The 57,671-nt window shown below is 68.1% G+C and carries 45 protein-coding genes (2 of these 45 only partly in view); 25 read left to right on the top strand and 20 right to left on the bottom strand.

What is annotated here, in order from left to right:
• From urtE to urtA, 5 genes are all read right to left on the bottom strand, one after another.
• A protein-coding gene (gene urtE, locus AC07V5_RS19230; RefSeq protein ID WP_495118012.1) for an urea ABC transporter ATP-binding subunit UrtE crosses the window boundary here: on the bottom strand, positions 1-646 show its 5' portion. The gene continues 47 nt to the left of window position 1, outside the view; the window shows 646 of its 693 coding nt (coding positions 1-646); the start codon lies at positions 644-646; its stop codon lies off the left edge, out of view.
• Between the two features lies 1 nt (position 647).
• Complete coding sequence (gene urtD, locus AC07V5_RS19225; protein WP_495117316.1) at positions 648-1,481, bottom strand: urea ABC transporter ATP-binding protein UrtD; 834 nt, start codon at positions 1,479-1,481, stop codon at positions 648-650.
• Positions 1,478-2,524 carry an urea ABC transporter permease subunit UrtC gene (gene urtC / locus AC07V5_RS19220; RefSeq protein WP_495117315.1) on the bottom strand — a complete coding sequence of 349 codons (1,047 nt, stop codon included), beginning with the start codon at positions 2,522-2,524 and terminating at the stop codon, positions 1,478-1,480. Before urtC ends, urtD begins: the two co-directional genes overlap by 4 nt.
• Positions 2,521-4,059, bottom strand: a complete 1,539-nt coding sequence (gene urtB, locus AC07V5_RS19215; protein ID WP_495117314.1) for an urea ABC transporter permease subunit UrtB — start codon at positions 4,057-4,059, stop codon at positions 2,521-2,523. The genes urtC and urtB overlap by 4 nt, the downstream gene beginning before the upstream one ends.
• Positions 4,060-4,189: 130 nt before the next feature.
• The gene (urtA, locus tag AC07V5_RS19210; RefSeq protein ID WP_495117313.1) at positions 4,190-5,446 is read right to left on the bottom strand and encodes an urea ABC transporter substrate-binding protein; all 1,257 of its coding nucleotides are present in this window, start codon (positions 5,444-5,446) and stop codon (positions 4,190-4,192) included.
• Positions 5,447-5,846: 400 nt separating this feature from the next.
• On the opposite strand from urtA, the gene AC07V5_RS19205 reads away from it, so the two are divergent.
• Positions 5,847-6,950, top strand: coding sequence for a serine hydrolase domain-containing protein (locus AC07V5_RS19205; RefSeq protein ID WP_495117312.1), 1,104 nt, complete (start codon positions 5,847-5,849; stop codon positions 6,948-6,950).
• Here AC07V5_RS19205 and AC07V5_RS19200 read toward each other — a convergent pair.
• The 3 genes from AC07V5_RS19200 to AC07V5_RS19190 are packed head-to-tail and all read right to left on the bottom strand — an operon-like array spanning position 6,943 to position 9,316.
• Entirely contained in the window at positions 6,943-7,695 is a 753-nt protein-coding gene (locus AC07V5_RS19200; protein WP_495117311.1) for a LytR/AlgR family response regulator transcription factor, read from the bottom strand. The genes AC07V5_RS19205 and AC07V5_RS19200 overlap by 8 nt on opposite strands.
• A complete protein-coding gene (locus AC07V5_RS19195) occupies positions 7,692-8,717 on the bottom strand; it encodes a sensor histidine kinase (RefSeq protein ID WP_495117310.1) in 1,026 nt (341 codons plus the stop codon). Before AC07V5_RS19195 ends, AC07V5_RS19200 begins: the two co-directional genes overlap by 4 nt.
• An 11-nt stretch (positions 8,718-8,728) precedes the next feature.
• Complete coding sequence (locus AC07V5_RS19190; RefSeq protein ID WP_495117309.1) at positions 8,729-9,316, bottom strand: hypothetical protein; 588 nt, start codon at positions 9,314-9,316, stop codon at positions 8,729-8,731.
• A 132-nt stretch (positions 9,317-9,448) separates the two neighbouring features.
• Here AC07V5_RS19190 and AC07V5_RS19185 point away from each other — a divergent pair, with 132 nt between their 5' ends.
• The 9 genes from AC07V5_RS19185 to AC07V5_RS19145 all read left to right on the top strand — a co-directional run bounded on the left by AC07V5_RS19185 (position 9,449) and on the right by AC07V5_RS19145 (position 22,148).
• Positions 9,449-10,150, top strand: a complete 702-nt coding sequence (locus AC07V5_RS19185; RefSeq protein ID WP_495117308.1) for an ABC transporter ATP-binding protein — start codon at positions 9,449-9,451, stop codon at positions 10,148-10,150.
• A complete protein-coding gene (locus AC07V5_RS19180) occupies positions 10,143-12,500 on the top strand; it encodes an FtsX-like permease family protein (RefSeq protein WP_495117307.1) in 2,358 nt (785 codons plus the stop codon). Before AC07V5_RS19185 ends, AC07V5_RS19180 begins: the two co-directional genes overlap by 8 nt.
• A 212-nt stretch (positions 12,501-12,712) precedes the next feature.
• Positions 12,713-13,954, top strand: coding sequence for an ABC transporter substrate-binding protein (locus AC07V5_RS19175; protein ID WP_495117306.1), 1,242 nt, complete (start codon positions 12,713-12,715; stop codon positions 13,952-13,954).
• Positions 13,951-14,670, top strand: a complete 720-nt coding sequence (locus tag AC07V5_RS19170) for a response regulator (RefSeq protein WP_477934763.1) — start codon at positions 13,951-13,953, stop codon at positions 14,668-14,670. Before AC07V5_RS19175 ends, AC07V5_RS19170 begins: the two co-directional genes overlap by 4 nt.
• Positions 14,660-16,168: an ATP-binding protein gene (locus AC07V5_RS19165; protein ID WP_495117305.1), complete on the top strand. Its 1,509-nt coding sequence runs from the start codon at positions 14,660-14,662 to the stop codon at positions 16,166-16,168. The genes AC07V5_RS19170 and AC07V5_RS19165 overlap by 11 nt, the downstream gene beginning before the upstream one ends.
• Positions 16,165-17,652 carry a tryptophan halogenase family protein gene (locus AC07V5_RS19160; RefSeq protein WP_495117304.1) on the top strand — a complete coding sequence of 496 codons (1,488 nt, stop codon included), beginning with the start codon at positions 16,165-16,167 and terminating at the stop codon, positions 17,650-17,652. The genes AC07V5_RS19165 and AC07V5_RS19160 overlap by 4 nt, the downstream gene beginning before the upstream one ends.
• Positions 17,653-17,738: 86 nt before the next feature.
• The gene (gene cysC, locus AC07V5_RS19155) at positions 17,739-18,296 is read left to right on the top strand and encodes an adenylyl-sulfate kinase (RefSeq protein ID WP_495117303.1); all 558 of its coding nucleotides are present in this window, start codon (positions 17,739-17,741) and stop codon (positions 18,294-18,296) included.
• Positions 18,293-19,882: a tetratricopeptide repeat-containing sulfotransferase family protein gene (locus AC07V5_RS19150; RefSeq protein WP_495117302.1), complete on the top strand. Its 1,590-nt coding sequence runs from the start codon at positions 18,293-18,295 to the stop codon at positions 19,880-19,882. The genes cysC and AC07V5_RS19150 overlap by 4 nt, the downstream gene beginning before the upstream one ends.
• A gap of 85 nt (positions 19,883-19,967) precedes the next feature.
• On the top strand, positions 19,968-22,148 hold the full coding sequence (locus AC07V5_RS19145; RefSeq protein WP_495117301.1) for a carboxy terminal-processing peptidase: 2,181 nt from the start codon (positions 19,968-19,970) through the stop codon (positions 22,146-22,148).
• Positions 22,149-22,167: 19 nt separating this feature from the next.
• Here AC07V5_RS19145 and AC07V5_RS19140 read toward each other — a convergent pair whose 3' ends face one another.
• The 7 genes from AC07V5_RS19140 to AC07V5_RS19110 all read right to left on the bottom strand — a co-directional run bounded on the left by AC07V5_RS19140 (position 22,168) and on the right by AC07V5_RS19110 (position 31,661).
• The gene (locus tag AC07V5_RS19140) at positions 22,168-23,487 is read right to left on the bottom strand and encodes a sugar MFS transporter (protein ID WP_495117300.1); all 1,320 of its coding nucleotides are present in this window, start codon (positions 23,485-23,487) and stop codon (positions 22,168-22,170) included.
• Between the two features lie 74 nt (positions 23,488-23,561).
• Entirely contained in the window at positions 23,562-26,150 is a 2,589-nt protein-coding gene (locus AC07V5_RS19135; RefSeq protein WP_495117299.1) for a TonB-dependent receptor, read from the bottom strand.
• 222 nt (positions 26,151-26,372) lie between these two features.
• Positions 26,373-27,602, bottom strand: a complete 1,230-nt coding sequence (gene fahA, locus AC07V5_RS19130; RefSeq protein ID WP_495117298.1) for a fumarylacetoacetase — start codon at positions 27,600-27,602, stop codon at positions 26,373-26,375.
• Positions 27,599-28,891 (bottom strand): homogentisate 1,2-dioxygenase, encoded by a 1,293-nt coding sequence (gene hmgA / locus AC07V5_RS19125; protein ID WP_495117297.1) that lies wholly within the window; start codon positions 28,889-28,891, stop codon positions 27,599-27,601. Before hmgA ends, fahA begins: the two co-directional genes overlap by 4 nt.
• Positions 28,888-29,109 carry a DUF2783 domain-containing protein gene (locus AC07V5_RS19120; protein ID WP_495117296.1) on the bottom strand — a complete coding sequence of 74 codons (222 nt, stop codon included), beginning with the start codon at positions 29,107-29,109 and terminating at the stop codon, positions 28,888-28,890. The genes hmgA and AC07V5_RS19120 overlap by 4 nt, the downstream gene beginning before the upstream one ends.
• Positions 29,102-30,685, bottom strand: coding sequence for an FAD-dependent oxidoreductase (locus AC07V5_RS19115; RefSeq protein WP_495117295.1), 1,584 nt, complete (start codon positions 30,683-30,685; stop codon positions 29,102-29,104). The genes AC07V5_RS19120 and AC07V5_RS19115 overlap by 8 nt, the downstream gene beginning before the upstream one ends.
• Before the next feature lie 7 nt (positions 30,686-30,692).
• Positions 30,693-31,661: an MBL fold metallo-hydrolase gene (locus tag AC07V5_RS19110; RefSeq protein WP_495117294.1), complete on the bottom strand. Its 969-nt coding sequence runs from the start codon at positions 31,659-31,661 to the stop codon at positions 30,693-30,695.
• Between the two features lie 69 nt (positions 31,662-31,730).
• Here AC07V5_RS19110 and AC07V5_RS19105 point away from each other — a divergent pair, with 69 nt between their 5' ends.
• Together AC07V5_RS19105 and AC07V5_RS19100 are read left to right on the top strand one after the other, a co-directional pair.
• A complete protein-coding gene (locus AC07V5_RS19105) occupies positions 31,731-32,456 on the top strand; it encodes an IclR family transcriptional regulator (protein WP_495117293.1) in 726 nt (241 codons plus the stop codon).
• 481 nt (positions 32,457-32,937) lie between these two features.
• The gene (locus AC07V5_RS19100) at positions 32,938-35,634 is read left to right on the top strand and encodes a TonB-dependent receptor (RefSeq protein ID WP_495117292.1); all 2,697 of its coding nucleotides are present in this window, start codon (positions 32,938-32,940) and stop codon (positions 35,632-35,634) included.
• A gap of 54 nt (positions 35,635-35,688) precedes the next feature.
• Here AC07V5_RS19100 and AC07V5_RS19095 read toward each other — a convergent pair whose 3' ends face one another.
• Complete coding sequence (locus AC07V5_RS19095; RefSeq protein ID WP_495118011.1) at positions 35,689-36,546, bottom strand: DMT family transporter; 858 nt, start codon at positions 36,544-36,546, stop codon at positions 35,689-35,691.
• Between the two features lie 176 nt (positions 36,547-36,722).
• Here AC07V5_RS19095 and AC07V5_RS19090 point away from each other — a divergent pair, with 176 nt between their 5' ends.
• Positions 36,723-37,580: a LysR family transcriptional regulator gene (locus tag AC07V5_RS19090; protein WP_495117291.1), complete on the top strand. Its 858-nt coding sequence runs from the start codon at positions 36,723-36,725 to the stop codon at positions 37,578-37,580.
• Here AC07V5_RS19090 and AC07V5_RS19085 read toward each other — a convergent pair.
• The 3 genes from AC07V5_RS19085 to AC07V5_RS19075 all read right to left on the bottom strand — a co-directional run bounded on the left by AC07V5_RS19085 (position 37,564) and on the right by AC07V5_RS19075 (position 41,390).
• Positions 37,564-38,772 carry a glycoside hydrolase family 27 protein gene (locus tag AC07V5_RS19085; RefSeq protein ID WP_495117290.1) on the bottom strand — a complete coding sequence of 403 codons (1,209 nt, stop codon included), beginning with the start codon at positions 38,770-38,772 and terminating at the stop codon, positions 37,564-37,566. The two genes, AC07V5_RS19090 and AC07V5_RS19085, sit on opposite strands and share 17 nt — an antisense overlap.
• Positions 38,773-38,792: 20 nt before the next feature.
• Positions 38,793-40,259: an MFS transporter gene (locus tag AC07V5_RS19080; RefSeq protein ID WP_495117289.1), complete on the bottom strand. Its 1,467-nt coding sequence runs from the start codon at positions 40,257-40,259 to the stop codon at positions 38,793-38,795.
• Positions 40,260-40,349: 90 nt separating this feature from the next.
• The gene (locus AC07V5_RS19075; protein WP_495117288.1) at positions 40,350-41,390 is read right to left on the bottom strand and encodes a LacI family DNA-binding transcriptional regulator; all 1,041 of its coding nucleotides are present in this window, start codon (positions 41,388-41,390) and stop codon (positions 40,350-40,352) included.
• Positions 41,391-41,548: 158 nt separating this feature from the next.
• Here AC07V5_RS19075 and AC07V5_RS19070 point away from each other — a divergent pair, with 158 nt between their 5' ends.
• The 4 genes from AC07V5_RS19070 to AC07V5_RS19055 are packed head-to-tail and all read left to right on the top strand — an operon-like array spanning position 41,549 to position 46,962.
• Positions 41,549-42,472 (top strand): PfkB family carbohydrate kinase, encoded by a 924-nt coding sequence (locus tag AC07V5_RS19070; RefSeq protein ID WP_495117287.1) that lies wholly within the window; start codon positions 41,549-41,551, stop codon positions 42,470-42,472.
• A gap of 10 nt (positions 42,473-42,482) precedes the next feature.
• Positions 42,483-43,871, top strand: coding sequence for a GH1 family beta-glucosidase (locus AC07V5_RS19065; RefSeq protein WP_495117286.1), 1,389 nt, complete (start codon positions 42,483-42,485; stop codon positions 43,869-43,871).
• A gap of 4 nt (positions 43,872-43,875) precedes the next feature.
• Positions 43,876-45,369: a tryptophan halogenase family protein gene (locus AC07V5_RS19060; RefSeq protein WP_495117285.1), complete on the top strand. Its 1,494-nt coding sequence runs from the start codon at positions 43,876-43,878 to the stop codon at positions 45,367-45,369.
• A 57-nt stretch (positions 45,370-45,426) separates the two neighbouring features.
• Entirely contained in the window at positions 45,427-46,962 is a 1,536-nt protein-coding gene (locus AC07V5_RS19055) for a tryptophan halogenase family protein (RefSeq protein ID WP_495117284.1), read from the top strand.
• 132 nt (positions 46,963-47,094) lie between these two features.
• On the opposite strand, the gene AC07V5_RS19050 is transcribed toward AC07V5_RS19055, so the two are convergent.
• The gene (locus AC07V5_RS19050; protein WP_495117283.1) at positions 47,095-47,853 is read right to left on the bottom strand and encodes an alpha/beta fold hydrolase; all 759 of its coding nucleotides are present in this window, start codon (positions 47,851-47,853) and stop codon (positions 47,095-47,097) included.
• A gap of 180 nt (positions 47,854-48,033) precedes the next feature.
• Between AC07V5_RS19050 and AC07V5_RS19045 the strand changes: the two genes are divergently transcribed.
• The 8 genes from AC07V5_RS19045 to AC07V5_RS19010 all read left to right on the top strand — a co-directional run.
• Positions 48,034-48,765, top strand: a complete 732-nt coding sequence (locus AC07V5_RS19045; protein ID WP_495117282.1) for a FadR/GntR family transcriptional regulator — start codon at positions 48,034-48,036, stop codon at positions 48,763-48,765.
• Between the two features lie 11 nt (positions 48,766-48,776).
• Complete coding sequence (locus tag AC07V5_RS19040; RefSeq protein ID WP_495117281.1) at positions 48,777-50,174, top strand: FAD-binding oxidoreductase; 1,398 nt, start codon at positions 48,777-48,779, stop codon at positions 50,172-50,174.
• Positions 50,175-50,249: 75 nt separating this feature from the next.
• Entirely contained in the window at positions 50,250-52,499 is a 2,250-nt protein-coding gene (locus AC07V5_RS19035; RefSeq protein ID WP_495117280.1) for a TonB-dependent receptor, read from the top strand.
• A 4-nt stretch (positions 52,500-52,503) separates the two neighbouring features.
• The gene (locus AC07V5_RS19030) at positions 52,504-53,460 is read left to right on the top strand and encodes an alpha/beta fold hydrolase (protein WP_495117279.1); all 957 of its coding nucleotides are present in this window, start codon (positions 52,504-52,506) and stop codon (positions 53,458-53,460) included.
• Positions 53,460-54,332, top strand: a complete 873-nt coding sequence (locus AC07V5_RS19025) for an alpha/beta fold hydrolase (RefSeq protein ID WP_495117278.1) — start codon at positions 53,460-53,462, stop codon at positions 54,330-54,332. Before AC07V5_RS19030 ends, AC07V5_RS19025 begins: the two co-directional genes overlap by 1 nt.
• Positions 54,329-55,174 (top strand): alpha/beta hydrolase, encoded by an 846-nt coding sequence (locus tag AC07V5_RS19020; protein ID WP_495117277.1) that lies wholly within the window; start codon positions 54,329-54,331, stop codon positions 55,172-55,174. The genes AC07V5_RS19025 and AC07V5_RS19020 overlap by 4 nt, the downstream gene beginning before the upstream one ends.
• 14 nt (positions 55,175-55,188) lie before the next feature.
• Positions 55,189-56,475, top strand: coding sequence for a spinster family MFS transporter (locus tag AC07V5_RS19015; protein WP_495117276.1), 1,287 nt, complete (start codon positions 55,189-55,191; stop codon positions 56,473-56,475).
• Positions 56,475-57,671, top strand: partial view of a mannitol dehydrogenase family protein gene (locus AC07V5_RS19010; RefSeq protein ID WP_495117275.1) — the 5' portion only. Its footprint extends 117 nt past the window's final position; only the first 1,197 of its 1,314 coding nucleotides appear in the window; the start codon lies at positions 56,475-56,477; its stop codon lies off the right edge, out of view. The genes AC07V5_RS19015 and AC07V5_RS19010 overlap by 1 nt, the downstream gene beginning before the upstream one ends.

Below are 57,671 nucleotides of genomic sequence, written 5' to 3'. Positions count from 1 at the left end.
CCCGCCCGCGCATGACGATCTCGCCGCGCTGCATCAGCAAATACTGGTCGGCCAGCTCTTCGGCAAAGTCATAGAACTGCTCGACGAGCACGACCGACAGCCCCTTGTCGTGGGCCAGGTGCTTGATGACGCGGCCGATGTCCTGGATGACGTTGGGCTGGATGCCTTCGGTCGGTTCGTCCAGCAGCAGCACCTTCGGTCCGGGCGCGAGCGCGCGGGCGATGGCGAGCTGCTGTTGCTGGCCGCCGGACAGGTCGCCGCCACGGCGTGAGCGCATCTTGGCGAGCACGGGGAAGAGTTCGAACAGCTCCACCGGCAGCGGCGTGCCGGCGGGCTGGCTGCTGAGGCCCATCTGCAGGTTCTCGATGACCGACAGCCGCCCGAAGATCTCACGGCCCTGGGGCACGTAGCCGAGGCCGGCGCGCACGCGTTGGTGAGTCTTCAGCTTGTTGATGGGTTCGCCGGCCAGCGTGATGCTGCCGGACGTGACGGGCACGACACCCATCAGGCTCTTCAGCAGCGTCGTCTTGCCGACGCCATTGCGGCCCAGCACGACGGTGATCTCACCGGGCTTGAGGTCGAAGCTCAGGCCACGCAGGATGTTGGAGCCGCCGTAGTGTTGATGCAGGTCTGCGACCTTCAGGATGTCATCGGCCAAGGTACACCTCGATCACCTTTTCGTCCGATTGAACGGTCGCCATCGTGCCTTCGGCCAGCGTCTGCCCTTCGTGCAAGACGGTGACCGTGCGATGAGCCCCAGCCAGCGTCGCGACGAAATTCATGTCGTGCTCGACGACGACGAGGGAGTGCTTGCCCTCCAGGCTCAGGAACAGCTCTGCCGTGCGCTCGGTCTCTTCGTCGGTCATGCCGGCCACGGGCTCGTCCAGCAGCAGCAGCTTGGGGTCTTGCGCCAGCAGCATGCCGATCTCCAGCCACTGCTTCTGGCCGTGGCTCAGCAGGCCGGCGACGCGTTCGCGCTCGGGGGCGAGGTGCACGGTGGTCAGCAGTTGGTCCAGCCGGTCGCGTTGCTCGCCGCTGAGCTTGGCCCGCATCGCGAAGCGCGCGCCGCGGTCGCCGGCCAGGGCCAGCTCCAGGTTCTCGGCGACGGTCAGCGCCTCGAACACCGTCGGCTTCTGGAACTTGCGGCCGATGCCCGCGCGCGCGATCTGCTGCTCGCTCATCAGGCGCAGGTTGAGGTTGCTGCCGAAGAAGATGCGCCCGCTGTCGGGCCGCGTCTTGCCGGTCAGACAGTCCATCGTCGTCGTCTTGCCGGCACCGTTGGGGCCGATGACGCAGCGAAGTTCACCGACACCGACCGTGAACGACAACCCGCCCAGCGCCTGGAAGCCATCGAAGGCAACCTTCAAGTCTTCGACGTACAGGGCCACGCCCTGGTTGAAGATGGGTTCGCCCGCCGTGGCGATGCGGGTCAGCGCCCGCGACCGTGCTTCTGACCCGGCTTCAAGAAGCTCTGGCGTCATTTCTTGAACCTCCGCGCCAAGCCCATCAAGCCTTGCGGCAGGAACAGCGTCACCGCGATGAACAGCCCACCCAGGATGTAGAGCCAGCCCTCCGGCCACCAGGCCGTGAAGACGGACTTGGTGCCGTTGACGAAGAAGGCGCCGAGGACGGGGCCAATCAGCGTGCCACGGCCGCCCACCGCTGCCCAGATGGCCATCTCGATGCTGGCCGCCGGACTCATTTCACCGGGGTTGATGATGCCCACCTGCGGCACGTAGAGGATGCCGGCCAGCGCGCACATCAGCGCGGAGATGACGTAGGCGCTGAGCTTGAAGGCGACCGGGTCATAGCCCAGGAAGCGCACGCGGCCTTCGGCGTCGCGGATGGCCTGCAGGATGCGGCCCCAGCGGCTTTTCGTCAGCGCCCGAGCGATCAGGTAGCAGGCGATCAGCGCGACACCACTGGCCACGCACAGCCCCACCTTCATGCCCGGCGTGTTCAGCGGCATCCCGGCAAGGCGCTTGAAGTCGGTGAAGCCGTTGTTGCCGCCAAAGCCCGTCTCGTTGCGGAAGAACAGCAGCATGGCGGCCACTGTCAGCGCCTGCGTGATGATGGAGAAGTACACGCCCTGGATGCGCGAGCGGAAGGCGAAGTAGCCGAACACCGCGGCCAGCAGGCCGGGCACCGCGAGCGCCAGGAAGATCTGCCCCACCAGCGAGTCGCTGAGCGCCCAGTGCCAGGGCAGCTCCTTCCAGTTCAGGAAGACCATGAAGTCCGGCAGGTCCGACTGGTACTGGCCTTCTCGGCCGATCTGGCGCATCAGGTACATGCCCATGCCATAGCCGCCCAGGGCAAAGAAAAGCCCATGGCCCAGCGACAGGATGCCGCCGAAACCCCAGATGAGGTCCAAGGCCAGGGCACAAATGGCAAAGCAAAGAAACTTGCCGAGCAGGCCGACGTAGAACTCGCTGAGGTGCAGCGCGTGGCCGGGCGGGAAGGCGAGGTGCAGCAAGGGCACGAGCAGCAGCACGAGGGCCACCACGATGAGCAGCGTCTTCTTCATTCGACCGACCTGCCCTTCAGTGCGAACAGACCTTGCGGCTTTTTCTGGATGACGAGCACGAGCAGCATCAGCAGCGCGATCTTGGCGAGCACTGCGCCCTGCCAGCCTTCCAGCAGCTTGGACAGCACGCCCAGCCCCAGGCCCGCATAGACGGTGCCGGCCAGCTGGCCCACGCCGCCGAGTACGACCACCATGAAGGCGTCGACGATGTAGCTCTGGCCCAGGTCGGGCCCGACGTTGCCGATCTGGCTCAGCGCGCAGCCGGCAAGCCCAGCGATGCCAGAGCCGAGCGCAAACGCCATCGTGTCGACCTTCGCGGTGTTGACGCCCACGCAAGCGGCCATGCGGCGGTTCTGCGTGACGCCGCGCACCATCAGGCCGAGGCGGGTCTTGGCCAGCAGCAGCGCCATGCCGCCCAGCACCAGCGCCGCGAAGCCGAGGATGGCCAGGCGGTTGTAGGGCAGCGTCAGGTTGGGCAGCAGCGCCCAGCCACCGGACAGCCAGGTGGGGTTCTCCACGGCGACGTTCTGCGCGCCGAACAGCGTGCGCACGGCCTGCATCAGCACGAGCGAGATGCCCCAGGTGGCCAGCAGCGTTTCCAGCGGCCGGCCGTAGAGCCAGCGAATCACGGTGCGCTCCATGGCCGCGCCAACAAGGGCTGCCGCGACGAAGCTCGCCGGCAGCGCGATCCACAGGTAGTAGTCGAAGGCCGCGGGCAACCAGGCGCGAAAGCCCTGCTGCACGCAGTAGGTGGCGTAGGCGCCCACCATCAACAGCTCGCCGTGCGCCATGTTGATGACGCCCATCAGGCCGTAGGTGATGGCCAGGCCCAAGGCCACCAGCAGCAGCACTGAGCCCAGGCTCAGGCCCGAGAACAACAGTTGGGCGCGCTCGCCCCAGGCGAGGCGGTCGCCGATGGCGTCGATGGCGCTCTTCATCGCGGCCTTGGTGGCGGCATCGGTCTCGCCGCTCATGCGCTCCAGCAGCAAGGCGCGCGTCGTCGGGTCGGCGCTGCCAGCCAGCTCGATGGCAGCGGCCTTGCGCTGTGCGGCATCGGTGGACGACAACTTGGCACCGGCCACCAGTGCACCCAATTGGCCGCGCAGGTCAACGTCGGTCTCCGCCGCCAGCGCACGTTCGTACAGCGGCAGCTTGACCGCGCTGGCGTCTTCACGCAGCGTCGCCAGCGCCTTGGCCCGCGTGCCGCGGTCCTTGGACAGCAGGGCCAGCCCGGCCAACGCCGAGTCGATCTCCCGGCGCAGGCGGTTGTTCAGCATCGGCTCTTCGCCATCGGGCGGCGCAGCACCCTCCGCGGCCACGACCACCTTGCCCTCGCGCAGCCGCACCCGGCCGTCGAGCAGTGCATGCAGGTAGTCCGCCAGCGCCGGGTCGGCCTGCGCCACGGCTTCGTTCAGGGCGGCGACGCGCTCGTCGCCCTCACCAGCCGCGATGCGCGCGAGCAGCTCGGGCGACAGCGCCCAAGCCGAGCAGCCGAGCAGCGCCAGCAGCCAACCTAAAAAGAGTCGTTTGATCATGAAGATCCAAGCGAACACAGAAGTGCCGCGCGAAGCGCGCACGTCCCTCCAGCAGCCGCCGTGGAACTGGCTTTGCCAGGCCACTGGCGGCGCCCCCCGGGGGGAGGCGCCTTGGCGCCTCGGGGGGGTCTTATTTCGTCGGCTCGTCCTTCTTGCCCTTGTTCTCGGGGATGTACGGGCTCCACGGCTGGGCCTTGACGGGGCCGGGCGTCTTCCACACCACGTTGAACTGGCCGTCACCCTTCACTTCGCCGATGAAGACCGACTTGTGCAGGTGGTGGTTCTTCTCGTCCATCTTGGACGTGATGCCCGACGGTGCCGTGAAGGTCTGGCCGGCCATGGCGGCGATGACCTTGTCGGTGTCGGTGCTCTTGGCCTTGGTGACGGCCTGCGCCCACATGTTGATGCCGATGTAGGTGGCTTCCATCGGGTCGTTGGTCAGCGGCTTGTCCTTGTGGCCAGCAATGCCCTTGGCCTTGGCGTAGTCGCTCCACTTCTTGATGAAGGCATCGTTGGCCGGGGCCTTGATGGACATGAAGTAGTTCCACGCGGCCAGGTGGCCCTGCAGCGGCTTGGTGTCCACGCCGCGCAGCTCTTCCTCACCCACCGAGAAGGCCACCACCGGCACGTCGGTCGCCTTCAGGCCCTGGTTGCCCAGTTCCTTGTAGAAGGGCACGTTGGAGTCGCCGTTGATCGTGGAGATGACCGCCGTCTTCTTGCCCTCGGCGGCGAACTTCTTGATCTTGGCAATGATGCTTTGGTAGTCCGCGTGGCCGAAGGGGGTGTAGTCCTCCATGATGTCCGTCTCGGGGATGCCCTTGGACTTCAGGAAGGCGCGCAGGATCTTGTTCGTCGTGCGCGGGTACACGTAGTCGGTGCCCAGCAGCACGAAACGCTTGGCGCCGCCACCGTCCTTGCTCATCAGGTATTCGACAGCGGGAATGGCCTGCTGGTTGGGCGCGGCACCCGTGTAAAACACGTTCTTGCTCAGCTCTTCACCCTCGTACTGCACCGGGTAGAACAGCAGTGCGTTGGTCTGCTCGAACACCGGCAGCACCGACTTGCGGCTCACCGAGGTCCAGCAGCCGAACACGACGGCGACCTTGTCCTGCGAGATGAGTTGCTTGGCCTTTTCGGCGAACAGCGGCCAGTTGGAGGCCGGGTCGACCACCACCGGTTCCAGCTTCTTGCCGAGCAGGCCGCCCTTGGCGTTGATCTCGTCGATGGCCATCAGCACGGTGTCCTTCAACACCGTTTCGGAAATGGCCATGGTGCCCGACAGCGAGTGCAGCACGCCGACCTTGATGGTGTCGGCGGCGTAGGCGGTGGGGGTGAGGAGAGCGGCGGCGGCAGAAGCGGCCAGGGCCAGGGCAGAACGGCGAAGCATCGGGGTGTCCTCCAGAGGGGTTGGGGATGAAGTTCGGTAGCCGATGGCACCGTCCGCAAGGCCCGTGCCAGCCCGTGAACTTCGTCACACCCCACGATGGACACGCCCGATGCCACCGTTATGGTGCAACTGGCACCGTTGGTGTACTGCAGCATGAATCACTGCACCAAGGCGGACCGCACGCGCCCGGTTCGTGCTCGCCAGCCAAGCCGCGCAAGACCTGGCGCGCCCCCTCGCCCACCCCGGGGCGACATGCCCTGGATCAGGGATTCGCGCTCCCGGGGCCAGGGCGAAGCCGCCCCTATGCTGGCGGCCGGGAGCAGCACCGCGGGGGTGCACGACCCATGCCCTCCTCGCACCAACTCCCGTCAACCATCCCAGCCCTCAGCGGCCCCAGCGCATGACCCCAAAGCTCAGGCTGATCATCTGCAGCATCGCCTGCCTCGGCCTCAGCAGTTGCGGCGGCGGTGGTTCTAGCGATTCCGGCCCGACAGCCGTCCCCGCTGACACGACGGAGCAATGGACCCTGTCCGCAGCCGCTGACGTGGGCATGGACGCCGGCCTGCTGAGCCGCGCCGTGTCCACGCTGCCCGCAGGCCACGGCTTGTCCAGCCTGCTGATCCAGCGCCACGGCAAGCCGGTGGTGGAGCAGTACTGGAACGGGTACGACAAGGACACGCTGCACGACCTTCGCTCGGCAACCAAGAGCATCACCTCGCTGCTGATCGGCGTCGCCATCGACCAGCACGTCATCGGCAGCGTCAACGATCCGATCGCCAACTACCTCGGCGCCGCCTATCCCGGCGCGCCGGCTTTGCAGCGTGGCATCACGCTCGAAAACCTGCTGACCATGCGCAGCGGCCTGGCCTGCAACGACTGGGACAACAGCTCGCCGGGCAACGAGTCCAGGATGTACGAGCAGGCCGACTGGGTTCAGTTCTACCTGAACCTGCCACAGTCCACGACACCGGGCGTTGTCACTCAATACTGCACCGGCAACCCGGTGACCCTGGGCCGGGTGCTCGGAGAAGCCAGCAAGAAGTCCATCCCTGCGCTGGCCGACACCTATCTGTTCAACGCCATGGGCATCAAGACCGCGCAGTGGGCCAGCTACAACGGCGGCCAGCAGACCGACACCGGCGGGCATATCAAGATGCGGCCGCGCGACATGGCCAAGATCGGCCAACTGGCTTTGCAAAAAGGCATGTGGGGCGGCGTGCAGCTGGTGTCGAGCGCCTGGATTGCCCAATCGACCGGCCAGCACACCGCCTTCCCCGGGGGCGATTCGCGTAACGGCTATGGCTACCTGTGGTGGCGCAGCGTGGAAGGCTACGACGGCAAGACCGCCAGCATGTTCTACGCCAACGGCAACGGCGGCCAATACATCTTCGTGGTCCCGACGCTCGACCTGGTCGTGGTGTTCACCGGGGAGAACTACAACTCGAATGCGCAGAACCAGCCGTTCGCCGTGCTGGACAACTACATCCTTCCGGCGATCAAGTAGCCAGGTCTCGCAAGGCCTGGGACCGGCTACGGCTGACTGGCAGTGCGCGCCCGTCCTTCAGCTCGGCGCTGAGCTGGCCGTTGGCCTGGCGGCGAAAGCGCTGCACCGCGTCGAGGTTGACGATGCAGCCGCGGTGGATGCGCACGAAGCGCTGCGGGTCCAGCCTCTCCTCCAGCCGCGCCAGCGCCAGGTGCAGCAGGTGCTCGGCCCCCCCCGCGTGCACGCCCACGTAGTCGCCCACCGCCTCGAAGTGGCTGACGTCATTCACGGCCACCGGCACGATGGCCGCGCCACTGCGCACGAACAGGCGCGTCAGCGGCCCACGGCCGAGCAGCTCGGCCAGGCGCTCCAGCGCTGGCGGGCAGGGTTCGCCCAGTGCCGCGCGCACGCGCTCCAGCGTCGCGTTCAAGCGCTCGGCGCCAAAGGGCTTGAGCAGATAGTCCAGCGCGCCCAGCTCGAAGGCGGTGATGGCGTGCTCGGCATGAGCCGTCGTGAAGATGATCAGGGGCGGCGCCGGCGTGCCGGCCTCGACGAGGCGCCGCAGCACCTCGGTGCCCAGCAGCCCAGGCATCTGGATATCCAGGAAGACCAGCTCGGGCCGCAGGCGCTGGATCTCGGCCAGCGCTGCCGGGCCATCCGCTGCCTCGCCCACGCAGTGCAACCAGGGCAGGCCGCGCAGCAGATGGCGCAGGCCGGCGCGGGCAATGGGCTCGTCGTCGGCAATCAGCGCGGTAACGGCGGTCATTCTTCCTCTTCGAGAGGCTTCAAGGGCAGACGAAGCTCGGCGCGCAGGCCCTGGCCGGTTGAGGTCTGCAACAACAGCGATGCGCTGCCGCCGTAGAGCCAGCCCAGGCGCTCACGCAGTCGGCGCAGGCCGGTGCCTCCGGCTTCCAGCGCGGCGGGCTCGGCGCCCATGCCGTCGTCATTGACGGTGACGATCAAGGTCTCACCTTCGACTCGCCCCCTCACGCGAACCGTGGTCGCCTCCACGCGCGGCGCGGCGCCGTGGCGCACGGCGTTCTCCACCAAGGTCTGCAGCGCAAAGCTGGGCACCGGCGCGGCCTGCGCCTCGGGTGTGAACTCGGCATCGACAACCAGGCGCTCGCCGAAGCGGATGGCCTCGATATCCAGATACAGCTGGACGACCGCCCACTCCTCGCGCAGCGTGACCAGTTCGCGTGGGTTGTCGAAACTCGCCCGCAGCAGGGCCGCCAGCTGCTCGGCCGCGCGCGTAGCGCGCTCGGGGTCCAGCGGGATCAGCTGCACCACCGTGTGCAGCGCGTTGAACAGGAAGTGCGGATGCAGCTGGGCCCGCAGCGCCGCCAACTGGCTGCGCGCCTGCAGCGCCTCCAGCTGTGCATTGCGGGCGGCGGCGCGCTGGGCGTAGGCCACGCCGGCGATCATCACGTAGAACCACACGCCGGTGACGAGATAGGCCGGCAGCCCCGGCCCGACCACCACGACGACGCGGCCCACCACCAGGCTCTCGACGACGCTGTTCGCCGCCACCCAGGCCACCGCGTACAGGGCCGCGCCGAGCGCGTGCTTGGCAACGAAGCTGAACTTCAGCGGGTGCGGCCAGGGCAGGCGCGCGGTGAAGCGGTGCACCGCCAGCCCGAGCACCGCCGCCGTCGCCATCAGCCGCAGCGAGTAATGCAGGGCCGACGCGAAGCCGGCGCCATGCACCGTCATCATCAGCACCGCAAACAGCGCGGCCACCGGCAGCCAGCCGATCAGCCATTGCGCCCAGATCCAGGTTCGCCCCATCCTTGCTCCGCCTATCGAGCCGCCTTGCGCGAAACGCGCTTGGCCACCACCGTCAGCGTCCCCTCCTCCCAGCTCGCACCATTGTCATAGGAGCGGTCCTGACGCATCTTGAAGCGGTCGGCCGTGATCTCGATGAAGCGTGTGCGCGTCAGCATCGGCTTGCCTTCGGAGTTCTGGCCACTGCCTTCCAGTCGCATCTCACCGTCCTGCCACACACCGCTGGCGCTGGTGAAGCGGGCACGGTAGACATCCAGACCGCTGATGAGCCAGCGCTTGGTCTTGGCGTCGAAGATGCGCTGGCTGTGATTCAGCGACAGCGGGTTGCCCGACGCGTCGATGATGCGCAACTCGTCGTCCAGGCCATAGCCGTCGAAGGCTTTCCAGGCCTTCCAGCTGCCGACGAGCTTGGGCGCGCCGTGGATCATTGCGGCCAGGCCGCTGACCTTGGGCGCCACCTCCAGCTCCCACTGGCCGACGAGGAAGTCGAACTGGGCGGCCTCGGCCGGCACGGCGGTCGCGCCGGCGGGCGCGGCACCACCATGCTGCGCGTGGGCGAGGCCAGCGAAGGCGAGAGCAAAAGACAGGACAAGGGCTTTCATGGCGTCTCCAAAACAAGGGATGCCGCCAGCATCGCGATGCGCGCGGCGCCTGGCGAGCCCGATTCGCCGAGTGGCAGAACGGCGCCGTCGAACGGTGCGCGGTCGACCCCGTGGCTTCCTACATTGGCCGCCATGGACACCAAAACTTCCCTCATCCGCCTGCGCGGCGTCGGCAAGAGCTACCCCCTCGCGGGCGGCGAATTCCATGCGCTGACCGATCTCGACCTCGACATCCCCGCCGGCGAGTTCGTCGCCGTCGTCGGCCCCTCGGGCAGCGGCAAGTCGACGCTGCTCAACCTGCTCGCCGGCATCGACCGCGCCGGCAGCGGCGAGCTCAGCGTCGCCGGCCAGGACCTGCGCGCCATCTCCGAGCGGGCCTTGTCGCGCTGGCGCGGCAAGGCCGTCGGCGTGGTCTTCCAGTTCTTCCAGCTGCTGCCCACGCTGACAGCGCTGGAGAACGTCATGCTGCCCATGGACTTCTGCGACCAGTGGCCTGCAGCAGAGCGGCCCGAGCGAGCACGGGCCCTGCTGGAACGCCTGGGCGTCGCCGACCAGGCCGACAAATTCCCGGCCGCACTGTCGGGTGGCCAGCAGCAGCGCGTGGCCTTGGCGCGGGCGCTGGCCAATGCGCCGGCCCTGGTGCTCGCCGACGAGCCGACGGGCAACCTCGATTCGACCAATGCCAAGGCGCTGCTCGCGCTGCTGGCCGAGCTGGCGCGCGAACAGGGCGTCACCATCGTCATGGTCACGCACGAAGCCGCGGCCCTGGGCCAGGTGCAGCGCAGTCTGCGCCTGCGCGACGGCCGCCTTGTCGAGGATCGCCGCCATGCTTAGAGCATTGAAAAGCTGGCGCGACCTCTGGAAGCACCGCGCGCGCAGCCTGCTCGTCGTGCTGGCGGTAGCCTTGGGGCTGATGGCCGCTGGCGTCGTGCTGAACGCCTGGGCTCTGGTCGAGCGCGCCACCGACCTAGGCTATCGCACCAGCCTGCCGGTGTCAGCGACGCTGGTGCTGGACCGTACCGACGCCCAGGCCCTGGCCATCGCCAAGGCCCAACCCGACATCGCTGCCGCGCGGCTGCGGCGCAGCGTGATGGCCGCCGTGCAGGCCAATGGCCGCGGGCGCAATGCCGTCGTCGTGTCGCTGGATGACTTCCAACGCCCCGACATCGCGCGGTTGCGCAACGAATCCACCGCATGGCCGCCCACTGAAGATGGCCTGTGGATCGAACGCTCGTCGCTGGACTTCTCCGGCGCCAACGTCGGCGAGCCCATCTCCCTCAAGTTGGCCGGCGCCGAGACACGGTCGGTCGACATCCGCGGCCTGGTGCGTGACGTCAGCCAGGCGCCGGGCTGGATGGAGAACCTCGTCTACCTGTATGGCAGTGAGGCTGCGCTGACGAAGCTGGGCGCGCCGCTGGGCTTCAATGAGCTGCAGGTCCGCATGCGCGATGAGCACCCGACGCGCGCCGAGGTGCGCCGCAGCGTCGAAGGCTTGAAGAGCAAGCTCGCAGCGGCTGGCTACACCGTCAAGAACGTCGACGTGCCCGAACCCGGCCAACACATCCATGCCGCGCAGATGGATTCGCTGCTGATGACGCAAGGCGCCTTCGGCCTGCTGGCGCTGCTCGCTTGCGGCTTCCTGGTCGTCAACCTGGTCAGCGCCATGCTGGCCGGCCAGACGCGCGAGATCGCGGTCATGAAGGTACTGGGCGGATCGCCGACACAGATTGGCGCGATGGTGCTGGCGCAGGCTGGCGCTCTCGGTCTGCTCGCATCCTTGATCGCCCTGCCGGCGGCGCTGTGGCTGGGTCGCGTCTACGGCGGGCTGAAGGCCGAGCTGTTGAACTTCCCGCTCGACGGCGTTGCCACGCCGGCATGGGCTGTCGCCTTGCAGCTCGTCGTGGGCCTGGCACTGCCCTTGGCTGCCGCCGCGCTGCCCGTGCGAGCGGCCCTGCGCCGGCCGGTGGGCGAGGCCCTGCGCGACATCGGCATCACCCGCGAAGGCCAGGCACTGAGCCTGCAGCGCGGTGCCCTTGCCGCTCGCCTCGTGCCCTTGCTGGGCGGCTGGGCGCGGCCGCTGCTGCTGTCGATCGGCAATGCCTTCCGCCGCCGCCAACGCATGCTGCTGACCGTGCTGGCCCTGGCCATCGGCGGTGCGGTCTACCTGGGTGCTGCCAATCTGCGCAGCGCCGTGCGCGGCTCGGTGGACGATCTCTTCAGCGCGCAGCGCTATCAGCTGCAGATCCGCGTCGGTGCGCCGTCCCCCGCGGCCAAACTGGAGGCGTTGGCCCGTGACGTGCCCGGCATCGCCGGCGCCGAGGCCTGGCGCGGCCTGCGCACGGCCCTGGGCAGCGAGCCACTGACGCTGCTGGGTGTGCCCGCCGCGGGCGAGCTGCTGCAGCCACGTTTGATCGAAGGCCGCTGGCTGGGCCATGGCGCGGCGCACGAACTCGTCGTCAGCCGCCTGCTGCAGCGGCAGCAGCCTGCGCTCACCGTCGGCAGCCAACACCGCATCGCCGATCGCGACTGGACCATTGTCGGCCTCGTCGACAGCGGCCCGCAGGCCATCGCCTACACCTCGCGCGCCACGCTCGATGCGCTGGCCGGCAACGACCTCGCCACCAGCCTCGTACTGCGACTGGAACGCCCCGAGTCACCGATCGCCTTGCTGGACGCCGTGCAGCAATTGCGCGAGGCCTTCGCCGAGGCCGGCACCTCCATCGCCGGGAGCCAGTCCCAGGCCGAGAGCCGCCGCGTCGTCGAGGACCATCTGCTGATGGTGGTCGACTTCCTCGGCGCGATGGGCCTGGTGATGATCGCCGTCGGCGCGATGGGCCTGGCCTCGACGATGGGCCTGGCCGTGCTGGAGCGCCAGCGCGAGATCGGCGTGCTGCGCGCCATCGGCGCACGTGATGGCGCCATCCTCGCGATGGTCCAGGTCGAGGGGTTGACCCTCGTCGTGCTCGCCTGGTTCATTTCACTGCCCTTGGCCCTGCCCCTCAGCGCGCTGCTCGAAGTGGCCTTCGGCCGCATCATGTTCAGCGTGCCGTGGCGGCTGGTGCCGAGCGCTGGCGTGGCCTTCGGATGGCTTGGATTGATGGCGTTGATCTCGCTTGTCGCCTGTGCCCTGCCCGCACGCCGTGCGCTGCGAATTCCCGCTGCACAAGCCCTTGCATATGGCTGAGTCACGGTAAGCCCCAATCGCTATTTGAAGCACTTCTCAAGACAATCCACGCCTCCCGGCAGTCGGCGGCGTCCTTGAGTCACACAACATTACAGAAGTCGTACGAAACGCAAGGTTGGCGCTGCCGGGCGACCCGCAAGATGCGGCGCATGTTGGCGTTGGCGGTGTTGCCCTGGAGTTGCGCGGCCATGGCGGCCGGCCCCACTGCGACCATGCCCGCGACCACACCCGCGGCCGAGGGCAGCGGTGAGCTGAATGTGCTGCACTGGTGGACATCCGCCAGCGAGCGCGCCGCGGCCAACCACGTCGCTGCGCGCATGGCCGAGAACGGCCTCAAGTGGGTTGATGGCGCCGTGGCCGGCGGCGGTGGCGGCCCCGCCATCAAGGTGCTGAACGAGCGCATCCTGCGCCGCATGGCGCCCAAGGTGGCGCAGCTCAACGGCGCGTCCATGAACGAATGGGCCGACATGGGCCTGCTGCTGGAGCTGGACGGCGTGGCGGCCAAGCGCAACTGGGCCAAGGTCATGTTCCCGCAGGTGATGGCCCAGGTGACGGTACGCGGCCACATCGTGGCGGCGCCGCTGGGCATCCAGCGCATCAACAACCTCTATCTGAACAAGGCGCTGCTGAAGCGCCATGGCATCGAGCCGCCCAATGATTGGGACGGCCTGGAGCGTGCCGCCGTCAAGCTGCGCGCAGCCGGCATCACGCCGGTGGCCTTCAGCGACGAGCCCTGGCAGGTGGCCACCATCTTCGAGGCCATGCTGCTCAGCGAAGCCGGTCCGGCGCTTTACCGCCGCATGCTGGAGCAGCGCGACCTCAGTGCCTTCGACGACCCGGCGCTGGAGCGAGCGCTCAAGCGCCTGCGCAACTGGCGCAACCTCGCCCTGCCAGCCAGTGGCGTGGCGCCCGGCGAACGGCCCTGGACCGACGTTGTGGCGGACTTCGCCAACGAGCGCGCCGCCATGATGATCATGGGCGACTGGGCCCGCGGCGAGCTCGGCGCCATGGGGCTGGAAGGCGAGCGCGACTTTTCGTGCCGTGCCGTGCCGGGCACCGCCCAGGCCCATCTCTACAGCATCGACACGCTGGCCATGCTGGCCGGCAATGGCGGCAGCCAGGCGGACCAGGAAAAGATGGCCGAGTTGCTCGGCAGCGCCACGCTGCAGCTGGGCTACAACCGCATCAAGGGCTCCATCCCCGTGCGCCGCGACGTGCCGGTGGACGAGCTGGACCCGTGCGCGCAAGCGTCCTTCCACCTCTTCGCCAACCCCAACACGCCGCGCGTGCCCAGCCTCGTGCACCGCATGGCCTTTGGCGAGATCGGCAAGAACGCCATCATCGAAACCGTCCACCGCTTTGCGCTGGACCCGAGCCAGACGCCCGCCGCCGCCCAGCGCAAGCTGCAGGGCCTGCTGCGCGCGCTCGCCCCCAAGACGAAAGCTGTTCCATGACCCCCCGCAAGATCCTGATCGTCGATGACGACCAGAAAATCCGCAGCCTGCTGAAGACCTATCTCGAGAAGAACCAGTACGAGGTACTGCTGGCCCACGACGGCGCCAGCTTCATGGCCGAGTTCGAACGCCACCGCGACGAGATCAGCCTTTGCATCCTCGACGTGATGCTGCCCGACACCGAGGGCTTCACGCTGTGCCAGTCGGTGCGCCGCCGCTCCGAAGTGCCGGTCATCATGCTGACGGCCAGCGCCGACGAAACCGACCGCATCGTTGGCCTGGAACTGGGCGCCGACGACTACCTCGGCAAGCCCTTCAACCCGCGCGAGCTGCTGGCCCGCATCAAGGCCATCACGCGCCGCACCGGCCAGGAGAAGACCAAGGAGCCGCGCTACTACGCCTTCAACGGCTTCACGCTGGATTTGCTGGAGCGCAGCCTCATTGACCCCGATGGCACGGCCACGGCGTTGTCGGGCATGGACTTCCAGCTGCTGAAGTTGCTCGTGGAGCACCCTGGCGAAGTGCTGGACCGCAGCCGCCTCGCCGAGGTCACACGCGGCCGCGACCTGGGGCCGCTGGATCGGTCGCTGGATGTGCAGGTCAGCCGTTTGCGCCAGCGCCTGCAGGACGATGGCAAGCAGCCCGCCCTGATCAAGACGGTGCGCGGCTCAGGCTATGTGTTCTCAACGACCGTGACGCCAAGGCATGCCCTCTGAGGTTGAGGACGCGGGGCCGCCAGCACCCTTGCGGCGCTGGCCGCAGCGCGCCAGCAGCTTTCTCTTCGACAGCTTGCAGGGCCGCTTCGTGCTGGCCATGCTGGGGGGCTTGGCCCTTGTGCAGCTCGCGGTCAACCTTGTCTGGTACAGCCAGGTGGAGCAACGTGTGCGGCGGCAGACGGAGCTGGCGGCGCACCACGTCGCCAGCGGCGCCATCGGCGCGGTGCGTGCGCTGCGCGAGCTGCCTGCAGCCTACCGGCCACTGCTTATCGAGCAGCTGCGCACGATGGGCGGCACGCGCTTTCTCGTCTTCTTCAACAGCGCCGCCGTAACGGTGGCCCCGCTGCCCGCCCAGCCCATGGCACGCATGCTGGAGCAGCAGGTCACGCAGGAGTTGACGGCCCAGTTGCCCAAGGGAACGCCGGTGAGCGTGGTGCTGGCCTCGCCCCTCGGCCTGGCCGTGTCCCCCAGCGGCGCGCTGCTGAGCGACCTGCCGGAGAGTTGGGTCGAACCGTCCCTCATCGCCGCCGAGCGGCCCGCACCCTTCCTCGTCATCCAGGCCGAGACGGAGCCGGGCGTATGGCTCTACCTCAGCAGCACCCTGCCCGACCCCTACTTCCTGGAGCAGCTGGAGTTCTTCACCTGGCAACGCCTGACGCCGCAACTGCTGGCACTCGGCCTGGCCGTGCTGCTGACGCTGATCGCCGTGCGCGCCATCACGCGGCCACTCGCCGGCTTGAGCCAGGCGGCCGCGCGCGTGGGCCGGCGCGTGGCGCCCAAGCCCTTGCGCGTCAGCGGCACGCAGGAGGTGCGCCAGGCCATCGAGGCCTTCAACGACATGCAGGAGCGCATCCGCCGCTACATCGGCGACCGCGAGCGCCTGTTCGCGTCCATCTCGCATGACCTGAGAACGCCCATCACGCGGCTGAGGCTGCGCAGCGAATTGCTGGACGACACCGCCGTGCAGGACGAGTTCCATGAGGACCTGGACGAACTGGACATGATGGTGAAGACCGCGCTTCAGATCGTGAAGGACACCGACATCCACGAGAACCGCGCGCCGCTGCGCATCGACCTGGTGCTGCAGAAGATGGTGCGGGACGCGCGCATGGGCGGGCACAAGATCGAACTGCAGAACGAGCCGCTGACCGTGTTCGGCAAGCCGCTGGCACTGAAGCGCGCCATCGGCAATCTGCTGGACAACGCGATGTTCTACGGCGATGCCGAGCAGCCGGTGGAAGTGAGCGTGGGCAGCGACGAGGAAGGCTTGGTGCTGGTGACCGTTCGCGACCACGGTCCTGGCGTGCCGGACAGCGCCTTGGCGCGCCTGGGCCAGCCCTACACGCGGCTGGACCATGGCGCCGCGCTGCGCAAGGAGGGCCTGGGTCTGGGCCTGTCCATCGTGCGCGAGATCGTCGCCGACCATGGCGGCAGCGTGCGCTTCCGAAATCACCCCAATGGCGGCTTTGAAGTTCGCCTGGCTTTGCCTGCTGCATGACCGCACCGAAACACATCACCATCGTCGGCGGCGGCACGGCCGGCTGGATGACGGCCAATCTGCTGCGGCACCGCTGGGCCAGGCTCGGTGTCGAAGTCACGCTGATCGAGTCGGCCGACATCGGCACCATCGGCGTCGGCGAGGGATCGACGCCTTTCTTGCGCCACTTCTTCCGGGCGCTGGGCATTGCCGAGCGTGACTGGATGCCGGCGTGCGATGCAACGTTCAAGTGCGGCATCCGCTTCCCCGGCTGGAGTTCGGTAGCGGGGTACGAGAGCTATGTCCACCCCTTCTTCAATGAGGCGGACCGCGAGCTCGGCAACCAGTTCTTCACCAACGCCTGCCTGCGCCGGCGTGGCCAGGCGGCGGATGCGAATCCGCAGGATTTCTTCCTCGCCGCCGAGCTGGCCCGCCAGCGCCGGGCACCGCATTACTCGGACGACTCAGATTTCGGCACCGACTACGCCTATCACTTCGATGCCGGGCGATTGGGCGTCTTCCTGCGCGAGCATGCGGTCGGGCTGGGCGTGCGCCATGTCGTCGACACGGTCGCCCGCGTGGAGCAGCACGAGAACGGCGATATCGCCGCGCTGCAGTTGTCCAGCGGCGCACGCATCGAAGCCGACCTCTTCGTCGACTGCAGCGGCTTCAAGGGTCTGCTCATCACCGAGGCGCTCGGCGAGCCCTTCCACGCCTATCGCGACAACCTCTTCAACGATCGCGCCATCGCGATCCCGACGCCGCTGGTCGAAGGCGAGGACATCCCGTCCGAAACCGTGTCGACCGCGCTGCGCCACGGCTGGGCCTGGCAGATCCCGCTGACAAGCCGCTACGGCAACGGCTATGTCTACAGCTCGGACTTCGTCAGCGACGACGAGGCCGAGCGCGAGTTGCGCGAGCACCTCGGCCCCGCGGCTGAAGGCGCGACGGCACGCCGGCTGCGCATGCGCGTGGGCAGCGTGAAACAACACTGGCGGCAGAACTGCGTCGCCATCGGTCTCGCGCAAGGTTTCATCGAACCGCTGGAGGCGACAGCGCTGATGCTGATCCAGCTCAGCGTGGAGCAGTTCATCGCCGCCCAGGAGGCTGACCACTTCGGTCGCACGGGGCAGGACGCGTTCAACCGCCGCGTCAGCGAGATGTTCGAAGGCGTGCGCGACTATGTCGTTGCCCACTACCAGCTCAACACGCGCCGCGACACCGACTACTGGCGGGCCAACCGTGCGAACAGGAACATCTCGGACCGGCTCGCCAGCCTGCTCGACGTGTGGGACCGCGGCGGCGACTTCGAGGCCGAGCTGGAGCGCCATGGCGCCGGGCTGATGTATCTGCGCCCCTCCTGGTACTGCCTGTTCGCGGGCATGGGCCGCTTCCCGGCCGAGCTGCGTGCGGCACCGCAGGCCATCACCGCAGCCCAGGCCCAACAGCGACTGAGCCAGATGGCGCGGGCATTCGGCTCACACCGCCGTCATCTGACAGGGTGATTCACGCTCGGGCAGTGGCCGCAGGAGGCCGGCGCATCGCGGCGACAGCCGCCGAGCCCGCCGCGCGCGGCGCCACAATCTGCCGCATGACGTCACGACCCCTTCCCGATGAACGCGGCGGCGAACCGTCGCCACGCGCCTCAGTGCTCTGGCTGACCGGCCTGCCCGGCGCCGGCAAGTCCACGATCGCACAGGCGGTGTGCCGCCAACTGCGCGCCGCAGGGCAGGCGGCGGTCGTCGTCGATGGCGACGATCTGCGCCGCGGCCTGTCGAGCGACCTCGGCTTCTCCGACAGCGATCGCGCCGAGAACGTGCGCCGCGCCGCCGAGGTCGCGCGCCTGATGGCCGACGCCGGCATCACCGTCGTGGTCGCGCTGATCTCGCCGTTCCGGGCCGACCGCGACCAGGCCCGCGCGCGGTTCGAGCCGGGGCGCTTCGTCGAGGTCTTCGTCGACACGCCGCTCGCGGTGGCGGAGGCGCGCGACCCGAAGGGCCTCTACCGGCTTGCGCGCAGCGGCGCGCTTGCGGGCCTGACGGGCGTCGATGGCCCTTACGAGCCGCCGACGGACCCCGAATTCATCGTGCGCACGGTCGACGAGCCGGCCGAGCAGGCGGCGGCGCGTCTCATCGCGAGGCTGGCATGAATTACCCCGTGTCCAGCCCGCTGCACGGACTGAAGCCTGCCGACGTGCAGCAGCTGGCCCGCGCCACGCAGGCGCTGCAGGCAGGCGACCGCACTGGCGCGGCGCGGCTGCTGCTCGATCTGGCGCGCAGCGCGCCGGATCACCCGGAGGTCTTGCGCCTGCGCGCGGTCTGCCGCGCCGGCGACGACGACTGGGCAGGCGCAACGCAGGACCTCGCGCGCGCGCTCGCCCAGCGGCCCGCAGACTTCGACCTGCGCGCGCAGCTCGCGGCCGCGCAGGAGCATGCGCACGACCACGCTGCGGTGGTCGCGACGCTGCGCGAAGGCGAGGCGCACGCGACGACATCGGCCGACTGGCTGGGGCTGTCGTTCGAGCATGACAACGCCGGCGAGCCGGCGGCGGCGTACGGCGCCGTGCAGCGCGCCGTCGCGCTTGACCCGGCGGCGCCGCTCGCCCGGCTGCAACGCGCACGCTGCGCCACGGCGCTTGGCCATGGCGATGTCGCGGCCGCGGATTGCCGGCACCTGATCGCGCGCGGCGAGTTCGTTGCGCACGCGTGGTGGATGCTGGCCGACCTGAAGGTCGTGCCGATGACCGCCGACGAGCTGGCGCAGTTGGAGGCGAAGGCCGCCGCGCCGCCGGCGACGATGCCGGCGGAGGAACGGCTGTTCCTGCGCTTCGCCCTCGGCGCCGGGCTTGAGAGCGCGGGCCGGCACACCGACGCGTTCCGGGTCCTGTGCGCGGCGAACGATGCGGCGCGCGCGTCGCGGCCGTGGGACACCGCGGCGTTCGCGCGCCACGTCGACGCGATCCGCGCCGCGTTCGCCGGCGCACCGCCACCACCGCAGGACGGGCCGGGGCGCGAGGTCATCTTCCTCGTCGGACTGCCGCGGTCGGGGACGACGCTGGTCGAGCAGATCCTCGCGAGCCACTCGCAGGTCGAAGGCGCGAGCGAGCTGCCTTACCTGCCGCAGCTGCTCGACGCCGAATCCCGCCGGCGCGGCAAGCCGTTCCCGCACTGGGTCACCGATGCCAGCGACGCTGACTGGCGGCGGCTCGGCGACGCCTACCTGCGGGCGAGCGCGCGCTGGCGTGCAGCCAAGCCGATCGCCACCGACAAGCTGCCCGAGAACTGGCTCTATGCCGGCGCCGTGATGCGCATGCTGCCCGGAGCTCGCATCATCGACTGCCGCCGCGACCCGGTGGAGACCGCGTGGTCCTGCTACAAGCAGCTCTTCGGGCCGGGCATGGTGCACTTCACGTACAGCTTCGACGGGCTCGCGGCGTACTGGCGCGCCTACGAATCGCTTGCCCGCTTCTGGGCCGAGCGGTACCCGGGCCGCTTCGTCGTGCAACGGTACGAAGATCTTGTCGCCGACCCGAACGCCGGCATCCACGCGCTGCTCGCCGCCTGCGGCCTCGACTTCGAGCCGGCCTGCCTGCGCTTCCACGAGACGGCGCGCGCGATCCGCACGCCGAGCGCGCTGCAGGTGCGCCAGCCGATGCGCGCCGCGTCGACGCCGGGGCAGCGCTACGGCCCGCTGCTCGACCCGCTGCGCGATCGTTTCGCCGCGACAGGGGGGTGATCGGCCTACAACGGCACTCGCGCGTGACATGGCACCATCCAGGCCTGCCCATGTTCATGGGCCGTTCAACCGTGGTGGAGTGAGATTGGGACACAAGCTGATTGGGTTCGTGCTGGCCGTGGCGGCCACAATGCAGGTTGCCAAGGCGGACGCGGAGCTTGCCTACCCGCCGCTGCTGAAGCCGGCAGTGCAGGAGGCCAAGGCGGCTCGCCTGGCAGCGGACCTGCTGTCGCGCTACCACTACAAGGCCGTCCCGCTCGACGACGCCTTGTCGGGCAAGGTGTTCGACCAGTATCTGAAGTCGCTCGATCCGGAGAAGCTGTATTTCCTGCAGTCCGACGTCGACCGTCTGGCTATCGACCGCACCCGGCTTGACGATGCGATCCTGACCGAGGACTTGCGCGCGCCGTTCGCGATCTTCAACCTGTACGAGCGCCGGGCGGTCGAGAGGATGGCTTTTGCCCGCGGTCTGCTGGCCAAGGGGTTCGACTTCGAGCGCAGCGAGACGCTGATGATCGACCGCAAGGACCAGCCCTGGCCCGCGACTGAAGCCGAGTCGCTCGACCTCTGGCGCAAGCGCGTCAAGAACGACTGGTTGCGGCTCAAACTGGCGGGCCAGGACGACGCAGCCATCAGGAAGGTGCTCGACAAGCGCTACGACAGCACCGCCAAGCGCATCGGCAAGATCTCCAGCGCCGATGCCTTCCAGGCGTTCATGAATGCCTACACGACGGCGATAGAGCCCCATACCAACTACCTGGGGCCACGCGCCGCAGAGAATTTCGGCATCGCGATGCGGTTGTCGCTGGTGGGTATCGGCGCAGTTCTGACTGAGATCGACGGCTACATCACCATCCGGGAACTGGTGGCAGGCGGGCCCGCGAGCGTGTCGGGGCAACTGAAGGTGGGCGACCGTATCGTGGGCGTCGGGCAAGGCGCGGTGGGCTCGATGGAGGATGTCGTCGGCTGGCGCCTGGACGATGCGGTGGCCTTGATTCGCGGCACGACGGCTTCGACAGTGCGGCTGGACATCCTGCCGGCCGACAGCGGGGCCGACGCGCCCATCAAGACCGTGGCGCTGGTCCGCAACACCATCACGATGCAGGACAGCGCGGCCAAGGCCAAGGTCTATTCGGTGACGACCGGCGAGGGCAAACGCCTGGTCGGCGTGATCACCCTGCCCTCGTTCTACGAGGATGTCGCTGCAATGCAAAAGGGCGACAAGGATTACCGCAGCGCGGCGCGCGACGTGGCCAGGCTGCTGCTGGACTTGAAAGCCCAGAAAGTGGAAGGCGTGTTGATGGACCTGCGCAGCAACGGCGGAGGCTCGCTGCGCGAAGCGGTGGAGCTGACGGGCTTGTTCGTTGGCAAGGTGCCCGTGGTTCAAACACGCGATGCCAAAGGCGATATCACCGTGGCGACCAACACCGATACCGGCCTGGCTTGGAACGGACCGCTGGGTGTGCTGATCAACAGGGGGTCGGCTTCAGCGTCGGAAATTTTCGCGGCGGCGATTCAAGACTACGGTCGCGGCCTGGTCATCGGCGAGCCCAGCTTCGGCAAGGGCACGGTCCAGACCGTCGCCAGCCTCGACAGAATCGCCAGGAACGCCACGCCGGTGTTTGGCGACCTGAAGCTGACCATCGCGCAGTTTTTCCGGGTGAACGGCGGCACGACGCAGCTGCGGGGCGTGACGCCGGACATCCGCTACCCGGCAAGCGGCGACGACACCCAGTTCGGTGAATCGAGCTACGGGAACGCCCTGCCGTGGACCCACATCAAGGCGGTCGATTACGTGGCTGTGGGTGACATGACAACGCAGCTGCCACGCCTGCTGTCGTGGCACGAGAGCCGCGTTCGGCGCGACCGTGACTACCAGGGTCTGCTGGAGGACGTTGCAAAGGCGCAGGACCTGCGCAAGAACAATGTCATTTCGCTCAACGAAGCGGTTCGGCGCAAGGAACGCGCCGCTTCGGAAAAGCGCCTGACCGCCATGCTGGGCGGTGGCGAAACGGGCGCGGCGCCAGGCACGGAAAACGCTTTGACCGACGATGGCCTGCAGTTCAACGAACGCAAGCTCGGCAAGGATCTCGCCGCGCAAAAGACCAGGGAAGCCGCCAACGACGTCCTCCTGAACGAGGCCGTCAACATCCTGTCCGACAGCGTGGCGTTGAAAGAGGGCAAGTCCCAAATGACTGCGAGCGCTTCGGCCACCCGTCCAGTGATGGTCAAGGCACTGCTGGCCAAGGGTTCATCGGACCAATAGGCTCGGTCCGACAAACGCCTCACCAACGCCTGAGACGGCTGCCCAACAGAGCATAGAAAAGGATCAGCCCGTACCAGGGCAGCATCACCCAGTAGCCGCGCTGCGGTGTCCACACGTCGGCGAAGTGGCCGTAGAGCATGGGGATCAGCGCGCCACCGGCGATGCCCATGATGAGCAAGGCCGAGCCGGCGGCCGTGTACTTGCCCAAACCCTCGAGCGCCAACGGCCAGATGGACGGCCACACGAGTGCGTTGGACAGGCCCAGCATCGCCAGGAAGAGCACCGTGTTCGGGACCGCCGGCACGCCCGCCCAGCCCAGCAGGGCCTGAGAGATGCCCGACTCGGTCGGCGATGACAGCGCCACACCCAGCACAAACGCGATGCCGCTGACCGCTGAGAAGACGAGAGCCGTGCGCTGCGACATCCAGCGCGGTATCAGCGCCACGCCGAACAGATAGCCCAGCACCATGAAGCCCATCGTGTAGGACGTCAGCACGCCGTAGTGGGCCACGCCGAGCTGGCGGCCATAAAGGCCGATGGTGTCGCCGGCGATGACTTCCACACCCACGTAGCCGAACAGCCCGATGGCGCCGAGCACGACTTGCGGATGCTGGAACACGCCCCAGCGCTTGACCGTACCCGAAGGCGCGTCGGCCGCCTCCAGCTCGGGCTCGCGCAGCGAAGAAAAGTGGATCAAGGCCATGAAGGCCAGCAGGCCCACGGCCATCACCGCGTACGGAAAGACCAGGCGCTGCGACAGCTCGTTGCGCAGCGCCTCACGGCCGGCCGCATCCAGCGCTGCCAGCGCCGATTCGGAGAAACGCTCCATGCCCGACAGGATCAACGCCGAGAACACCAGTGGCACCACGATGCCGGCGCCCTTGTTGAACAGGCCCATGATCGAGATGCGCATGGCGGCACTCTCTCGCGAGCCGATGCAGACGATGTAGGGGTTGATGGCCGTCTGCATCAGCGTCATGCCGCTGGCCAATGTGAAGAGAGCCAGCAGGAAGATGGCGTACTGCCCCGACTTGGCCGCCGGGATGAAGGCCAATGCGCCGATGGCCATGACGCCCAAGGCGGCCGTCATGCCCTTCTTATAGCCGATGCGCGCGAGGATGGCGGCGCTCGGCAGCGCCATCACCGTGTAGGCGATGTAGAAGGCAAACGCCACCCACAGCGCCTGGAAGTTGTTCAGCTCGCAGACGATCTTCAGGAAGGGAATCAGCGAGCCGTTCAGCCAGGTGACGAAGCCGAGGATGAAGAACATCAGCCCGATGAAGAGCATGGGCAGCAGCACGCCCTGGCCTGCCGTGGGTGTGAGGGTTTTGGTGTGCATGGAGGAGAGCGTCAGGCAAGGGCTGGCAGCGGTGTGTGTACACCGCCGCCACGAACCGCAACAGAGGTCGAACCTTAGAACTTGGCTCGGACGCCGACGCTGTAGCGGGCGCCGTTTTCATAGACGCCGACCGGGATGCCGTCCACGGTGTTGGACTTGATGACCTCGTTGTTGAGGTTCACCGCGCTGGCGTAGACGGCGATCTTGGGTGTCACGTCCCAGCTGGCAGACGCGTCCCACTGGCCGTAGGCGCTGTTGACGACCTGGCCGCCCATCTCCACATTGCCATAGCTCTTGGAGCGGTAGTTGTACGAGACGCGCAGCGTAAGGGGACCCTGCTCGTAGTAGCCGCTGAAGTTGAACTGGTCACGCGAGTTGCCCAGCACCTTCAGGCGCGGCTGGCCGGCCACGGCGCCGGCCTTGGCGTCGGTGAAGGTGTAGTTCACGACGGTGCCGAAGCCGGTGTTGCCGAAGGGCTGCTGCCACTGCAGCTCGAAGCCCTTGATGTCGGCGCCGTTGTCGGCGTTGTAGGGCCGCTCCACCGTCAACGTCTCGCTGCCCACCTGCTCGGACTTGGAAGCCTTGTAGGTGAAGGTGTCGAGCTTCTTGATGAAGAAGGTGCCCGAGATCAGCGCCGCATCGGCGTAGTACCACTCCGCACCGATCTCTGCCTGGTTGGCGTGCACGGGCTTGAGCAGCGGGTTGCCGGCATAGCCCTTGGACAGCACGGTGCCGTCGCGGCGCAGGCCGGGGCTGAGCAGGTCGAAGGTCTGGCGGGCCATGGCGCGCGAGACCGAGCCGCGCAGGATCACCTGCTTGCTGAGGTCGTAGACGACGTTCAGGCTTGGCAGCGCGTCGGTGTAGTTGTTGCCGACGCTGGTGGGCGAGAAGCCGCCGCTGGCGTTGCCCAGGTAGCCGTCCGACGTCTGCTGCGTGCGCACGAAGCGCAGGCCGAAGTCGCCACGCAGCTGACCCATCGAGTAGTCGGCCTTGGCATACAGCGCCGTGATCTTCTCGTGGATCTTGTAGTTCTCGTTGAGCACATCCTTGTAGGTCATGGCCTTGTCGAACATGGGGATGCCCTTGCTGGCGACGAGTGCGTCGTCATACCAGGCGTACTGCGTCAACGCGTCGCTCGTTGCGGCCTGCTGGCTCAGCAGCGGCGAGGGGCCGGTGGACAGGTCAGACAGGCTGAAGGACTGCCAGCCCGGCGATGTCGGGCCAGCCGTGCCCTGGATGCGGGAGTTCTTCAGCGTGTTGTCGCGCAGCTTGAGGCCGAGCTTCACCGACTTGATGACGCCGCTGTCGAGGTCGAAGGTCACATCGCCCTGGGCATAGTTCTCCTTGGCTTCCATGCGGCGGATGCGGTCGTCACCGGCCTTCAGCGTCAGCGCCTTGGGGTCCAGCGGGCTGATGTCGAGGTACTTCACGCCGTAGTGATCGGGGCCGAGGGAGATCGTCGTGCGCGTGTCGCCTTCCATCCAGAAGTGGCGGTCATGCGAGCTGCCGCCCGAGCTGTTGGTGGTGCCCACTTGGCCGTGCAGCGTCCAGTTGCCGCCCTGGTAGTTGCCGTCCAGGTCTGCCACGCGACTCTTGATGTAGCTCTCGCGGTAGATGGGCTCGAAGGACACGCCGGTCTTGGGGCCGAAGGTGCCACCCACCAGGGCCTTGCTGCCGTCGCTCACCGTGATGAACTTCGGGTCGACGGCGCTGATGACGCCGCCCACCGCCAGGCCGCCGGCCTGCCAGAGGTAGTTTTGGTTGTTGTTGTTCATCTTCATGTCCGAATCCATCAGATTCAGCACGAGATCGGTGGCCGGGTTGGGCTGGAACTGCAGCGCGAGGTTGGTCGTCGTGCGCTCACGCTCCTGGCGGAAGATGGCCGAGCCACCGCCCCAGGAGGCGTAGGCGTTGGTGACGTTGCCGTTCTGGTCCTTCACGTCGTACTTGCCGTCGGAGAACTGCTCCAGGCCGTCGCGGCGCATGTGACGCTTCTGGCTGCTGATGGCCAGCAGCACGCCGAAGGTCTTGTCGTCGCTCTTCCAGTTCAGCAGGCCCGACACCTGCGGGTCGGTCTTGCCGGGCAGCTTGCTGTACATGGCCTCGGCCGAGGCCTGCAGCGTCAGCTGGTCCTTGAAGGCCAGGGGCTTGCGGGTCTTGACGATGACGAGGCCACCGATGCTGCCTTCATCCAAATCGGCCGACGGGCTCTTGAACACGTCCAGGCTGCCGACGATCTCGGAGGGCAGCACGTCGTAGTTGAAGCTGCGCGTCTGCGGCTCGTTCAGCCACCACTCGGACGACGCGACGGACTGGCCGTTGAGCTGCGTCATGTTGAGGTTCTTGTCCGTGCCGCGCACGAAGATGGCCTTGCCCTCGCCCCAGATGCGGTCCACCGAGATGCCGGGCACGCGTTGCAGCGAGTCGGCCACGTTCTTGTCGGGGAACTTGCCCACGTCCTCGGCGCTGATGCTGTCGACGATGTTCTGCGACTCGCGCTTCTCGGACAGGTTCTTCTTCAGCGTCGCCCGCACACCGCGGATCTCGACGGTCTCGAGCTGCTGGTTCGCGTCCTGCGCCAAGGCCGGCGTGAGCGCCGCGCCCCCCAGCGCCAGACCGATGAGATGGGGCAAAAGGTTCTGCTTGAAATGAGGCTTGGCCACGTAGGTGCTCCTGGGCAACGAGTTCTGTTGGACAACAAGGGGCCTCGCCCGTGGCGGGTGTGCCAACGGGTGGGGCTCAACTCAGAAGGCCAGAGTTGCGTTGTCTCTTGTCGTCAGACCCTGGCCAGTGCCCGCAATCTAGCGGCGGGGCTCCCGCCCGGCGCACGGCGTTGCGCTTTGTTGGACTTCATTGCGCCGACGTTACGTTGGCGCAAGGCTGGGTCAGGTCGCGGGCATGATTTGCCCGTCGCAGGCCCCGAAACCGATGCGTCGGAATCCGGGTTTCTCCGCAAAGGCGCGCAGGCCGAGGGTGTCGCCGTCGAGCACGAAGGTGCGCGTCTCGCCGTTGGGCAGCGTGATGGCTTGCTTGCCGCCGCCGGTCAGCTCCAGCAGCGAGCCCGCCTCTTCGGGCTGCGGGCCGCTGATGGTGCCGGTGCCCAGCAGGTCGCCTGGTTGCAGGTTGCAGCCATTGCTGGCGTGGTGGGTCAGCATCTGTGCCAGCGACCAGTAGGCGTGGCACAGGTTGGAACGCGACAGCCGCGTGGGCTCGGCCATCGTCGGCGTCTTGAACCAGACTTCCAGTTCGATGTCGAAGCTCGCATTCGCACGGTGGGCCGGCGAGTCGAGATAGGGCAGCGGCTGCGGGTCGCCTTCCGGCCGCGTGAACGGGATGCGGAAGGGCTCCAGCGCCTCCATCGTGACGATCCACGGCGAGATGGTGGTGCCGAAGTTCTTGGCCAGGAAGGGGCCGAGGGGCTGGTACTCCCAGGGCTGGATGTCGCGGGCCGACCAGTCGTTCAGCAGCGTGAGACCGAAGGCGTGCTCGTCCGCCTCGTCGATGCCGAAGGGCTCGCCCAGCGCGTTGCCGGGGCCGACGAAGAGGCCCAACTCCAGCTCGCAGTCCACGCGGGCACTGGGCTTGAAGACGGGCGCCTCGGCATCTGGCGGCTTGACCTGGCCCTTGGGGCGACGCAGCGGCGTGCCACTGACGACGATGGAAGAACTGCGGCCGTGGTAGCCGATGGGCACCCATTGGTAGTTGGGCAGCAACGGGTTGTCGGGGCGGAACAGCTTGCCGATGGCACGGGCGTGGTGGATGCCGGTGTAGAAGTCGGTGTAGTCGCCGATGCGGCAGGGCAGCGTGTACTCGGCCTCGGCCTGGGGCACGAGTTCGAGTTCAGGCGAACCGGCCTTCAAGGTGTCGAACAGGCGATGGCGAAGCGCGCGGCGCTCGCTGCTCGGGCGAGCCATCAACGCGTTCAGGTCGGCGATGCCCCAGGCGCTCAGGTCCAGGATCTGGTCGCCAATGCCGACGCCCACGCGCCAGGGCTCCAGCGTGCCGCTGCGGCGGAAGCTGCAGAAGGGCAGGTTCTGCAGCGGGAAGTCGGTTTCGGGTGAGTTGGCCGAGGCGACCCAGGAGAGGGCTGCGGCGTCGTGGGTGTGGTCGATCATGGGTTGAACTCTTCTTTCAGGCCTTGCCAGCAGTTGGCGTAGGTCGTCTCCAGCGGTGCGTCGTTCAGCGCCCAGCTCGTGGGCTTCAGCGGCCAGCGCGTCTCGAACATGAAGGCGAGTGTCTGGTCCAGCTTGTGCGGCTTCAAGTCGGCGTTGCTGGCCTTGTCGAAGGCCTCGGTGTCGGGGCCGTGCGGCACATAGCTGTTGTGCAGGCTGGCGCCCCCGGGCTTGAAGCCTTCAGGCTTGGCGTCGTACTGGCCCAGCACCAGGCCCATGAACTCACTCATCACGTTGCGGTGGTACCAGGGCGGGCGGAAGGTGTCCTCGGCCACCGTCCAGCGCGGCGGGAAGATGACGAAGTCGACGTTGGCCCAGCCCGGCGTGTCGCTGGGGCTGGTGAGCACCGTGAAGATGCTGGGGTCGGGGTGGTCGAAGCTGACGGTGTTGATCGTCATGAAGCGCGAGGTGTCCCAGCGGTAGGGCGCGAGGTTGCCGTGCCAGGCGACGACGTTGAAGGGGCTGTGGCCTTGGCGCGCACGCCAGAGCTGGCCGCCGTGGCGCTTGACGATCTCATAGTCGCCCTCCTCCAGCTCATGCCATGCAACCGGCGCCTCGAAGTCGCGCGCACTGGCCAGGCCGTTGGAGCCGATGGGGCCGAGCTCGGGCAGGCGGAAGGCGGCGCCATGGTTCTCGCAGACATAGCCGCGCGCCGGCACGTCCAGCGGGTCGACCTTGAAGGCCATGCCGCGCGGCAACAGGGCGATGAAGCCGGGCGCGACTTCGAGCCGGCCCAACTCTGTCGTCACGAGCAAGCGGCCTTGTTGAGGCACGAGCAGCATCTCGGCGTCGGCATTCACGAGGGCGCGACGGCCCATGGACCGCGTCGCCACATAGGCCAGCGCGGCCATGCCGCCGATGCCGGCCTCGCCGCTGACGGCGTAGCTGCGCAGGCCGTCGACGAAGTCACCATCGCCATGCAGGGGTGTCGGGCCCCAGCGCAGCGGGTCGGGCGGCGCGCACTCGCCATGCGCGGCGCCGCTCTTCCACAGTGGATGCGGCAGCGCCTCGTAGCCACCGCAGACGACCGAGGGCCGGCGGCGGTAGAGCCAGGTCCGCTGGTTGTCGGCCCGCGGCGCGGTGAAGGCGCTGCCGGACAGCAGCTCGGCGTACAGCCCATGCGGCGCGCGCTGGGGGCTGTTGCGGCCGATGGGCAGTGCGCCCGGCACGGCTTCGCTGCTGTGCTGGTTGCCGAAGCCGGTGATGTATTTGATGGAGGTCAGTTCAGTCATGGGCTTGAGGGTCCATCGCTGGATCGGGATTCGCGCGCCAGCGCGAAGGCTTCACGCAGCACTTCGCGGTCGCCGATGTGGTTGCACAGGATCAGGGTCAGCCGCGCGAGCCAGTCGGCTGCAGCGTCATCGGAAAGATCGGCCTGGGCGGCGATCAGCTCAGCGTAGAAGGCATCGGCCTCGCCGGCCAAATTCGGGGTCAGGTTCAACTTATTCATCGGGCCTCCCGTGGGCGCGGGCCAGCGCGGCGCGCACCGCGTCGGCATCGAAGCGGTGCCAGCGTGCGGCGACGACGGCATCGGGCCGGATCAGATGGACGCTGCCGGGGCGGGCGCCGTAGCGCGTGGCGGCCAGGCCTTCGGCCGGCAGCGTGATGACGCGCAGACCCTCGGCCTGCACCGGCCAACCGAAGGCCAGCAGCGCGAAGCCGCCGGCCAGCGCTTCGCTGAGCCAGCCACCGCCATCCAGCGGCGCATCGGGTGCAGGGCAGCCTGGGCCGGGGCCGGCTTGCCAGGCCTCTTCTTCGGGCGTGCTCAGCGGCGAGTCCACGTGCTCGGTCGGCAGGGAAAGCCGGCCGCTGTTGACCAGCGCCTTTGCGAAGTCCGTGCGCGCAGCCAGGTCCAGCGCGGCGCGGCGGAACCTGCGGCTCAGGGCGCTCTTGGGGCTGATGAAGTCGGTCGCGCGTGTCGAGTGGCCGATGTTGTCGTCGGCGGCCTCGATGCGCTCGAACTCGTAGGAATCGAGCAGCACGTCACCGCCCTCGCCTCTCAGCACGGCGGCCAGCTTCCAGCCGAGGTTCTCGGCATCCTGCACGCCGCTGTTCGCACCGCGCGCGCCGAAGGGCGAGACCTGGTGGGCTGCGTCGCCGGCCAGCAGCACGCGCCCGACGCGCAAGCGCTCCGCGCGCCGGCAGGCGAACTGGTAGATGGACGACCAGGCCAGCTCGAAGGGCGCGCCGTCCAGCATCGCGCCCACGCGAGCCTTGATGCGCTCGGGCTGCTTTTCAGCCTCGACATCGGCATCGCGGCCGAGCTGGAAGTCGATGCGCCAGAGGCCGTCGGCCTGCGCGTGCAACAGCACGGACTGCCCGCGGTGGAAGGGCGGGTCGAACCAGAACCAACGCTCGGGCTTGGCCGGGTCCAGGCCGCGCGGCCGGGCTCCGGGCGCGAGGGTGACGTCGGCGATGAGGAAGCGGTCCTCGAAGACCTGGCCAGTGAAGCCCAGGCCCAGCAGCGTGCGCGTGGGGCTGCGCGCGCCGTCGCAGGCGACGACCCAGTCGGCCTGCATGTCGAACAGGCCATCGGGTGTGCGCACGTTCAGCGTGACGCCACCCTCGTCTTGCTCCAGCCCGATCAGCTCGTGGTGGCCGCGGATCTCGATGCGGCCATCCAGCTGCGCCGCGCGCACGAGGCGGGCTTCGACCTGGTCCTGCTGCAGGTTGACCATGGCCGGCATCTTGTGGCCCGCCTCGGGCAGCAGGTCGAAGCTGTAGGCCTCGCGCTCGCCGTGGAAGACGCGCCCGCGCTGCCAGCGCACGCCCTCGCGCGCCACGGCCTCGCCAATGCCGAGACGGTCGAAGACTTCCAGCGTCTTCTTGGCCCAGCAGACGGCGCGTGAACCGCTGCCGATGCGGTCGTTGTCGTCGATGACGACGACAGGCACGTCGCGCCGGGCCAGGTCCAGCGCCAGCGTCAGGCCCACTGGGCCGGCTCCGACGATGACGACGGGCCGGCGCTGCGGCTGGCCGGAGCGCTGCTCCAGGCTCTGGTGGTACGGGTACTGCGGCAGATTCATGCCGACCTCAAGCGCCTTCGAGGGCCTTCCACATGTCGACATCACGCTCTGCGGTCCAGATGCGCGGGTGGCTGGTGCCGCCGGCTTCGTCGTAGGCACGGGTCACGTCGAAGGGCATGCAGTGGTCGAAGATGACCCAGTGGCCGTACTTCGGGCGCAGCGCGGCCATCGTGCGCTGGTAGACCGACTTCAGTTCCTCACTAGCCTTCACGCCGGCCTGCACGGCCGCGTAGAGCTCGCTCACGAAGGCGCGCGTGCCGCTCAGGCCTGCGGCCACCTGCTCGGCGCCCTTCAGCGCCGGGCCCCGGCCGGGCACGAGGGCGCTGGCGTTCAGCGAGGCGACCGCATCCAGCGTGGCCGGCCAGTCGGCGAAGTGAGCGTCGCCGCAGTAGGGCGTTGCGTCGAACTCGACGAGGTCGCCGCTGAACAGCACGCGCTCCTCCGGCAACCAGGCCACCGTGTCGCCTGCCGTGTGGCCGCGGCCGGGCGAGAACATCTCGACCTTGACGCCGCCCAGGTCCAGCGTGAGGCGGCCAGAGAAAGTCAGCGTCGGCCAGGTCAGCCCGGCGGGCACGGACTCGACATTGCGGAACAGGCGCGGGAAGCGGCCGATCTCGCTGGCCTTGTCCTGCTCGCCGCGCTCCTTGATGAGGGCCAGCGTCGCGTCGCTGGCAATGACCTGCTCCAGGCCTTCGGCCTTGAAGGCCGACGCGCCCAGCACCCGCACCGCGTGATAGTGGCTGAGCAGCACGTACTTGATTGGCACCGCGCTGACTTCGCGGATGCGACGGATCACGTCGGCCGCCATGACGGGCGTTGCCTGGGTGTCGATCACCATCGCCGCGTCGCGGCCGATGACGATGCCGGTGTTGGGATCGCCCTCGGCCGTGTAGGCCCAGGCGTGCTCGGACAGGCGTTCAAAGGTGACCTGCTTCTCTTCCAGGTCGGCTTGCGAGGCAAAGGCTTTGGTCGTCATGCGGGTCTCCAACATCGAAGCCGAAATTTAGCCTATTCCGAATCAATTCACCAATATAGAATTTTCAGCATGGTTGAACCCAAGGCCCCGCGAGGCATCCAAAGCATCGAAGTTGGCGGCCAGCTGCTGCTGGCGCTCGCCCACCAGGGCCGGCCGATGGCGCTGAAGGATCTTGCCCGCGAAGCCGGCATGACGCCGGCGAAGGCCCACCCCTATCTGGTCAGCTTCATCAAGCTGGGCCTCGTCGAGCAGGAGGGCGGCAGCGGGCCGTATGGCCTCGGGCCGTTGGCCCTGCAGCTCGGGCTCATCAGCCTGCAGCAGTACGACCCGGTGCGCCTGGCCACGCCCGTCATCGAGGACCTCGCCCTGCGGCTAGGCCACACGGTGGCCATCGCCGTGTGGGGCACGCGCGGGCCCACCATCGTGCGCGTGGCCGAGGGGCCGGCGCCGGTGCACATCAGCATGCGCCATGGCACGGTGATGAGCCTGGCGGGCACGGCATCGGGGCGGTTGTTCGCCACCTGGCGCGGGCAAGAAGCCGCAGGCCTGGGCGAACCTCTGCCCGACGCCACCGTGACGGCAGCCGTGCGCCATGACGGGCTGGCCACGTCGCGGGACGGGGTCGTCGCCGGCGTCAGCGCCGCGGCGGCACCGGTCTTCGAGGCTTCGGGGCGGCTGGTGCTGGCCCTGACCGCCATCGGGCCCAGCGCAAGCTTCGACACCGCGTTGGACGGCCCGGTCGTCGCGCCGCTGCGCGAAGCCGCGGCCCTTTTGTCGCGTCGGCTGGGTTGCTGACATCGGGCAAAGCCGGCCGACAGGCTCGCGACAGCAAGTTTTTCGAAAACCCGCGCAAACTAATTTTGCAAATTTGGAACACCAATTCCAATATTCGCAACCCAAATTGCCAATATTTGATTCAATACATATAGACAAAAGTCATATATGACTGAATCGGCAATAAGTTGCCGGCAAAGTCCCTTTTATGCGTCTGTACAGTTGACGGAAGGTGAAGATGGATTGCTGCGGGGAAACTGCAGCATCCAAGCCACACCTGCCCAAGCTGGGCCATTTGGACAAACCCCATAGCGATCAAGCACTTGGGGTCGATTAGAGCGGTCTCCCGTCCAGCTTTGAGGGGGGCCTAGGGGTTTTCCCAAGTCAGCCCCAATTTCACGCGCTCCGAAAATTTGCCTCAGCCACCGCCCGACCGGGCGGGTCGTTTTTTGGCTGAGCCGTTTGGCAACACACCCGCTTGCCATTCTTTTCTGGAGCAGTGATGCATAAGCAAACCAAAATCGCCGCCGCGGTCCTACTGACCGTCGGTGGTTTCAGCGCTTGGGCCCAACAAGCCGAGCCGCAACAGATCGAGCGCGTGACCGTCACCGGTTCCGCGATCAAGCGCATCGACGCCGAATCGGCCGTGCCGGTCACCGTCATCAAGATGGCTGATCTGCGCAATTCGGGCGTGACCTCGGTCGAGCAGATCATGGCCAACTTGACGGCCGTGCAGCAGTCGACCAATGCGGCTCAGTCCATCGGCTCCGGCAGCGGCGGCGCATCCTTCGCCGACCTGCGCGGCATCGGTGCCGACAAGACCCTCGTGCTGCTGAATGGCGAGCGCATCGCCAACAACGCGGTCGACGGCTCGGCCCCCGACCTGAACATGATTCCCTTCGCTGCGATCGACCGCATCGAAGTGCTGCGCGACGGCGCGTCGGCCCTGTACGGCACCGACGCCATCGGCGGCGTGATCAACTTCATCACGAAGAAGAGCTACAGCGGCGCCACCATCACGCTGGGCTATGACTCGCCCAAGCATGCCGGCGGCCGCGCCAAGAGCGGCAACATCGGCGTCGGTTTCGGCGACCTCGCAAGCCAGGGCTTCAACGTGCTCGGCTTCTTCAGCGTCAAGAAGGAAGACGCCATTGCCGGTGACCAGCGCAACTTCAACAAGCGCATCGTCGGCGGCCTGTCCAACAGCACCGACCCGGCCAACTACACCCAGGACTTCGGCACGCTGTACAACCCCGCAGCCCCGACCTGCGTCGGCACCGCGCTGATCCCGATCGCTGGCGGCACGCAGTGCAAGATCGTCACGCCCAACTTCGTCGACTTCGCACCCAAGTCGGACACCGCGTCCGCCATGCTCAAGGGCACGCTGCGCGTCAACGACGCGCTGGAACTGGGCGCCGAGGCCTTCATGACCCGCAACCGGGTCACGACGCGCATCGCCCCCGTGCCCTACGGCGGCTACTACATGAACCCGACCATGCCCAATGGTCAGAAGAACCCGTACTTCCCCACCGCCCACGTCGACCCGACCTTCGACGACGGCTCGGCCGGCACGAAACCCTTCAGCCCTTCTGCCGCCTTCGCCAACCCGGTGGCCGTGCAGCCGGGCTTCGTCTACGTCCTGTGGCGCGACTTCCCGAACGGCTCGCGCGCCCAGATGAACGAGAACAAGCAAAGCCGCATCGTGCTGTCGGCCGACGGCAACGCGGCCAACTGGGACTACTCGGTCAAGTTCTCGTCGAACAAGAACACCGTGGACCAGAACCTGACGGGCGGTTACGGCGACGGCGACATGATCGGTGAAGGCCTGCTGGAAGGCGTCATCAACCCCTTCGGCGCCCAGAGCGCCGCAGGCACCGCCCTGCTGGAGAAGGCTGCCCTGAACGGCAAGCTGCAGACGGCAACTGGCAAGGTCAACATCTTCAAGATCACGGCCAGCCGCGAACTGGCTGACTGGCTGGGCGCTGGCCGCCCGGCGCAGATCGCCGTGGGCGTCGAGCGCCGCCGCGAAGACTTCGACTCGCACCCGATCAAGGATTTCGCCCAGCTCGTCTCGGCTTCCACCGGCGTTGACCCCGACGCCACCGCCAAGGGCACGCGCAACGTCTCGGCCCTGTACACCGAAGTCAACGTGCCGGTGAACAAGGCCCTGGAGCTGACCGGCTCGCTGCGCTACGACAAGTACAGCGACTTCGGCGACAGCACCAACCCCAAGATTTCCTTCCGCTTCCAGCCCAGCAAGGAAATGCTGTTCCGCGGCTCGGCGTCGACGGGCTTCCGCGCACCGACGCTGTTCGAGCTCTACAGCTCCACGGCGTTCACCAACACGGCCGGCAACTTCAACAACCCGATCAACTGCCCGGGCGGCACCGCCATCCCCGGCGCATCGCAGGCCAACTGCAATGGCCAGTTCCAGGTGCTCAACGGCGGCTTCAACGGGCTGAAGCCTGAGAAGGCCAAGAACTTCACGCTGGGCGCGGTGTTCGAGCCGATGGCCGACGTCAACTTCGGCATCGACCTCTGGGCCATCAAGATCAAGAACGCGATCGCGGTGCTGCCGCAGTCCACGCTGTTCTCGAACTACCAGCAGTTCCAGCAGTACTTCCACTTCGCCCAGCCTGGCAACCTGCTGTCCATCACCAGCAACTGCCCCGGCCCGAAGTGCGGCTACGTGGAACAGCTCAACCAGAACCTGGGTGGCACCAACACCAACGGTATCGACCTGAGCGCCCAGTACCGCCTGCGTTCCAACGTCGGCCAGTTCGACTTCTCGTTGAACAGCACCTTCGTCAACAAGTACGAGTACCAGGACTACCCGTCGGGTCCCTGGAACCAGAACGTTGGCGTCTACTCGGGTGCCGGTCCGGTCTTCAAGTGGCAGCACAACCTGACGGTCAACTGGGCCTACAGCACGTTCGCGCTGGGTACCGCAGTGCACTACAAGTCGGGCTACCTGGACTTCACCCCGACCAACCGTGTTTCCGCTTTCACGACGACCGACCTGTACGGCAGCTGGACCCCGATGAAGGGCACGTCGCTGGTGCTCGGCGTTCGCAATCTGTTCGATCGCGATCCGCCGTTCACCAACCAGGGCGACCTGTTCCAGTCCGGTGGCTGGGATTCGCGCTACGCCAACGCAGCGGGCCGCACCTACTACGTGCGCGGCACCTACTCGTTCTGATCACCTGATCAGCACGCAAGCCAAAGCCGCTCGGTTCGCGCCGAGCGGCTTTTTTCATGCCTTTGAACCACCCGCTCTGGCGCTGCTGACGAGGGCGATGCCCGCCAGTACCAGGCCGCTGCCGGCGATGAACGACGTCTCCAGCGCCTCGCCCAGCAACCACACGCCCAGCATGACGCCGAACAACGGCGTCAGGAAGGCGAACACACCCAGCCGCGAGGCGAGATACCGGCGCAGCAGCCAGCACCAGGTCAGAAAGCTCGCGAACGACACCACCAGGCTCTGGAAGCCCAGATGGGCCCAGACCACGGCCGAAGGCTCGAAGCGCCACTGGCCGGCCAGCCAGGCACCGGGCAGCAGCAAGCCGACGGCGCCCAGCAACTGGTAGAGCAAGGTCTCGGTTGCCGGTGCGGCGGCGAGCGTCGAGCAGCGGATGGTCACCGTCGTCGCGCCCCAGGCCATGCCGGCCATCAGCGCCAGCAGATCGCCCAGCGGCGCCGACGCCGCAGCCTCTTCAGAGCCTCCAAACAAGAAGGCCAGCGCGATGCCACCGAAGGCCAACGCGATACCGCTCCACTGCCGCACGCCCAGCCGCTCCGCCGGCAACCGCCAGTGCAGGCCGAGGGCCGCGAACAACGGCGCCGTGTAGAGAAAGATGACGACGTGCGAGGCATGCGTCAGCTGCAGCGCCTCGGACACCAGCAGGTACTCCAGGCCGAAGAGACTGCCCGCCAATGCCCCGGCCTTCCAGCGCCTGCGCTCGGGCGCCTCGCCGCGCCAGCGCATCAGCGCCGCCAGCAGCACCAGCGCGATCAACGAGCGCAGCGCCACCATCAGCATCGGGCTGGCCTGTTCGGCCACGGCCTTCAGCGACACCTGCTGCAGCCCCCAGATGAAACACAGCAGCAGCATCAGGCCGCTGGCGCGGGCATCGAGCGGGCCGGCCGTGACGGTGCGAGGAAGGCCACGCGCGGCGGCCGGGAAGGCGGTGGACGGACTGGTGACGTACTTCATGCCGCCACTCTGCCGGGCGTTCATGATGCCGAAAAGCACATAATTCGCCGACCTCCCATCCGTTTTTCGAAAGCATGCGCGACCTGCAGATCGATTGGCTGAAGTGCTTCGTTGCAACGGTGGATGCGGGTTCGCTGTCCAGCGCGGCCGCCGAGATCCATCGCTCGCAGTCCGCCGTCAGCATGCAGCTCAAGAAGCTGGAATCCGCGCTGGGGCACAGGGTGCTGAACCGCGGCGCGCGCCAGTTGGAACTGACGCACGAGGGCCAGACCCTGCTCGGCTACGCCCGGCGCATGCTCGACCTGCAGGCCGAGGCCCTCGCGGCGCTGCGGGAAGACGATGTATCCGGCCTCGTGAGGTTGGGCGTGCCGGATGACTACGCGAGCAAATACCTGACGCCCGTGCTCAAGCGGTTTGCGCCGCGCCATGGCGGTGTCGAGATCCAGCTGGACTGCGAGCAGTCCACCTCGCTGATCCCGCGCGTGGCACGCGGCGACCTCGACCTGGCCCTGGTCTCACGCGACCATGCCCGGCGCGGCACCCTGCTCTTCCACGAGCCCATGGTGTGGGTGGGTTCACCACAGTTCGACGTGTGGCGCCGCAGCCCGCTGCCCATCGCCGTCTACGAGGAAGCCAGCCTCGGCCGGCGCAGCGCCATCAACTCGCTGGCCCTGCAGGGGCGGCCGTACAAGGTCGTCTACAACAGCTCCAATCTCGCGGGGCAGATCGCCGCCGTCGAAAGCGGGCTGGCAGTGGCCGTGCTGACGCAGTGCAGCGCGCCGGCCCATCTGCAACTGCTGGGCGCCGAGCAGGGCCTGGGGCCGCTGGAGCCGATGGAGGTGGCTGCGTACCGCAGCCAGGCCTCGAAGGGCAACAAAGCGGTGGACAGCCTGCAGCGCATGCTGGTGCAGACGCTCAGGGCGAAGGGGTGATGCGCACCATCAGCACGCCATGAGGCGCGACGCGCCCACCGAATTCGCCCGAAACGCCGCGCGTCTTCTTGCCTGACCACAGGTCGTGCACCTCGACCTTGAGCTTCGCGGGCCAGTCCAGCTGGTCCCAGCCCACCTTGATGTCGGCCGCCGTCTCGCCGCGGTTGAACAGCACGACGGCGCGGTCGCCGCCCTGCAGCGTGCGAGCCCAGACCTCCAGATGGCCCTGGCGCCAGATGCGCCGGCCCTGGCGGCCCAGCGGGTCCTGGTCGACCTTGATGACCTCGGCATTGGTCAGGATGCGCTTGGTCGCCTCGTCCATCTTCGCCATGTCGTTGCCGGCCACCAGCGGCGCGGCCAGCATGGCCCAGATCGAGAAGTGGCTCTCGTACTCCGTCGTCGTCATGCCGCCGTTGCCGACCTCCAGCATGTCGGGGTCGTTCCAGCCGTTGGGCGCCGCGTCGGTCCACAGATCGGCATTCATGTCGATGATGTCCAGCAGGCCGTGCGACCACTCCTTCTTGCCCTTCCAGGCATCCCAGATGTCGCCGGTGGTGCGCCACAGATGGCCGATGGGCGCGGCCCAGCGGCCGGGCTGGCTGCTGCCCCACTCGCAGATGGACAGCACGATGTCGCGGCCCGATTCGCGCAGCGCCTTGGCCATGATGGTGTAGGCCGCCTCGGGGTTGCGCGGGCCGGTGTAGCACCAGTCGTACTTCAGCCAGTCCACACCCCACTTCGCGTACTGGCGCGCGTCCTGGAACTCGTGGCCGGCACTGCCGGGGCGGCCGCCGCAGGTCAGCGCGCCCGCGTCGGAGTAGAGGCCGAACTTCAGGCCCTTGGAGTGCACGTAGTCGGCCAGCGCCTTCATGCCCGACGGAAAGCGCTCGGGGTCGGGCTGGATGTTGCCGTCTGCGTCGCGGCTCTTCTGCCAGCAGTCGTCGATGACGATGTAGGTGTAGCCAGCGGCCTTCATGCCCGAGGCCACCATCGCGTCGGCCTGCTGGCGGATCAGCGTCTCGCTGACGTTGCAGGCGAACTTGTTCCAGGAGTTCCAACCCATCGGCGGCGTGGGCGCGAGGTTGGGCTTGGGGGCGTCGAGCTTGAGCGTCTCGTGCGGCGCGGCCTGAGCGGCCAGGCAAAGACAGCTCGACAGGGCCAGCAGCGCGCGGCCCAGCCAGGTTGCGGTCATGGCGAACTCCGAAGGATGGGTTAGACGGTGCCGCGGCGGGCTTCCAGCTCGGCGCGGATCTCGTGCATGCGTTGCTCCGTCAGGAAGTAGCGCGACACGATGAAGAGGGCGACGAGCAGGCCGCAGATGGGGATGCCCGACAGGAAGATGCGGATCAGGAAAATCGCGTCCTCGCCCTGCACCGGCAGCTTGGAATCGAAGCCCGTGAACTGCAGCACCCAGCCCGATGTCATGTTGCCCAGCGCCAGGCCGACCTTGGAGATCCAGGAGCCGCAGGCCGCGAACGAACCCTCGCGGCGCTGGTGGCTGCCGAGCTCGTCGTGGTCGACGACGTCGGCCATGGCCGAGCCATAGATCGTCCAGAAGCCCGCGCCGATGAAGGCCACGCCGCCGCTGGCGAAGAGCTGCAGCCAAGGCAGGCTGGGGTTGTAGAAGAACCAGTCGCCGATGAAGGCGAAGATGCCCAGCACCAGCACGGTCATCAGCGCGTTGCGCTTGCCGTAGGCCTTGGCCACCCAGCCCGCGAAGGCGATGCCGACCAGGCCGCAGCCCATGCCGGCCACGCCCATCATGGAGTTCCACTTGGTGGCCTCGACGACGTTGCCGCCGCACACGTAGTAGACCGTCGCGTAATAGCCCAGCAGCCCCACCATGGCGGTGGCCATGTTGTAGGCCAGCATGGTGCCCAGCATCTGGCGGAAGGGGCGGTTCTTCAGCGTGCGGTAGAGGGTGTCCTTGAAGGGCACGCGCTGGGTGCTGCGGGCAACGACCTTCTCGTAATAGCGCTCGCGCGTCAGCAGGAAGATCGCCACCGACACGACGATCATGATGCAGCCCAGGATGCTGGTGTAGACCTGGGCGCCCAGCAGGATGTCGGGCTTGCCGTTGGCGTCGTAGAAGAAGGCCAGCGTCGTGAACTGGGCGGCGACGAACATCGCCAGCTCGGGGATCTTCTGGATCGCGTTCTTCACCGACATCACGCGCGTGCGCTCATGATAGTCGGGCGTCATCTCCGCACCCAGGCTGTTCCAGGGCATGTTGAAGCAGCTCATCACCGGCACGTAAAGGCAGGTGGAGATGAGCATGAAGACGAAGTACTCGTTGTCCGTCCAGCCACGGCCCACCGCGAACATCAGCGGCAGGCCGATGCCCGACAGCACGCCGCCGACGAGGATGAAGGGCCGGCGGCGCCCCCAGCGCGAGCGCGTGTTGTCCGAGAGCCAGCCGAACATCGCGTCGGACACGGCATCGACAAAGATCTTGATGCCCAGGGCCGTCGAGATCAGGCCCGGCGCCACGCCCAGGAAGACGTTGAAGACGTGGAAGGCCAGCGACTGGTAGAGCCAGTGGCCCCACATGTCGAGGAAGGAACCCAGGCCATAGCCAACCTTCTGCGGCATCGGCACACGGTCGCCCGCAACCGGCGCAGGCACCGCGGAGGGGCGAGGCGTCAAAGGCGCGGCGGCCCCATCGGGATCGGCAAGCACGTCTGTCTCCTTGGTCGCTTGAAGCGACACGTTTTAGTAAACAGCGTGATTTTTGTTCGACTGCCGCCCGAACAAAAGGCGGTGAAACACCTAGGCAGGCTGGCGCTTGCCCTTGCGTACGGCAGGCGCAGCGACGACTGCCGACTCGACACGCGAGCTCTCGCGCACGACGAGTTCCACCGGCAGCGAAGCGTCGTTGGGCGCGATATCGCCTTCGATGAGGGCCCGGGCGGCCACGTTGCCCAGCGCCTCCTTGTCCATCTTCACGGTGGACAGCGGCGGCTTGTTGCGCGCGGCTTCCTCGATGTCGTCGTAGCCGATGAAGCGGATGTCCTCGGGCACGCGCAGGCCGCGCTCATGGCAGAGCTCGATGGCGAAGATGGCCGTCGAGTCGTTGTAGGCGAAGACGGCGTCGGGCGGCTCGGGCAGGTCCAGCAGGCGGCGCATCGCGTCGCGGCCGGCGTCGCGGTATTCCAGCGCCGGGTCCAGCGTGACTTCGTAGTCCGGGTCGAACAGGCGGCCGGCCTCGAACAGCGCACGCCGGAAGCCCTTGGCGCGCAGCGAAGTGGAGTAATGCGCCAGCGGCCCGAAGATGGCGGCGATGCGCTGGGAATTGCCATCCAGCAGGTGGCGCGTTGCCAGCCAGGCGCCCTGCAGGTTGTCGTCGTTGACGCAGCGCACGCCCGGGTAGAAGTGATCCACCAGCACCAGCGGCAGCTCGCAGCGGCGGATGGCCTCCATGGCCTCCGGGTCGAAATAACCGGCGCCCAGCAGCGCTTCGGCCTCGTGGCGGCGCACCTGGCCGGCCACGTCGTCACCCGCCAGCACGGACATGATGCTCAGCGGCACGCCGGCCTCGCGGCAGGCGATCTCGGCGCCGTGCAGCACGTAGGAATAGAAGGGGTTGTTGGCCAGCGAGCCGATGCTGCGGCTGTACAGGAACAGCATGCGGCGCGGCTTGCCGGTGCGCAGCTTGCCCACGTCGTAGCCCATCTGCTGGGCCACGCTGAGCACCTGGGCGCGGGTCTGCTCCGACAAGCCGGGCTGGCCCTTGAGCGCCCGCGACACCGTCCCGATGGATACACCAGCGGCCTCGGCCAGCTCGCGAATCGTCACTCCTTTGTCGGCCATTGCCCGAGCTCCAGCTGTTGTTTAGCACCCCGCATCGGCGGCGATTGTGTCATCGCCGTCCCGCCCTCCCTGGGGCGAAAGGCCAAGTCCCGACCCCGGGGCAAAACCTAGGTCGGCAATTGTTCACTAAACATTTCTTGTTGCATAGAATATTTCTCATGCCTCACTCCTCTGTCGCCGTGCTTGGCGAAGCCCTCGTCGACGAATTCCATGACGGCGCGGTCGCGGGCGGCGCGCCCTTCAACGTGGCCCGCTCCATCGCTGGCCTCGGCGCGGCGGCCCTCTTCGTCAGCCGCATCGGCGCAGACGACGACAACGGCCGCCTCGTTCTCGACAGCGCCCGTCGCTACGGCCTGGATGACGCCGGCCTGCAGCGCGACGCCCAGCACGCGACGGGCCGCGTCAGCGTGCACGAGGAGGCCGGCGGCCACCGCTTCGAGATCCACGGCGACGCCGCCTGGGACCACCTCGACGCCAACGCCGCCCGCCAGCACCTGGCCGGCGTGGATGCAGGGTTGATCTATTTCGGCAGCCTGGCCCAGCGCCACCCGGTGGCGCGCACGGCGCTGCGCGCCCTCGTCAAACCCTTCGCCGGCACGCGCTTCCTGGACCTGAACCTGCGCCCCGGCACCGACGCCCGCCTGCTGGCCGCCGAGTCGCTGATGCTGGCCGACTGGGTCAAGATCAACGACGAGGAGCTTGCTCAACTGGCCGGCTGGTTCGACGCTGCCGCGGCCGACGACGCAGGCCGTGCCTCCGCGGTGATGGCGCGCTTCGCGCTGCAGCGGCTGGTGCTGACCTGCGGCGCCAGTGGCTGGCGCTTCTACGCACCCGGCGGCGTGCTGCTTGCCCAGGGCGCGGGCGTCATCCAGCCGCAGGTGATCGACACCGTCGGCGCGGGCGACGCCTTCACGGCGCTGCTGCTCGCAGGCCTGTCCCTGCGCCGCGACCTGCCCGCCACGCTGTCCCTCGCCAACCGCTACGCCTCCTTCATCTGTGGCGTGCGCGGGCCCCTGCCGGCCGACCCGCTGGCCCTGCAACCCTGGCGCACCGCCCTGCATGCGCTCCCTCTCTCCTCCTGAACTGCCCGACATGGACCTGACTCCGCCTCCCACCTCCCTGGCCGACCTCGTCGCGCCGCCCGCAGGCTCGGCCATGCACCGCCCCGGTTTCATCTTCGGCGCGGGCACTTCGTCGTACCAGATCGAAGGCGCCGCCAACGAGGATGGCCGGCTCGAATCGATCTGGGACCGCTTCTGCGCCACGCCCGGCAAGGTGCTGCGCGGCGAGAACGGCGCCGTGGCCTGCGACCACTATCACCTGCTGCAGCAAGACCTGGACATCCTGCAACGCCTGGGTGTCGATGCCTACCGCTTCTCCCTCGCCTGGCCACGCGTCATGGACGAAGCTGGCCGCCCCAATGCGAAGGGCATCGACTTCTACAAACGCCTGCTCGATGGCCTGGGCGAGCGTGGCATCCGCGCCTTCGTGACGCTGTACCACTGGGACCTGCCCCAGCACCTCGAAGACAAGGGTGGCTGGCTGAACCGCGAGACGGCCTACCGCTTCGCCGACTACGCCGACCTGATGAGCCGCGAGTTGGCCGGCCATGGTGACGTGGCCGCCTGGACCACGCACAACGAACCCTGGTGCTCCGCCTATCTCGGCTACGGCGACGGCCACCACGCCCCTGGCCTGGCGAACCCGCGCTGGGCGGCCCAGGCCATGCATCACCTGCTGCTGGGCCACGGCCTGGCGCTGCCAGCGCTGCGCGCCAACGCGCCGCAGGCCCTGCAGGGCATCGTCGCCAACTGCGCGCCGGGCTATGCCGACGCCGACACGGCCGAGGACCGCGACGCCGCCCACCTCTTCGAGACCTACCAGAACCGCTGGGTGCTGGACCCGCTGCTCAAGGGCGAGTACCCGGCCGACCTGTGGCGCTACTGGAAGGGCTGCGAGCCCTTGGTGCTGCCTGGGGACATGGACATCATCAGCCGCCCCATCGATTACCTCGGCATCAATTACTACAGCCGTGCCGTGCTGCGCTCCAAAGGCCCGGACACCATCGACTGGGTGCGCCACCCCGAGGTCGAGCGCACGACGATGGACTGGGAGGTCTGCCCGCAGGGCATGCAGGATCTCTTCGAGGCCTTCAAGCGCGACTACCCCAACCTGCCGCCGCTCTACGTCACCGAGAACGGCATGTCCAGCGACGACAAAGTCAGCGCCGGCGAGATCGATGATCTGCAACGCCAGGCCTACATCAAGCAGCATTTCGCGGCATGCTCACGGGCCATGGACAACGGCGTGGACGTGCGCGGCTACTTCATCTGGTCGCTGATGGACAACTTCGAATGGGCCTTCGGCTACGAGCGCCGCTTCGGCCTCGTGCATGTCGATTTCGAAACCCAGCAGCGCACGCTCAAGCGCAGCGCGCTAGCCTACGCGGACTTCCTGCGCGAACGCGCTGCGGCGGGCTGAAGCCATGGCTGCGGTTCGGCGCATTGTCATCCTCGGCGGCGGCTCCGCCGGCTGGATGGCGGCGGCCGCGCTGACGACGGGACTGCGCGGTGTCGCCGTCGAGCTGGTGGAGTCCGAAGAGATCGGCATCATCGGCGTGGGTGAAGCCACCTTCCCGTCGATCCGCCAGTTCAACGACATCCTCGGCATCGACGAGGCCGACTTCCTCGCTGCAACACGCGGCAGCTACAAGCTGGGCATCCAGTTCTGCGACTGGAAGCAGCGCGGCGAGCACTACTTCCACACCTTCGGCGACTTCGGCCACCTCGACGGGCCGATGGCGCTGTGGGGCCAGTTGCGCCGCCTGCAGGCCGCCCCCGGCACGCCGCTCGGCGAGTTCTGCCTGCCGACCGTCATGGCCAGCCAGGGCCGCTTCTGCCGGCCGGCCGAAGGTGACCAAGGCCTGGCCTCGCGCTACACCTATGCCTATCACTTCGACGCGACGCTCTACGCCGCCTTCCTGCGCCGCCTGGCCGAGGGCCGCGGCGCGCGGCGCACCGAAGGCCGCGTCGTCGGCGCGGACCGCCACGAGGACGGCCGCGTGCGCGCACTGCGCCTGGCCGACGGAGGCGAGGTCGAAGGCGATCTCTTCATCGACTGCTCGGGCCTGGCCTCCCTGCTGATCGGCCAGACGCTGGAGCAGCGCTTCGTCGACTACGGCCACTGGCTGCCGGTCGACCGCGCCTGGGCCGTGCCCACGGCACGCACTTCGGCTGAGCTGACGCCGTTCACGCGCTCGACGGCGCTGGAGGCCGGCTGGGCCTGGCGCATCCCGCTGCAAGACCGCACCGGCAACGGCCATGTCTTCAGCAGCCGCTTCATCGACGAAAGCCGCGCCCGCGAGCAACTGCTGGCCCAGCTCGACGCGCCACCACTGGCCGAGCCACGGCTGCTGCGCTTTCGCACCGGCCACCGCGAGCGCTTCTGGGTCAAGAACGTCGTCGCCATCGGCCTGGCCGCGGGCTTCCTGGAGCCGCTGGAGTCCACCGCCATCTTCATGGTGCACAACGCGCTGGGCCGGCTCATCCCGCTGCTCGGCGAGGCCGACCACGCCGAGGCCGCTGTCGGCTTCAACGTGCAGCAGCTGCGCCAGTACCAGCGCATCCGCGACTTCATCATCCTGCACTACGCCTTGAGCGAGCGCCGCGACAGCGAGTTCTGGCGCACGCTGACGAGCATGCCGCTGCCCGAGTCGTTGGACTACAAGCTGCATGCCTGGCGCGAGACCGGCACCCTGCACGCCTACGACAACGAAGCCTTCGACACGTCGAGCTGGCTGGCCATCCACGCCGGCATGGGCGACTGGCCGCGGCGGCGCAGCCCCTGGCCGGACGAGATGCCGGCCGAGCTGGCGGTCCGCTATCTGGCCGAGCGCCACCAGGCCATCGCGGCGCTGGCGGCGCGCATGCCCGATCACGACAGCTATCTGCGCGCCCGGGTGAGTGGCGCTGCGGGATAGCGACCATGCCGAACAAGCGTGCGCGTCCCTAGACTCGCACGCAACAAAGACGGGGACATGATGGAGAACTGGGCCAAGCCGCTGCGGCGGGTGGTGATCGTCGGCGGCGGTGCCGCCGGCTGGATGTCGGCTGCGGCCTTGAGCGCCGTCCTGAAGCCACCCTATGAGATCCGCCTCGTCGAGTCCGACGAGATCGGCATCATCGGCGTCGGCGAGGCCACCATCCCGCCGATCCGCATGTTCAACGGCCTGGCCAAGATCGACGAGGCCGAGTTCCTGAAGGCCACGCAAGGCACCTTCAAGCTCGGCATCGAGTTCGTCAACTGGGGCCGGCAGGGTGAGCGCTATTTCCACGGCTTCGGCGGCGTGGGCCGCGAGGCGCTGTGGCCGGTGGACTTCTCGCAGTACTGGCTGCGCCTGCGTGCTGCGGGCCGCGCGCTGCCGCTGGACGCCTACGTCATCTCCAACATGGCGGCCAAGGCGAATCGCTTCATGCTGCCGCGGCCGGAGATGCAGAACTCGCCGATGGCGGCACTCGGCTACGCCTATCACTTCGACGCCTCGCTGTACGCCAAGCACCTGCGGCGCTTAAGCGAGCAGCGCGGCGTGCGGCGCACCGAAGGCAAGGTGGTGCGCGTGCTACTCAACGAGGAGCCCGGGCCGACCGCAGGCCATGTGCGCGCCGTGCAGATGGAAAGCGGCGAGCTGGTGGAGGGCGATCTCTTCCTCGACTGCTCGGGCTTCTTCGGCCTGCTGATCGACAAGGCTCTGGGCACCGGCTTCGAGGACTGGAGCCACTGGCTGCCCTGCGACCGCGCCGTGGCGGTGCCCAGCGAAAGCACCGCACCGCTGCTGCCCTACACGCGGGCAACCGCGCACCGCGCGGGCTGGCAATGGCGCATCCCGCTGCAACACCGCGTGGGCAACGGCCATGTCTATTCAAGCAGCCATGTCAGCGACGACGAAGCTGCCGGCGTGCTGCTCAAGAACATCGACGGCAAGCCGCTCGCCGACCCGCGCATCATCAAGTTCCGTACCGGCATGCGCCAGGAGGCCTGGCGGCGCAACGTCGTCGCCATCGGCATGTCGGCCGGCTTCGTCGAGCCGCTGGAGTCCACGGCCCTGCACCTGATCCAGATGGGCGTGGCCAAGCTGATCGAGGCCTTCCCGCACAGCGGCTTCGATGCCATCGAGATCGCCGAGTACAACCGCCAGAGCCGCGAACGCTACGAATACGTGCGCGACTTCATCGTGCTGCACTACCACCTGAACCAGCGCGACGACAGTGAGTTCTGGCAGGCCTGCGCGAACATGGCCATTCCCGAGAACCTGCGCCGGCGCATGACCCTCTATGCCTCCAGCGGGCGCCTCGCCGACGTGAGCGGTGACCTGTTCCGCGAGCCCAGCTGGCTCGAGGTGATGGAAGGCCAGAACCTGCGCCCCAAGGGCTGGCTGGCGCTGGCCGAGCTGCAGGGCGTGGAGGAGACGGCGGCCTACTTCAAGGGCGTGTCCGACACCATCGCGCAGTGCGTGGCCGTGATGCCCGACCACGCAGAGTTCGTGCGGCGCTACTGCCCGGCAGCGCCGGTCTGATCACGCAGCGCGCCTGGCGTGCGAAGGCCCCAATGTTGCGTGCTTCGGCTGCAAGTGGGCATCTGATTCAGTGCGGGAGAGGCCACTGTCTCGACGGCGGCGGCGGCACCTCGTTGCCATCACGATTGCCGCTCAAGAGGCCCGCGCCGCCGCCGCCTCCAGCAGCGTCGCGAACTCGCGGCTGCGCAAGAGGCTCACACCGTGCTGGCAGTTCCAGCGCTGCACCGCGCCCTTGCGCGCCACGGCAAGGAAGGCCGCCTCCTGGCGAACCATCACCTTGTCCTGGTCGCCATTGAGCAGCAGCACCGGCTGTTCGATGGCGGCGAGCTTGGCTTTGAAGTCCACGCCGCGCAAAGCCGCCACCGCCTGCTCGAAGACGCTCGCCGAGAGCCCCGCCTTGACGATGGCATCGGCATCCTCCGCCGCCACGCCGGCCTCAGCCAGCATCGCGCGCACCTTGCCCGAGAGGCTGGCGACCAGCTTGTCCTCGCCCAACAGCGCAAGCAGCGTCTTGAACAGCCAGGTCTTGGGGATGAAGTGGCTCATCATCGCGAAGCCCTCGATATTCCCCGTGCAGCCACCGACAAGCAGTTCGCGCAGCTGCCAGCGCGGCAGGGCCGAAGCTGCGGCCAGCACCGTGTAGCCGCCCAGCGAGTCGCCGGCCAGCACCACGGGTGAGTCGGCCACCGAACGCGCCGCCTCCACCACCGTCGCCACCGCCCCCTCCAAAGTGAAGCGCTCGCCCCGGCGCATGCCATGCCCGGGCAGGTCTGGCGCAAGCACGCGCAAGCCGGGGTTGAGGTGGCGGCGCACGGGGGCCCACATCTGACCATTCATCGTGGCCCCGTGGATCAGGAGCAACACCGGCGGCGCGGTTGGGTCGGGGCTCATACGGCGACTTCTCAGTGGGATAAACCTATCCTACATGTATGAACTAATGTCGTGAAGCCCGTTCGATCACCATGGGGCTGCCTTGGTATTTTCTCAGTGTTTCCACTGAATTTCATCAAACCTGTTGGACATGTTTGATAAGAGAGACTACGCTTCATCCCACGCACCGGAAAACCGACCATGATTTCCGCCCAGTCTCCCCTGTCCTCCATCGAGCGCCCGACCCTTTCGGCCCAGGTGGCCCGGCACCTGCTCGCGCTGATCAACAGTGCGCAGCTGCGCCCCGGAGACACCGTGCCAAGCGAGGTCAAGATCGGCCTGGACCTGCAGGTCAGCCGCGGCAGCGTGCGCGAGGCCTACCGGACGCTGGCGGCCCTGGGCATTCTGGAGATCGAGGGCGGGCGCAAGCCGCGGCTGCGCCTGGTCGATGCGAGCGTGCTGGCCCAGGTCTTCGACTACGCGCTGAACACCGCCCAGGTCAGCCTGGCCCATGTGCTGGAAACGCGCCGCGCGATCGAGTTGCAGACGGCCCAGTTGGCCGCTCGCTACGCCACTGACGAACAGCGCCAGCGCCTGCGCGACCTGGCCGCGCAGATGCGCGACGCGATTCGTGACCCGGTTCGCCGCGCGCAGTGCGACTCCGCCATCCATCACCTGATTGCCGCCGCCAGCGGCAACCCGCTCAACAGCCTGCTGCTCGGCGCCCTGGGCACGCCCGTCGAAGCCTCTGCGCGCATGCACCTGGCTGAGACCCGCAGCGAATCCGAACTCCAGCGCGTCATCGACGCGCACGAAGCCGTCGTCGAGCGCATCTGCGCCGGCGACCCCATGGGCGCGCAGTCGGCCATGTCGTACCACTTCGATCTCGCCATGGTGCAAGTACAGCGCCAGCGGCCGGACAACAGCACCTAGCAGGGCACCCCATGCTTCACCCCGATTTCTTGACGGCTCCAGAGGCCGTCGAGCAGGCCGTCTCACGCCTGCGGAACCTGTTCGGTGACCGGCTCAGCGTCTCTCGCCCGGTGCGCGAGCAGCATGCCCGCGGCGAAGGCCTGGCTACCAGCCTCGCGCCGGATGCCGTGGTCTGGCCCGAAAACAAGGCCGAGGTCTGCGAGATCCTCGCGCTCTGCCACGAACTCACGGTCCCCGTCATCGCCTTCGGCGCTGGCAGCTCGCTCGAAGGCCATGTGAGCGCGCCGCACGGCGGCATCTGCGTGGACATGAGCCGCATGAACGCGCTGCTGGACGTGCACCTGGAAGACGGCGATTGCGTCGTCCAGCCCGGCATCACCCGCGAAGAGCTGAATGCGCAGCTCAAGGGCACGGGCTTTTTCTTTCCGGTCGACCCCGGCGCCAACGCCACCATCGGCGGCATGGTCTCCACCCGCGCCTCGGGCACGACCACCATGCGCTACGGCTCCATGGTCCACAACGTCATGTCGCTCGAAGTGGCGCTCGCCGACGGCCGCCTCGTGCGCCTGGGCACCCGGGCCCGCAAGAGTTCGGCTGGCTTCGATCTCGTGCACCTGATGGTCGGCAGCGAAGGCGTGCTGGGCGTCGTCACCGAGATCACGCTGCGCCTGCATCCCCTGCCGGTCGAGGTGGCTGCGGCGGCCTGCGCGTTCCCGACGCTGGCCGCTGCGGTGGACGCCGTGACCGAGATGTCCATGAGCGGCGTGCCCTTCGCTCGCATCGAGTTCCTCGACGAGCACCAGGTACGCGCCTGCAACCAATATTCGAAGCTGGGCCTGACCGAGCTGCCCACGCTCTTCCTCGAATTCCACGGCAGCGAGACCGGGGTCAAGGAACAGGCTGAGCAGGCCCAACAAGTGGCGGCCAGCCACGGCGGCATCGAGTTCAAGTGGGCCACGCGGCCCGAGGACCGCACGCAGCTGTGGAAGGCGCGCCATCAGTCCTACTTCGCCGCGCTGGCGCTCAAGCCCGGCTGCATCAGCGTGGTGGCCGACGTCTGCGTGCCCATGTCGGCCCTGGCAGAGCAGGTCCAGGCCGCGCGCGAGCACATCGATGCCGAGGGCCTGGTCGCGCCCATCCTCGGCCACGTCGGCGACGGCAATTTCCATGTGCTCTTCATGCCCATGCCCGACCAGCCGGCCGAGCAGACCGCCGTCGACCGCGTCTATGCCGCCATGGTCGAGCGGGCGCTCGCCGCCGGCGGCACCTGCACCGGCGAGCACGGCATCGGCATGGGCAAGAAGACCAAGCTACTCGCGCAGTACGGGCCCGAAGTCGTGGGCCTGATGCGCTCGATCAAGGTCGCCTGGGACCCCAAGGGAATCCTCAACCCCGGCAAGATTTTCTAGAACGTCCGGGCCGACGACAGTGCGCCCAGACGCATGGCCCTCCACCCACCAAGCACCAGACAACGGAGACAAACCATGAACCGCCCTCTTACCCCGCTCGCCTTCGCTGCCGCACTCGCTTGCGCCGCCTCTGCCCAGGCCGCGGAGGAAGCCAACCGGAACGAAACCCTCGACAAGGTCGTCGTCACCGCGCAAAAGCGCGAGCAGGCGGCGCTTGATGTGCCCGCCTCCGTCACCGCCGTCAGCGCCGAGCGCCTCTCCAAGGGCGGCCTGTCCAAGCTCGAGGACTACGTGGCCCAGGTGCCCGGCATGTCCATCACCAGCAATGGCGCCAACATGCAGGTCACGCTGCGCGGCATCTCCACCGGCGCGGCGCAGTCCTCGGCCACCACGGCCATCTACATCGACGAAGCGCCCATCGGCTCGGTCAACGCCTACACCGGCGGCGCCAACCTCGTGCCCGACATCGACCCCGCCGAGCTGCGCCGCATCGAGGTGCTGAAAGGCCCGCAAGGCACGCTCTACGGCTCCGGCGCCGTTGGCGGCATGCTGCGCTATGTGACGGCCGATCCCGACTTCACGCGTGCCGGCGGTGGCCTCACGCTGGGCGTCGGCTCGGTGGCCCACGGGGGCAACGGCTACGTCGCCCGCGCCATGGCCAACCTGCCGCTGGGCAACGGCGACATGGGCCTGCGCTTCTCCGCCTTCTCGCGCAAGGAGCCCGGCTATATCGACAACGTCAACGCGCTGGCGCCCAAGGAGGACAGCAACGAGGTGCGCACCCGCGGCGCCCGCCTGGCCTTCGCCTGGAAGCTGTCGCCCGACTGGAAGCTCAAGGCCCAGGCCCTGACCCAGCGCCTCGAAGCCGACGGCACCAACTCGGTGGACGTCAACGGCACGACGCTGGTGCCGACCAGCGGCGAGTACAAGGTCAACAACCGCGTGCCCGTGCTCGGCGAGCGCAAGCTCAACCTCGGCAACGTGACGGTCAACGGCCAGATCGGCGACGTGGTGCTTGTTTCCTCCACCACCTTGCAGACCCTGGACGCCCAGGCCACCAGCGACGTGTCGCTGAGCTACGGCACGCTGCTGGCCCTGCTCGCCGCTCAGCCCGGCCTGAACGTGCAGTTCGACCAGCGCACCCACACGCGCCGCTTCGCGCAGGAGCTGCGTGCCCAGTCGACCGCACTGGCCGGCAAGCTCGACTACGAGGCGGGCCTGTACTTCACCAAGGAAGACAACACCAACCGCCTGCCCGGCATGAACACCTTCGACGCCGCCACCGGCGCCGTGAAGCCCGTGGTCATCCCCGGCACCACCGTGCCCTACCCGGACGGCATGGCCAAGGCCCGCATCGACACCAACTACAAGGAAGTCTCCGTCTTCGCCAACGCCACCTATGCGGTGACGCAGCAGTTCGACGTGCAAGCCGGCGTGCGCTGGGGCCAGGATCGCCAGCACTACGACCAGCTCTACACGGGCCTGCTCTTCACCCCGCCCGTGGCGCTGCTGCAGGACAGCAAGAACAGCAAGACCACCTATTTGCTGACCGGCCGCTACAAGCTCGACAGCAGCAACTCCATCTACGCCCGCCTGGCCACTGGCTACCGCCCCGGCGGCCCCAGCGCCGCCACGCCGGTGACCGGCGCCTCCCCAATAGTCGGCGCCGACTCGCTGACCAGCGCCGAACTGGGCTGGAAGACCGTCTTCGCAGGCGGCAAGGCCTCCTTCGAAGCGGCGGTCTTCAACACCGACTGGAAGGATGTGCAGATCCAGACCAACCGCTCGGGCTCCAACTTCCTGATCAACGGCGGCAAGGCCGTGAGCCGCGGCGCCGAGGCGACGCTGGCTGTCTACCCGCTGGCCGGCCTGGGCCTGCGCGCCACCGTGGGCTACACCGATGCCCACCTGACCGAGGACACCACCAAGGTCATGGTCAACGCCACCACACCGCTGGGCCGGACCGGCGACGCCATGCCTTTCGTGCCCAAGGTGACCGCCTCGCTGGCGGCCGACTACAAGTTCGCGCTGACCGCCGACTGGGCCGCCTCGCTGGGCGCCGCTGTCGCCCACACCGGCAAGCGTCGCAGCGACTTCAGCGGCAAGCCCAACATCGACCTGCCGGCCTACACGACGCTGAACCTCAGCGCCGCCGTGGAGAACGCCAGCTGGCGCTTCTCCGCCTATGTGAAGAACGCGACCGATGCCAACGGCATCATCGTGCTGGGCGACCGCGGCCTGCCGCCGTTCACGCCCACCGCCCCGTACGGTGCGGGCGTTATCCAGCCGCGCACGACCGGCGTCGAGGCCTCCTACCGGTTCTGATCTCGTGAAGCTCCATCGCGTCAGCGACTTCGCGCTCACGAGCGGTGCCGTGCTGCGCGAGGCCGTCACGGCCTACCGCACGCTCGGCACCCTCAATGCCGAGGGCACGAACGCCGTGCTCGTGCTGCACGGCTACACGACCGGCCCGAGCATGCTCGACGCTGGCGCCAGCGTGGCCGAAGGCTCGTGGAGCGAACTCGTGGGGCCGGGCAAGCCCGTCGACAGCGGGCGCTATTTCATCGTCGCGCCCAACATGCTGGGCTCCTGCTATGGCTCGACCGGCCCGGGCAGCGTCGACCCGGCCACGGGACTGGCCTATGGCGAGGGCTTCCCGCGCATCACCCTCGAGGACATCGTCGCGCTGCAGAAGAAGCTGCTCGACGCGCTCGGCGTGAAGCGCCTGGCTGCGGCCATCGGGCCTTCCTTCGGCGGCTACCAGGCCTGGCAATGGGCCGTGCAATACCCGGCGTTCGTCGAGCGCATCGCCGCCGCCGTCAGCGCGCCCTTTCATCCCGCCGGCGCCGGCAATGTCGAGGCCGTGCGCGAGCAGATGCGGCCCGGTCTCGTCCCCATGCGCGTGGCCACGCTGACCCGCTACGGCGTCGACGCCGAACTCAGCTCCCGCATGCCCGACGCCGCGGCCCGCGCGGCCGAGATCCAGCGCATGGCCGAGGACTGGGCGCTTGGCTTCGAGCCCGAGTCGCTGGTGACGCTGATGCAGGCCGCCGAAAGCTTCGACGCGCGCCCCAGCTTCAAGGACATCAGGGCCCGCGTGCTGATCGCCAATTCGCGCACGGACGCCGTCTTCCCGCCCGAGATCGCCACCCAAGTCGCGCCCGCGCTCACCGCTGCGGGGGTGCGCTTGCAAGCCTTCCCCATCGACAGCGACAAGGGCCACTTCGCCTCAGGTGCCGACGCCCATCTCTGGGCCGACGCGCTGCGCACCTTCATGGAAAGCTGATGTTGAAGAAGCTGTTCAAAGTCCTGCTTGCCCTCGTGGGCCTGCTGCTGCTTGCCGCCATCGCCATGGTGGCCACGGCCGAATGGCAATGGCAGCACCGCAAGCCGATGGCGAATCCACCGCTGGCCACCGCACCCGCCGGCGACGGCCCGGTGCTGATCCTGCTGCACGGCGCCGGCCTCAACGGCCGCATGTGGGACGCCGTGCGCCGCGAGCTCGACCCGCGCTGGCGCGTCATCGCGCTGGACCTGCCCGGCCACGGCGCGCGCCTGTCGGAGCCCTACACGCTGGAAGCCGCCACTGCCGCCGTCAAGCAGGCCGCCCAGGCCGTCGCACCCGCACCGGTCATCCTCGTCGGCGATTCCCTGGGCGGCTACACCGCCATGGCCGCCGCCTCGGCCATCCCTCAAGCGCAATTGCGCGGCCTCGTCCTCGGTGGCTCCAGCGGCAACTTCGAGCCCTCGGAAATCTTCAACTACTTCGGCAGCGTCGTCATGGTAAAGACGCTGCTGGCCTTCGCGGACGAGCAGGCGGTGCTGGCCAAGGCCATGGGCAAGTTCGGCTTCGCGCCGGGAGACACGAAACCGGTGCTGGACGCCGGCGGCAGCATCCGCATCGTGCCCGTGGCCGTGCGTTCGCTGATGGGCGAGGACTTCAAGAGCCGCCTGGCCGCCATCACCCAGCCCGTCCTCATCGTCAATGGCAGCGACGACGTCCGCGCCATCGCCAAGGAGACGGCCTTCGTCGCCGGCCTGCCGCGCGCGCCGCAGATCCGCCACTTCGAGCACACCGACCACGGCGTCAGCATCCGCGCGCCCAAGCAGTTTGCCGAGATGGTCAACGAGTTCGCCGCGCAGGTGACGGCACCATGAGCAACACAGTCGCCGACCAGCTCCTCCAGCAACTGCCCGGCATGTCGGCCCAGGATGCCGAGCGCTTCGCCGCCAGCCTCGTTACGCCCGGCCCCTACACGGCACTGCAGCCGCGCGACGACGTGCCGCGCGGCACCCTCACCGCCGGCGTCTGCCCGCCCGGCAAGGTCTATCCCGGCGTGCCGCACAGCTACCAGCGCTACCAATCTGCCGGCACGCAAGGCGAACAAGCTCTCATCGTCTTCCTGGATGGTGGGCGCTACCTCGGCCCCGAGGCCAATGCGGTCACTGTGCTCGACCAGCTGGGCATGCCCTGCGTCGCCCTCTTCGTCGAGCCCGGCGCCGACGGCCCCGGCCTGCCGATCTACGGCGGCCCCGGCAATCGCAGCATCGAGTACGACAGCCCCGGCGGGGACTACGCGCGCTTCCTGATCGAGGAGCTGATTCCCCATGCCCTCGAAGGCCTCACGCTCGGCCCCGACCGGGCGCTGGTGGGCCTGTCCAGCGGCGGCCACTGCGCGCTCAACGCGGCCTGGGAGCGCCCCGACTTCTTCAATCGCGTCGCCAGCCACTGCGGCAGCTTCGTCAACATCCGCGGCGGCCATGAACTCTCCAGCCGCGTCCGCCGCGACACAACGCGCACGCTGAAGAAGGTCTTCCTGCAGACCGGCAAGCACGATCTCGACATCGTCTTCGGCCACTGGCCCAGCGCCAACCGCGACATGGCCGCCGCGCTGGCCTACCGCGGCATTCCCCACCGCCTCGTCATCGGCGACGGCGGCCACTCCCTCGCGCACGGCGGCGCCCTGCTGCTCGACACGCTGCGCTGGCTCTTCCAATGAGCAAGGACATCAAGATGCAAACCCTGACCGCCACCCCGGCCGCCGCTGAAGAGCAAGCCCTGGCCCCAGAACAGGTCAGCCCGCGCTACCGCGCCTATGTGCTGGCGGCGCTGTCCGTCGTCGGCTTCATGTGCGCCGTGGACAAGGTCGTCATCTCCATGTTCATGGAGCCGATCAAGAAGGAGTTCGGCCTCACCGACACCGAGCTGGGCCTGCTCACCGGCCTGGCCTTTGCGCTGCTCGGCGGCATCGCCTCCGTGCCGCTGGCGCGCTGGGCCGACCGCGGCAGCCGCAAGTGGATCATCAGCATCAGCTTCCTGGCCTGGACGCTGATGACGGCGGCCTCCGGCATGGCCATGAACTTCATGCAGATCCTCGCCGCGCGCATCGGCGTCGGCGTGGGCGAGGCGGGCTGCATTCCCGCAACGCACTCCATGATCGGCGACTACTACCCCCGCGAAGTGCGCGGCCGCGCCATCGGCATCCACAGCGCCTTCACCTACCTCGGCATGCTGGGCGGCTTGCTGGGTGGCGGCATCCTCGTGCAGACGGTGGGCTGGCGCACGGGCTTCATCGTGCTGGGCGTGCTGGGCCTGGTGCTCTCGGTTGTCTTCCACCTCACCGTGCGCGAACCGGCCCGCGTGGACGTGGCGCCGCAGGTCGCGGGCGAGAGCGTGCTCAAGCGACTGGGCGACCCGCAGGCCTTCCTGCTGCTGGTCGGCGCCTTCGCCACCACCTCGCTGGCCGGCGCCGCGGTGATGACCTGGCTGCCCAGCTATTTCGAGCGGGCCTTTGCGCTGACGCCCATGCAGGTCGGCGGCGGCCTGGGCCTGTGCCTGGGCGTGGCCACGGCCATCGGCTCCATCACCGGCGGCCAGCTGTCGGTCAAGTACGGCGCCAGGTCGCGGGCCTGGGGCGCGGGCTTTGCGGCCTGCATCCAGGTCGCGGTGATGCCCTTCTACATGGGCAGCTTCCACGCGCCCCACCCGCTGGTCGCCTTCGCGATGCTCTTCGTCGTCTTCCTCATGGCCGGCGCCATCCTCGGCCCGGTGTTCGCCACCGTGCAGGACCTGGTCAAGCCGGATGCCCGCGCCACGGCCGTGGCCATCGTCAGCGTGGCCGGCGTGGTCTTCGGCCAGGGCCTGGGTCCGCTGGTGGTGGGCGCGATCAGCGACCTGATCTCCGCCGGCAAGCCCGGCGCCGAGGGGCTGCGCTGGGCCATGACGTCGGTGGCCATGGTCAACTGGCTGACGGTGCTGTTCTTCTGGCTGCTGAGCCGCCGCATCCGCAAGCTCGGCTGATGCGAATCCTCCACCTCGGCCTGGGCGCCTTCCACCGCGCCCACCAGGCCGTCTTCCTGCAGCGCCTGATCGACGGCGGGGACACGCGCTGGCATATCGCTGCCGGCAATATCTGCCCGGGGCAGGAAGCCGTCGAGGCGGCGCTGCTCGCGCAGGCCGGCGGCTACACCGTCGAAAGCATCGCGCCCGACGGCCTGGCGCAGTACCAGCGCGTGCAGTCCATCCGCACCGTCCTGCCCTACCAACCCGGCCTCGCGCGCCTGATCGAGCTTGGTGCGAGCCCGGACACGCGCATCGTGTCCTTCACCGTCACGGAGGCCGGCTATGAGCGTGGCCCCGGCAACGCGCTCTACCCGGCACTGACTGCCATCCTGCGCGAGCGCCGCCGCCTGGATGCAGGCAAGCTGACCCTGCTGTGCTGCGACAACCTGAGGCACAACGGCCGGGTCGCGCGTGCCGGCCTGCTGGCCTTTCTCGCCGACGATGCGGCGCTGCGCGACTGGGTACTGCACAACACGAGCTGGCCGAGCAGCATGGTCGACCGCATCACCCCACGCACGCCGCCGGCCCTGCGGGCGCGCGTGCTCGCCGCCACCGGCCATGACGACGCCGCACCGGTCACGGCCGAGAGCTGGCTGCAATGGGTGATCGAGGAGGACTTCTGCAACGGCCGCCCGGCCTGGGAGCAGGTGGGCGTGGAAATGGTCGGCGACGTCGGCCCGCATGAGGAAGCCAAGATCCGCATCCTCAACGCCGGCCACAGTGCCATCGCCTGGGCCGGCACGCTGCGCGGCCACCGCTTCATCCACGAGGCCGCGCTCGACCCGCGCATCCGGCGCATCGCTCACGACTACATCACGGAGCAGGTGATCCCCTGCCTTCATGCCGCCAGCGCCGCGGGCAGCCCGCTGGATCTGGGCGCCTACCGCGACAGCGTGCTGGCCCGGTTCGGCAACGCGGCGCTGGGGGACACCTGCCGCCGCGTCATCGCCGACAGCTGGGCCAAGCTGCCCGGCTTCATCGTGCCGACATTGCGCGAGCGCCTTGCGGCCGGCGCCGACATTGCCAGCGGCGCCCTGTTGCCGATGCTGATGCTGGCTGTGCTGCAACGCTGGCACCGCGGCCAGCTCGATGAGCCCTACGAGGACCGGGGCATGGACACGCACGCCGCCTACGCCCTGTGCGACGCCGCCGAC

Source organism: Roseateles sp. GW821-FHT02E12, from assembly GCF_059421665.1.
Note: the sequence above shows the minus strand (reverse complement) of the source record. Positions and strands in the feature narration are given on the sequence as shown.

What these genes read in the sequence shown, in the direction of transcription:
- urtD (WP_495117316.1), bottom strand. Translation starts at nt 1,481, where the DNA reads ATGACGCCAGAGCTTCTTGAAGCCGGGTCAGAAGCACGGTCGCGGGCG.
- urtC (WP_495117315.1), bottom strand. Translation starts at nt 2,524, where the DNA reads ATGAAGAAGACGCTGCTCATCGTGGTGGCCCTCGTGCTGCTGCTCGTG.
- urtB (WP_495117314.1), bottom strand. Translation starts at nt 4,059, where the DNA reads ATGATCAAACGACTCTTTTTAGGTTGGCTGCTGGCGCTGCTCGGCTGC.
- urtA (WP_495117313.1), bottom strand. Translation starts at nt 5,446, where the DNA reads ATGCTTCGCCGTTCTGCCCTGGCCCTGGCCGCTTCTGCCGCCGCCGCT.
- AC07V5_RS19205 (WP_495117312.1), top strand. Translation starts at nt 5,847, where the DNA reads ATGACCCCAAAGCTCAGGCTGATCATCTGCAGCATCGCCTGCCTCGGC.
- AC07V5_RS19200 (WP_495117311.1), bottom strand. Translation starts at nt 7,695, where the DNA reads ATGACCGCCGTTACCGCGCTGATTGCCGACGACGAGCCCATTGCCCGC.
- AC07V5_RS19195 (WP_495117310.1), bottom strand. Translation starts at nt 8,717, where the DNA reads ATGGGGCGAACCTGGATCTGGGCGCAATGGCTGATCGGCTGGCTGCCG.
- AC07V5_RS19190 (WP_495117309.1), bottom strand. Translation starts at nt 9,316, where the DNA reads ATGAAAGCCCTTGTCCTGTCTTTTGCTCTCGCCTTCGCTGGCCTCGCC.
- AC07V5_RS19185 (WP_495117308.1), top strand. Translation starts at nt 9,449, where the DNA reads ATGGACACCAAAACTTCCCTCATCCGCCTGCGCGGCGTCGGCAAGAGC.
- AC07V5_RS19180 (WP_495117307.1), top strand. Translation starts at nt 10,143, where the DNA reads ATGCTTAGAGCATTGAAAAGCTGGCGCGACCTCTGGAAGCACCGCGCG.
- AC07V5_RS19175 (WP_495117306.1), top strand. Translation starts at nt 12,713, where the DNA reads ATGCCCGCGACCACACCCGCGGCCGAGGGCAGCGGTGAGCTGAATGTG.
- AC07V5_RS19170 (WP_477934763.1), top strand. Translation starts at nt 13,951, where the DNA reads ATGACCCCCCGCAAGATCCTGATCGTCGATGACGACCAGAAAATCCGC.
- AC07V5_RS19165 (WP_495117305.1), top strand. Translation starts at nt 14,660, where the DNA reads ATGCCCTCTGAGGTTGAGGACGCGGGGCCGCCAGCACCCTTGCGGCGC.
- AC07V5_RS19160 (WP_495117304.1), top strand. Translation starts at nt 16,165, where the DNA reads ATGACCGCACCGAAACACATCACCATCGTCGGCGGCGGCACGGCCGGC.
- cysC (WP_495117303.1), top strand. Translation starts at nt 17,739, where the DNA reads ATGACGTCACGACCCCTTCCCGATGAACGCGGCGGCGAACCGTCGCCA.
- AC07V5_RS19150 (WP_495117302.1), top strand. Translation starts at nt 18,293, where the DNA reads ATGAATTACCCCGTGTCCAGCCCGCTGCACGGACTGAAGCCTGCCGAC.
- AC07V5_RS19140 (WP_495117300.1), bottom strand. Translation starts at nt 23,487, where the DNA reads ATGCACACCAAAACCCTCACACCCACGGCAGGCCAGGGCGTGCTGCTG.
- fahA (WP_495117298.1), bottom strand. Translation starts at nt 27,602, where the DNA reads ATGATCGACCACACCCACGACGCCGCAGCCCTCTCCTGGGTCGCCTCG.
- hmgA (WP_495117297.1), bottom strand. Translation starts at nt 28,891, where the DNA reads ATGACTGAACTGACCTCCATCAAATACATCACCGGCTTCGGCAACCAG.
- AC07V5_RS19120 (WP_495117296.1), bottom strand. Translation starts at nt 29,109, where the DNA reads ATGAATAAGTTGAACCTGACCCCGAATTTGGCCGGCGAGGCCGATGCC.
- AC07V5_RS19115 (WP_495117295.1), bottom strand. Translation starts at nt 30,685, where the DNA reads ATGAATCTGCCGCAGTACCCGTACCACCAGAGCCTGGAGCAGCGCTCC.
- AC07V5_RS19110 (WP_495117294.1), bottom strand. Translation starts at nt 31,661, where the DNA reads ATGACGACCAAAGCCTTTGCCTCGCAAGCCGACCTGGAAGAGAAGCAG.
- AC07V5_RS19105 (WP_495117293.1), top strand. Translation starts at nt 31,731, where the DNA reads ATGGTTGAACCCAAGGCCCCGCGAGGCATCCAAAGCATCGAAGTTGGC.
- AC07V5_RS19100 (WP_495117292.1), top strand. Translation starts at nt 32,938, where the DNA reads ATGCATAAGCAAACCAAAATCGCCGCCGCGGTCCTACTGACCGTCGGT.
- AC07V5_RS19095 (WP_495118011.1), bottom strand. Translation starts at nt 36,546, where the DNA reads ATGCTGCTGCTGTGTTTCATCTGGGGGCTGCAGCAGGTGTCGCTGAAG.
- AC07V5_RS19090 (WP_495117291.1), top strand. Translation starts at nt 36,723, where the DNA reads ATGCGCGACCTGCAGATCGATTGGCTGAAGTGCTTCGTTGCAACGGTG.
- AC07V5_RS19085 (WP_495117290.1), bottom strand. Translation starts at nt 38,772, where the DNA reads ATGACCGCAACCTGGCTGGGCCGCGCGCTGCTGGCCCTGTCGAGCTGT.
- AC07V5_RS19075 (WP_495117288.1), bottom strand. Translation starts at nt 41,390, where the DNA reads ATGGCCGACAAAGGAGTGACGATTCGCGAGCTGGCCGAGGCCGCTGGT.
- AC07V5_RS19070 (WP_495117287.1), top strand. Translation starts at nt 41,549, where the DNA reads ATGCCTCACTCCTCTGTCGCCGTGCTTGGCGAAGCCCTCGTCGACGAA.
- AC07V5_RS19065 (WP_495117286.1), top strand. Translation starts at nt 42,483, where the DNA reads ATGGACCTGACTCCGCCTCCCACCTCCCTGGCCGACCTCGTCGCGCCG.
- AC07V5_RS19060 (WP_495117285.1), top strand. Translation starts at nt 43,876, where the DNA reads ATGGCTGCGGTTCGGCGCATTGTCATCCTCGGCGGCGGCTCCGCCGGC.
- AC07V5_RS19055 (WP_495117284.1), top strand. Translation starts at nt 45,427, where the DNA reads ATGATGGAGAACTGGGCCAAGCCGCTGCGGCGGGTGGTGATCGTCGGC.
- AC07V5_RS19050 (WP_495117283.1), bottom strand. Translation starts at nt 47,853, where the DNA reads ATGAGCCCCGACCCAACCGCGCCGCCGGTGTTGCTCCTGATCCACGGG.
- AC07V5_RS19045 (WP_495117282.1), top strand. Translation starts at nt 48,034, where the DNA reads ATGATTTCCGCCCAGTCTCCCCTGTCCTCCATCGAGCGCCCGACCCTT.
- AC07V5_RS19040 (WP_495117281.1), top strand. Translation starts at nt 48,777, where the DNA reads ATGCTTCACCCCGATTTCTTGACGGCTCCAGAGGCCGTCGAGCAGGCC.
- AC07V5_RS19035 (WP_495117280.1), top strand. Translation starts at nt 50,250, where the DNA reads ATGAACCGCCCTCTTACCCCGCTCGCCTTCGCTGCCGCACTCGCTTGC.
- AC07V5_RS19025 (WP_495117278.1), top strand. Translation starts at nt 53,460, where the DNA reads ATGTTGAAGAAGCTGTTCAAAGTCCTGCTTGCCCTCGTGGGCCTGCTG.
- AC07V5_RS19020 (WP_495117277.1), top strand. Translation starts at nt 54,329, where the DNA reads ATGAGCAACACAGTCGCCGACCAGCTCCTCCAGCAACTGCCCGGCATG.
- AC07V5_RS19015 (WP_495117276.1), top strand. Translation starts at nt 55,189, where the DNA reads ATGCAAACCCTGACCGCCACCCCGGCCGCCGCTGAAGAGCAAGCCCTG.